Annotated in this window: 51 protein-coding genes and 1 pseudogene; 28 read left to right on the top strand and 24 right to left on the bottom strand. The window is 41.5% G+C overall.

Going from position 1 to position 57,671, the window contains the following annotated elements; genetic code table 11:
* Positions 1 to 66: 66 nt before the first annotated feature.
* From V7K98_RS17015 to psbP, 4 genes are all read right to left on the bottom strand, one after another.
* Positions 67 to 1,491 (bottom strand): HlyD family efflux transporter periplasmic adaptor subunit, encoded by a 1,425-nt coding sequence (locus tag V7K98_RS17015; RefSeq protein WP_335023806.1) that lies wholly within the window; start codon positions 1,489 to 1,491, stop codon positions 67 to 69.
* 953 nt (positions 1,492 to 2,444) lie between these two features.
* Positions 2,445 to 3,182: a phycocyanobilin:ferredoxin oxidoreductase gene (locus V7K98_RS17010; protein WP_335023804.1), complete on the bottom strand. Its 738-nt coding sequence runs from the start codon at positions 3,180 to 3,182 to the stop codon at positions 2,445 to 2,447.
* Between the two features lie 141 nt (positions 3,183 to 3,323).
* Positions 3,324 to 3,917: a Maf family protein gene (locus V7K98_RS17005; RefSeq protein WP_335023802.1), complete on the bottom strand. Its 594-nt coding sequence runs from the start codon at positions 3,915 to 3,917 to the stop codon at positions 3,324 to 3,326.
* A 122-nt stretch (positions 3,918 to 4,039) separates the two neighbouring features.
* Positions 4,040 to 4,585 carry a photosystem II reaction center PsbP gene (gene psbP / locus V7K98_RS17000; RefSeq protein ID WP_335023800.1) on the bottom strand — a complete coding sequence of 182 codons (546 nt, stop codon included), beginning with the start codon at positions 4,583 to 4,585 and terminating at the stop codon, positions 4,040 to 4,042.
* 69 nt (positions 4,586 to 4,654) lie between these two features.
* On the opposite strand from psbP, the pseudogene V7K98_RS28925 reads away from it, so the two are divergent.
* The 3 genes and pseudogenes from V7K98_RS28925 to V7K98_RS16980 form a co-directional block, all read left to right on the top strand.
* Positions 4,655 to 5,103, top strand: a pseudogene (locus V7K98_RS28925) (HAMP domain-containing protein); the annotation flags it as partial.
* A 162-nt stretch (positions 5,104 to 5,265) separates the two neighbouring features.
* Positions 5,266 to 6,102: a 4-hydroxy-tetrahydrodipicolinate reductase gene (gene dapB, locus V7K98_RS16985; protein ID WP_335023798.1), complete on the top strand. Its 837-nt coding sequence runs from the start codon at positions 5,266 to 5,268 to the stop codon at positions 6,100 to 6,102.
* Between the two features lie 98 nt (positions 6,103 to 6,200).
* On the top strand, positions 6,201 to 6,887 hold the full coding sequence (locus tag V7K98_RS16980; protein ID WP_335023796.1) for a phosphate ABC transporter permease: 687 nt from the start codon (positions 6,201 to 6,203) through the stop codon (positions 6,885 to 6,887).
* Between the two features lie 343 nt (positions 6,888 to 7,230).
* Here the strand turns inward: V7K98_RS16980 and V7K98_RS16975 are convergent, their stop codons facing one another.
* The 3 genes from V7K98_RS16975 to V7K98_RS16965 all read right to left on the bottom strand — a co-directional run bounded on the left by V7K98_RS16975 (position 7,231) and on the right by V7K98_RS16965 (position 10,303).
* Positions 7,231 to 8,646 (bottom strand): right-handed parallel beta-helix repeat-containing protein, encoded by a 1,416-nt coding sequence (locus V7K98_RS16975; protein WP_335023794.1) that lies wholly within the window; start codon positions 8,644 to 8,646, stop codon positions 7,231 to 7,233.
* Positions 8,647 to 8,746: 100 nt separating this feature from the next.
* Positions 8,747 to 9,376 carry a precorrin-8X methylmutase gene (locus V7K98_RS16970; protein ID WP_335023792.1) on the bottom strand — a complete coding sequence of 210 codons (630 nt, stop codon included), beginning with the start codon at positions 9,374 to 9,376 and terminating at the stop codon, positions 8,747 to 8,749.
* A gap of 117 nt (positions 9,377 to 9,493) precedes the next feature.
* Positions 9,494 to 10,303, bottom strand: a complete 810-nt coding sequence (locus tag V7K98_RS16965) for a TPM domain-containing protein (RefSeq protein WP_335023790.1) — start codon at positions 10,301 to 10,303, stop codon at positions 9,494 to 9,496.
* A gap of 262 nt (positions 10,304 to 10,565) precedes the next feature.
* Between V7K98_RS16965 and V7K98_RS16960 the strand changes: the two genes are divergently transcribed.
* Entirely contained in the window at positions 10,566 to 10,718 is a 153-nt protein-coding gene (locus tag V7K98_RS16960) for a hypothetical protein (protein ID WP_335023788.1), read from the top strand.
* A gap of 329 nt (positions 10,719 to 11,047) precedes the next feature.
* Here V7K98_RS16960 and V7K98_RS16955 read toward each other — a convergent pair whose 3' ends face one another.
* From V7K98_RS16955 to V7K98_RS16945, 3 genes are all read right to left on the bottom strand, one after another.
* Positions 11,048 to 11,587, bottom strand: coding sequence for a DUF948 domain-containing protein (locus V7K98_RS16955; protein ID WP_335023786.1), 540 nt, complete (start codon positions 11,585 to 11,587; stop codon positions 11,048 to 11,050).
* An 11-nt stretch (positions 11,588 to 11,598) separates the two neighbouring features.
* Positions 11,599 to 11,949, bottom strand: coding sequence for a YtxH domain-containing protein (locus tag V7K98_RS16950; RefSeq protein WP_335023784.1), 351 nt, complete (start codon positions 11,947 to 11,949; stop codon positions 11,599 to 11,601).
* 237 nt (positions 11,950 to 12,186) lie between these two features.
* Entirely contained in the window at positions 12,187 to 12,522 is a 336-nt protein-coding gene (locus V7K98_RS16945; protein WP_335023782.1) for a hypothetical protein, read from the bottom strand.
* Positions 12,523 to 13,156: 634 nt separating this feature from the next.
* Between V7K98_RS16945 and V7K98_RS16940 the strand changes: the two genes are divergently transcribed.
* Positions 13,157 to 14,149 (top strand): metal ABC transporter solute-binding protein, Zn/Mn family, encoded by a 993-nt coding sequence (locus V7K98_RS16940; protein ID WP_335023780.1) that lies wholly within the window; start codon positions 13,157 to 13,159, stop codon positions 14,147 to 14,149.
* Between the two features lie 95 nt (positions 14,150 to 14,244).
* Here V7K98_RS16940 and V7K98_RS16935 read toward each other — a convergent pair whose 3' ends face one another.
* Positions 14,245 to 14,778: a DUF4330 domain-containing protein gene (locus V7K98_RS16935; RefSeq protein WP_335023778.1), complete on the bottom strand. Its 534-nt coding sequence runs from the start codon at positions 14,776 to 14,778 to the stop codon at positions 14,245 to 14,247.
* 394 nt (positions 14,779 to 15,172) lie between these two features.
* Here V7K98_RS16935 and V7K98_RS16930 point away from each other — a divergent pair, with 394 nt between their 5' ends.
* Positions 15,173 to 16,036 carry a M48 family metallopeptidase gene (locus V7K98_RS16930; RefSeq protein ID WP_335023776.1) on the top strand — a complete coding sequence of 288 codons (864 nt, stop codon included), beginning with the start codon at positions 15,173 to 15,175 and terminating at the stop codon, positions 16,034 to 16,036.
* 88 nt (positions 16,037 to 16,124) lie between these two features.
* Here the strand turns inward: V7K98_RS16930 and V7K98_RS16925 are convergent, their stop codons facing one another.
* The 5 genes from V7K98_RS16925 to bchB all read right to left on the bottom strand — a co-directional run bounded on the left by V7K98_RS16925 (position 16,125) and on the right by bchB (position 23,138).
* A complete protein-coding gene (locus tag V7K98_RS16925) occupies positions 16,125 to 16,880 on the bottom strand; it encodes a metallophosphoesterase family protein (protein ID WP_335023774.1) in 756 nt (251 codons plus the stop codon).
* 498 nt (positions 16,881 to 17,378) lie between these two features.
* Positions 17,379 to 20,516, bottom strand: coding sequence for a plasmid replication protein, CyRepA1 family (locus tag V7K98_RS16920; RefSeq protein ID WP_335023772.1), 3,138 nt, complete (start codon positions 20,514 to 20,516; stop codon positions 17,379 to 17,381).
* Positions 20,517 to 20,857: 341 nt separating this feature from the next.
* Entirely contained in the window at positions 20,858 to 21,109 is a 252-nt protein-coding gene (locus V7K98_RS16915) for a hypothetical protein (protein ID WP_335023770.1), read from the bottom strand.
* Between the two features lie 3 nt (positions 21,110 to 21,112).
* Positions 21,113 to 21,448 (bottom strand): DUF6883 domain-containing protein, encoded by a 336-nt coding sequence (locus tag V7K98_RS16910; RefSeq protein ID WP_335023768.1) that lies wholly within the window; start codon positions 21,446 to 21,448, stop codon positions 21,113 to 21,115.
* A 163-nt stretch (positions 21,449 to 21,611) separates the two neighbouring features.
* Positions 21,612 to 23,138: a ferredoxin:protochlorophyllide reductase (ATP-dependent) subunit B gene (gene bchB / locus V7K98_RS16905; RefSeq protein ID WP_335023766.1), complete on the bottom strand. Its 1,527-nt coding sequence runs from the start codon at positions 23,136 to 23,138 to the stop codon at positions 21,612 to 21,614.
* A 415-nt stretch (positions 23,139 to 23,553) separates the two neighbouring features.
* Between bchB and V7K98_RS16900 the strand changes: the two genes are divergently transcribed.
* The 6 genes from V7K98_RS16900 (at position 23,554) to V7K98_RS16875 (ending at position 28,802) form a co-directional block, all read left to right on the top strand.
* The gene (locus V7K98_RS16900) at positions 23,554 to 23,733 is read left to right on the top strand and encodes a hypothetical protein (protein WP_335023764.1); all 180 of its coding nucleotides are present in this window, start codon (positions 23,554 to 23,556) and stop codon (positions 23,731 to 23,733) included.
* 226 nt (positions 23,734 to 23,959) lie between these two features.
* Complete coding sequence (locus tag V7K98_RS16895) at positions 23,960 to 24,982, top strand: tetratricopeptide repeat protein (protein WP_335023762.1); 1,023 nt, start codon at positions 23,960 to 23,962, stop codon at positions 24,980 to 24,982.
* A gap of 591 nt (positions 24,983 to 25,573) precedes the next feature.
* Positions 25,574 to 25,792: a hypothetical protein gene (locus V7K98_RS16890; protein ID WP_335023760.1), complete on the top strand. Its 219-nt coding sequence runs from the start codon at positions 25,574 to 25,576 to the stop codon at positions 25,790 to 25,792.
* Between the two features lie 158 nt (positions 25,793 to 25,950).
* Positions 25,951 to 27,117, top strand: coding sequence for a pyridoxal phosphate-dependent aminotransferase (locus V7K98_RS16885; protein WP_335023850.1), 1,167 nt, complete (start codon positions 25,951 to 25,953; stop codon positions 27,115 to 27,117).
* Positions 27,118 to 27,173: 56 nt separating this feature from the next.
* Complete coding sequence (locus tag V7K98_RS16880; RefSeq protein WP_335023758.1) at positions 27,174 to 27,611, top strand: secondary thiamine-phosphate synthase enzyme YjbQ; 438 nt, start codon at positions 27,174 to 27,176, stop codon at positions 27,609 to 27,611.
* A gap of 138 nt (positions 27,612 to 27,749) precedes the next feature.
* Positions 27,750 to 28,802: an aromatic ring-hydroxylating dioxygenase subunit alpha gene (locus V7K98_RS16875; protein WP_335023756.1), complete on the top strand. Its 1,053-nt coding sequence runs from the start codon at positions 27,750 to 27,752 to the stop codon at positions 28,800 to 28,802.
* A gap of 1 nt (position 28,803) precedes the next feature.
* Here V7K98_RS16875 and V7K98_RS16870 read toward each other — a convergent pair whose 3' ends face one another.
* Complete coding sequence (locus V7K98_RS16870) at positions 28,804 to 29,481, bottom strand: SDR family oxidoreductase (protein ID WP_335023754.1); 678 nt, start codon at positions 29,479 to 29,481, stop codon at positions 28,804 to 28,806.
* A 676-nt stretch (positions 29,482 to 30,157) separates the two neighbouring features.
* Here V7K98_RS16870 and V7K98_RS16865 point away from each other — a divergent pair.
* Both V7K98_RS16865 and V7K98_RS16860 read left to right on the top strand, forming a co-directional pair.
* The gene (locus tag V7K98_RS16865) at positions 30,158 to 30,553 is read left to right on the top strand and encodes a hypothetical protein (protein ID WP_335023753.1); all 396 of its coding nucleotides are present in this window, start codon (positions 30,158 to 30,160) and stop codon (positions 30,551 to 30,553) included.
* Positions 30,554 to 30,959: 406 nt separating this feature from the next.
* Positions 30,960 to 32,729 carry a WD40 repeat domain-containing protein gene (locus V7K98_RS16860; protein ID WP_335023751.1) on the top strand — a complete coding sequence of 590 codons (1,770 nt, stop codon included), beginning with the start codon at positions 30,960 to 30,962 and terminating at the stop codon, positions 32,727 to 32,729.
* A gap of 67 nt (positions 32,730 to 32,796) precedes the next feature.
* On the opposite strand, the gene V7K98_RS16855 is transcribed toward V7K98_RS16860, so the two are convergent.
* Positions 32,797 to 33,837 (bottom strand): serine/threonine protein kinase, encoded by a 1,041-nt coding sequence (locus tag V7K98_RS16855; protein ID WP_335023749.1) that lies wholly within the window; start codon positions 33,835 to 33,837, stop codon positions 32,797 to 32,799.
* 149 nt (positions 33,838 to 33,986) lie between these two features.
* The gene (locus tag V7K98_RS16850; RefSeq protein WP_335023747.1) at positions 33,987 to 34,880 is read right to left on the bottom strand and encodes an alpha/beta fold hydrolase; all 894 of its coding nucleotides are present in this window, start codon (positions 34,878 to 34,880) and stop codon (positions 33,987 to 33,989) included.
* Between the two features lie 445 nt (positions 34,881 to 35,325).
* Here V7K98_RS16850 and V7K98_RS16845 point away from each other — a divergent pair, with 445 nt between their 5' ends.
* From V7K98_RS16845 to V7K98_RS16830, 4 genes are all read left to right on the top strand, one after another.
* A complete protein-coding gene (locus V7K98_RS16845; RefSeq protein ID WP_335023745.1) occupies positions 35,326 to 37,305 on the top strand; it encodes a hypothetical protein in 1,980 nt (659 codons plus the stop codon).
* A 109-nt stretch (positions 37,306 to 37,414) separates the two neighbouring features.
* Positions 37,415 to 38,194, top strand: a complete 780-nt coding sequence (locus V7K98_RS16840) for an MBL fold metallo-hydrolase (RefSeq protein ID WP_335023744.1) — start codon at positions 37,415 to 37,417, stop codon at positions 38,192 to 38,194.
* Positions 38,195 to 38,482: 288 nt separating this feature from the next.
* Complete coding sequence (locus tag V7K98_RS16835; protein WP_335023742.1) at positions 38,483 to 39,538, top strand: metal ABC transporter substrate-binding protein; 1,056 nt, start codon at positions 38,483 to 38,485, stop codon at positions 39,536 to 39,538.
* A 164-nt stretch (positions 39,539 to 39,702) separates the two neighbouring features.
* Entirely contained in the window at positions 39,703 to 40,539 is an 837-nt protein-coding gene (locus V7K98_RS16830; RefSeq protein WP_335023740.1) for a metal ABC transporter ATP-binding protein, read from the top strand.
* A gap of 87 nt (positions 40,540 to 40,626) precedes the next feature.
* On the opposite strand, the gene V7K98_RS16825 is transcribed toward V7K98_RS16830, so the two are convergent.
* Positions 40,627 to 41,463: a DUF3598 family protein gene (locus V7K98_RS16825; RefSeq protein WP_335023738.1), complete on the bottom strand. Its 837-nt coding sequence runs from the start codon at positions 41,461 to 41,463 to the stop codon at positions 40,627 to 40,629.
* Positions 41,464 to 41,778: 315 nt separating this feature from the next.
* The gene (locus V7K98_RS16820; RefSeq protein ID WP_335023736.1) at positions 41,779 to 42,681 is read right to left on the bottom strand and encodes a cell division protein FtsX; all 903 of its coding nucleotides are present in this window, start codon (positions 42,679 to 42,681) and stop codon (positions 41,779 to 41,781) included.
* 109 nt (positions 42,682 to 42,790) lie between these two features.
* On the opposite strand from V7K98_RS16820, the gene def reads away from it, so the two are divergent.
* The 4 genes from def to V7K98_RS16800 all read left to right on the top strand — a co-directional run bounded on the left by def (position 42,791) and on the right by V7K98_RS16800 (position 47,773).
* Complete coding sequence (gene def, locus V7K98_RS16815) at positions 42,791 to 43,354, top strand: peptide deformylase (RefSeq protein ID WP_335023734.1); 564 nt, start codon at positions 42,791 to 42,793, stop codon at positions 43,352 to 43,354.
* Between the two features lie 10 nt (positions 43,355 to 43,364).
* Positions 43,365 to 43,568 carry a hypothetical protein gene (locus tag V7K98_RS16810; RefSeq protein WP_335023732.1) on the top strand — a complete coding sequence of 68 codons (204 nt, stop codon included), beginning with the start codon at positions 43,365 to 43,367 and terminating at the stop codon, positions 43,566 to 43,568.
* An 858-nt stretch (positions 43,569 to 44,426) separates the two neighbouring features.
* Complete coding sequence (locus V7K98_RS16805) at positions 44,427 to 45,239, top strand: PD-(D/E)XK nuclease family protein (protein WP_335023730.1); 813 nt, start codon at positions 44,427 to 44,429, stop codon at positions 45,237 to 45,239.
* A gap of 59 nt (positions 45,240 to 45,298) precedes the next feature.
* Positions 45,299 to 47,773: a single-stranded-DNA-specific exonuclease RecJ gene (locus V7K98_RS16800; RefSeq protein WP_335023728.1), complete on the top strand. Its 2,475-nt coding sequence runs from the start codon at positions 45,299 to 45,301 to the stop codon at positions 47,771 to 47,773.
* Between the two features lie 77 nt (positions 47,774 to 47,850).
* On the opposite strand, the gene V7K98_RS16795 is transcribed toward V7K98_RS16800, so the two are convergent.
* Complete coding sequence (locus tag V7K98_RS16795; protein ID WP_335023848.1) at positions 47,851 to 48,315, bottom strand: pentapeptide repeat-containing protein; 465 nt, start codon at positions 48,313 to 48,315, stop codon at positions 47,851 to 47,853.
* Here V7K98_RS16795 and V7K98_RS16790 point away from each other — a divergent pair.
* Entirely contained in the window at positions 48,227 to 48,529 is a 303-nt protein-coding gene (locus V7K98_RS16790; protein WP_335023858.1) for a hypothetical protein, read from the top strand. The genes V7K98_RS16795 and V7K98_RS16790 overlap by 89 nt on opposite strands.
* A gap of 355 nt (positions 48,530 to 48,884) precedes the next feature.
* Here V7K98_RS16790 and V7K98_RS16785 read toward each other — a convergent pair whose 3' ends face one another.
* Together V7K98_RS16785 and V7K98_RS16780 are read right to left on the bottom strand one after the other, a co-directional pair.
* Entirely contained in the window at positions 48,885 to 49,559 is a 675-nt protein-coding gene (locus V7K98_RS16785; protein WP_335023726.1) for a cadmium resistance transporter, read from the bottom strand.
* Positions 49,560 to 49,867: 308 nt separating this feature from the next.
* Positions 49,868 to 50,062, bottom strand: coding sequence for a hypothetical protein (locus tag V7K98_RS16780; protein WP_335023724.1), 195 nt, complete (start codon positions 50,060 to 50,062; stop codon positions 49,868 to 49,870).
* A gap of 216 nt (positions 50,063 to 50,278) precedes the next feature.
* Here V7K98_RS16780 and V7K98_RS16775 point away from each other — a divergent pair, with 216 nt between their 5' ends.
* The 5 genes from V7K98_RS16775 to V7K98_RS16755 are packed head-to-tail and all read left to right on the top strand — an operon-like array spanning position 50,279 to position 57,178.
* On the top strand, positions 50,279 to 51,037 hold the full coding sequence (locus V7K98_RS16775) for an urea amidolyase associated protein UAAP1 (protein ID WP_335023722.1): 759 nt from the start codon (positions 50,279 to 50,281) through the stop codon (positions 51,035 to 51,037).
* Between the two features lie 60 nt (positions 51,038 to 51,097).
* Positions 51,098 to 51,739 (top strand): urea amidolyase associated protein UAAP2, encoded by a 642-nt coding sequence (locus tag V7K98_RS16770; protein ID WP_335023720.1) that lies wholly within the window; start codon positions 51,098 to 51,100, stop codon positions 51,737 to 51,739.
* 47 nt (positions 51,740 to 51,786) lie between these two features.
* Positions 51,787 to 55,386, top strand: a complete 3,600-nt coding sequence (gene uca, locus V7K98_RS16765; RefSeq protein ID WP_335023718.1) for an urea carboxylase — start codon at positions 51,787 to 51,789, stop codon at positions 55,384 to 55,386.
* Positions 55,383 to 56,768, top strand: coding sequence for an allophanate hydrolase (gene atzF / locus V7K98_RS16760; protein WP_335023716.1), 1,386 nt, complete (start codon positions 55,383 to 55,385; stop codon positions 56,766 to 56,768). Before uca ends, atzF begins: the two co-directional genes overlap by 4 nt.
* Positions 56,765 to 57,178: an allophanate hydrolase-related protein gene (locus tag V7K98_RS16755; RefSeq protein WP_335023714.1), complete on the top strand. Its 414-nt coding sequence runs from the start codon at positions 56,765 to 56,767 to the stop codon at positions 57,176 to 57,178. Before atzF ends, V7K98_RS16755 begins: the two co-directional genes overlap by 4 nt.
* Positions 57,179 to 57,671 lie beyond the last annotated feature (493 nt).

Genomic DNA, 57,671 nt, shown 5'->3' with positions numbered 1-57,671 from the left:
ATTAAAAATATGTTCCATCCAAAATATCAAATTACAAATTGGTAATACTGTTCACCGATAACTTGGTTAGTTATTAATTTCGACCAAAACTTTAGCGTAAGTTAAACCAGATACTTTTTGGCTATCTTCTCGAGGTAGAGCAATTTTGACTTCTACAACTCTGGCATCTACATCTGCTGCTGGATCTGTATTTAGTACATCTTTTTTACCAATTTTTCTGCCAATTTCAGTGACAGTTCCCTTTAGTTCGCCGCTAAAGGCTCCATTGTCGCTGCTGATAGTAGCATTTTGACCAATCCGCACTTTACCAATGCTGTCTTCGGCGACTTCGGCAATTACATACATTTGGCTGGTTTGACCAATTTCAGCAATACCATTTGCACCTATGGCTTCGCCTGATTTGGTGTAAACCTTTAAAATCTCTCCAGCGATTGGTGCTTGAACGTAGCTTAACTTAAGTTGTGCTTCGGCTTTTCTGACATTTGCGATCGCATTACTAACTTGAGCTTGCGCTACTTGCACATTGGTAGGACTCACGTCCATAAGTCTGCTCAGTTTGGCCTTTTCTTCATCAATTTGTCTTTGCAAAGTTGCTAAAGTCTTGTCACGGTTAACTTTGGCTTCGATTAGCTGCTGTTGCAAAGTTGCTAAATTTTGTATTTGGTTAGCTCTAGCCTCAGCAATTTGCTGTCGTACAGTTGCTAATGTCTGCTTTAGGCTAGCTTGGCTTTCAGCCACCTGCTGATTAGCAGTTACTGCACTTAAGCGTCTAGTATCCCGCTCTTGCTGAGAAATCGCACCTTCTTTGTATAAAAAATCATAGCGTCCAGCATCAACTTGAGCATTACGCTGTTGGGCTTTAATCCGTGTAAGCGTTGCTCTCAGAGTTTCTCTTTGCCCACTGAGTTCAGCTTCCAGGCGATTTACTGTTGCTTGTTGGACGAGTTTATCTCCACTTAACTGGGCTGCAATCCGCGCGATCGTTGCTTGTTGGCCATCCCTTTCGCCAAGATACTGCGCTTGTAGACGAGCAACAACTGCTCTTTGGGCTTGAATATCTCTTGGAGATCCAGCCCTAACTTGCGCTAAATTGGCACGGGATTCTTGGACTTTGGCTTTTGCTTCTTCTAGTCCAGCTATTTGGGTATCGCGGTTATCCAAAATTGCCAGAATTTGCCCTTGTTTTACCTGTTCTCCCTCTTTCACCAAAAGTTGCTGAATGCGTGATGATGGCGATAATCCTGATGATGGGGCAGACAACTTAAGAACTTCGCCTCGTGGTTCCAAACGCCCTACAGCACTAATGCTATTGCTAGATGGCATTACGGGGGCAGATGTAGTTAGTTTTCTCAGTTGCTCGATTTTTGCCGTACCTAGTATCCCCGCAGCGATTACTACTGGCACGGCTATAGCGATACCCCACCAAATCTTAGGTTGTTCTTGATTAAGTGCCTGCTCTGTTGGCTTTGGCTTTTCAGTCACCCTTGACATAGTATGTTGCCCATTTACCTGAATTGTGCTGATGGAAGTAAAAATAAAAGGGTTTTTAATCAACAGCTAGCTGCTTAGGACAAACAACAGTAGTTTAAAGCTGGGTATGGCTTAAAATTCATTGCACGCTCAACACTATGGTTTTGCAAAATGGTGTTTTTTATAGCGCTCCTCGTTTGTATGCAATACATTGATCTCACTTCCATTCCCTTGTAGGGGAGCCAGTGCGTTGGGCGGCTCTGCCGACTTCAAGCACCTGGCGTAAGGGGACTGGGGGTTAGGTCTGTATTGAAACCGATAAGCGCTATAGTAAGCTGGCTATTCAATAACTCTGAGTATTATTGAGACATGAGTGCAACGAAAATTGGCAGAATTCACAAACAGTATGAATCTAGATATAGAGAGGCAATATATCTCGTCTCTACACAAAATCCCAAAATGGTATGATGCGATACTGTACTGCTACATCCACTAAGCCTACACTTAGTTACAAAATTCAAAAGAAACATCAAAAATAGACTGTTGCCTTTTTTGGATACAATCTTGCTACAAAAGTTAGTCTTCCTTATGTGAATAAATGATTAACTAACTAAAAAATCTCTGTCAATTTGAGCATTCCTAACATCAAAGTTTCCTTAGCTTTCTAGTTAATGAGTTAGCTGTATTTAGTTGGTTGCACCAAAATAATTCGTAATTCGTAGAGAACGAGTACGTGGACTCACTAACGTAATTCCTACTTAATTAATTCAGGATACAACCCCTAACTTTAGTTATGGGGTATTAATTACGAATTACGAATTAAAACGTTCGCGTAGCGTCTCGTAGAGAAGCGACTTAACTATTCTCCCTATTGTTATTTTGGGACTCCATTAAACTCTCGTTGAATGAATTCTACATTTATCCGTTACGCGAAAACGTAACAGAACCTACAGATGGCTGAGATGGGGAGATGATTAAGTTGGGAGATCGAATAAAACTGTGGTCATATAATTTTCTGCCCAAACTGGGCCAAAGGCTTTTTCTAGTACCCGACGGGTTTTATCGTTTTGCTGCTGTTTGGTACAGTAGTTGTGTTGTCCGGCGAGGTTTTGTGTAACTTGTTCAACTGAAACAGGATGTGAAGCGATCGCTTGGGTACAATGAATGTCTAAAAATTCTCGCACCCGCGACAGAAATATTGCTTCTTCTTCTGGGGAACTGGGGCGGACAAAAATGCAGAAATCCGAGAAAATATTTCCCCATTCTGGTAATTCACGGGGTTGGGAAAAGTTAAGCACTTTTAGCTGTGTCAGTGCTGTAGTATAAGATTCTGGTAAGGTGCGCTCTACTTGGATAGGAGAAAGGTCTGCGATCGCTGCACTAATCTGACCTCTACCCCCAACTAAATCGCAACCAAACATCGGCAGGTTGTATTCTGGACGGGGAAACATGACGCAGTGCAAAATATCCAGCATATTTCCAATTTTCGCCAGTTCCAAATGCATTTTCCGAAACTGGGGCGTTTGATAGCAACGGTTTTCAATTGTCAGTTTTTCGCCTTCTAGTCTACCTTCCACATACCCCAACTCATCAGGCAAATGGTAGGGCGATAGATCCAGGTGCTGATGCCAAGCTGCCTCAATACAATCAGCTAGCTGACGAATTAGGGGATGTTGTTGCTCACGCAGCGAGGGCATAGAAGTAAATGACATAAGCTAGTTGGGAATGCGATCTAATGCCCAGTCTACAACCTGTTGCGTCTTACCGTTGTAGGTTGCAATATTAAGCAAAGTGGGAATTGGGAATTGGGCATTGGGCATTGGGCATTGGGCAAATAAAAAAAGCTAATAAGACTATTGCCAGAAATCTGTGGCATCGTATCCCAGTTCCGCAAGCATCTGCCGTAACAGGGGTAAACTGAGTCCGATTACATTGGTGTGACAGCCTTCGATTTTTTCGACAAAGAAACTACCAAAACCTTCAATTGCAAAGGCTCCAGCACACTTTAGGGGTTCACCTGTGGCAATGTATGCTTCGATGGCGCGATCGCTCATTTGAGCAAAGTAAACTCTTGTAACTTGAGACTTGACTATTGTGCGGTTTTGGTCAATGTCAATTAAGGCGTGACCTGTGTACAAGTCACCAAAGCTACCTCGCATTATCTGCCAACGAGCGATCGCTTCCGAAATGTCTGCTGGTTTGCCATAAATTTCACCATTCATAGACAAAACTGAATCGCAACCCATAATCAAAGCCGATTCAAACTGCGGGGCTACAGTTTCCGCCTTGTATTGGGCAAGAGTTTTGACTAATTCTGCTGGTTCACTTAATTGGATTTGCGACTCATCAAAGTCACTAGCTCGAACTATCGGTTCAATACCAACAGTTTGTAGCAAGCGCCGACGGGCTGGGGAAGCTGAAGCAAGTACAAAAGATGGAATTTTCATGATATTTCAGAAAAACTTGTTAATTAGTCATAGGACATAGGGTATGAGATATAGGGTATTGGTGATTAAATTTCTTGTCTATCCCAATTCCCCATTCCCCACTCCCAATTCCCAATTCCCAATTAATAGACAGAAAAAGAATTTACAACCTCATCAATCATTCCTTTAACTCTTGACCAGCGTTTTTCAGGAATTGAGGCGTTGAGGGTAAAAAGTTTACCACGGCTTACAGCAACGCTGGCGATGTTGTGCCGTTTCTGTTTATTGGGGAGTTTAACCTCATACTCTAAAAGGTAGTATATTTTACCGTCTACTTCTCGCTCTGCGGCATTAACTAATTCAGCCGAACGACCAGAATCTGGAGGCGCAAGAGCAGCTTTTCCTAACTTATATCCTATTTCTGTTGGCGTTCCCAATTCTGACAAAGTTTTGCCTTCTGGAACTGGGCTAATCACAACAGAAACATTTTCAGACACCTCAATCAAATCGTGGAAAACCACATCTGGGCCGTTAGCAACTTTAACTTGCAGCCAGCCGTTAGGATATAAAAACTGATAGCCATCACTAGAGTCTATAAAGCTTTTGAGTCCAGATGCGATCGCTACATCAGAATTACTCAGGCTGAAACTCAACACTAGTAGCAAAATTAATACAATTCGTTTCCACATTTATACAGATTCCTTTGGGCTGGAGACAACACCAGGCTTAGATAGTTTGTAGTTATTATTCTCCCACCAACAGGGACGATAATTTACCTTACAAATATAGTTTTCGAGTTTACCACAGGTAACTTAGATATCCGTGCCGAAACTAGCTCAAAAGACGAAATAGGTCAACTAGCTAAATCGTTTAACAACATGGTACTTCAGTTAAAAACATCTTTGGAAACTTTGGAAAAACGGGTACAGAAGAGAACAGCAGAGTTAGTAATTGCTAAAGAAAAAGTAGAAGATGCAAATCTAGTTTCTATAAATCTATGAGTAGGTTGGGTTGAGGAACGAAACCCAACGCCAATAATCCCTGCTTTAGTTGGGTTGAACAACGTGAAACCCAACCTACAAATATTTTATTTTTTCAAAGTAATAAAAGAGCGCTAATTACGATCGCGCAAACAATGCAACAGATGGTTCATCGTCCTGCTGATTTAGTAGCGCGTTACGGAGGAGAAGAATTTTCACTACTCCTCGCTAAACCAAAGGGGCGCGATCGCTATTGTATTCATTAAGCCCATACGATGAATCCGTCCACTGCAATGGCTCACCTTTTTACTTTTGCCTTGTTGTACTAGCTACTAGATCGCTAAAGTCTTTACAATTCCTTTGTTGGCTCAAAAAGTATTTCTCGACCTATGACAAATCAAGCTCCTATCCCGGTTATTGTCAACGGTGCTGCTGGTAAAATGGGCCGTGAGGTGATTAAGGCGGTGGCACAAGCGCCTGACTTAAACCTAGTGGGTGCAATTGACCACAGTTTGGAACATCAAGATAAAGACGCTGGAGAATTAGCGGGTTTAAGCGAACCTCTGGAAGTGCCGATTACCAATCAATTGGAACCCATGTTAGGATATGTAGCTGGCGACAGACACTCTCCTCCAGGGGTGATTGTAGACTTTACTCATCCAGATTCAGTTTATGACAATATTCGTAGTGCGATCGCTTACGGTATTCGTCCAGTAGTTGGCACTACTGGGTTAAGTCCAGAACAAATTCAAAATTTGGCAGACTTTGCCGACAAAGCTAGCACAGGTTGTCTAATTATTCCTAATTTTTCCATTGGCATGGTGCTATTGCAACAAGCTGCGATCGCAGCCTCAAAATATTTTGACCACGTAGAGATTATCGAACTGCATCACAACCAAAAAGCTGATGCTCCCAGTGGTACTGCCATTCAAACGGCGCAGTTACTAGGAGAATTGGGTAAAACTTTTAACCCTGCTCTTGTAGAAGAAACAGAAAAATTAGCAGGAGCAAGGGGTAGTATAGCAGATGAAGGGATTAGAATCCATAGCGTCCGCTTGCCAGGATTGATTGCCCATCAGGAAGTTATTTTTGGCGCAGCCGGACAGATTTATACTTTACGACATGATACGAGCGATCGCGCTTGCTATATGCCAGGAGTCCTACTAGCCATTCGCAAAATCTTAGCGCTAAAGTCGTTAGTATATGGATTAGAAAAGATACTTTAAAGTCTAACTATTTCGCCGTAAATCCCCCACTGTATTTGCTACTCCAAATCAGTGTGGGTAGTTGACACACACTATTCAGCATTCATTACTCAGCACTCATGTTAGTACCACTGACTCGCCAGAAATTTGAACAAGTTATCCCTCTAATTGCTACTGGTTTGCAGTACAAGTACTATTGGGGGAAGTTTTCAAATTTTTTGCAACGCCTGTTAATTTCTGTAGTTGCCGTAGTTGCTATATTACTTGTCACAGTCGTTTTTAAGCTTGAGTTTGCTTCAATAGTATTTGTGGTGGGGGTAGTTAGCGCTTTTTTTTGGTTGTGGTATCCAGTGTTTCAAGCAAGTATGCGGAATTTGCAATGCCGCCGTTACAAGTATGGCGGCTTTTTCCGTGGTCGAGTACTAGATTGGTGGATTACAGACCAGTTAATGGGTAAAACCGAAACAGTTAACAGCAAAGGCGAATTGGTGATTATAGAAAACCGAGAAAAACAAATTAACTTAGAAGTGGGTGATGAAACAGGATTTACTATTGAGTTCGTAGCACCATTACGTCCTGCCCACAAAGTGATTTCTCGCGGTCAAATTGCCGAAATGGTAGTGCTATCAAATCGCTCAGATTTGAGCAGTATTGAACAATTCAGCGATATATACATTCCCGGTCGTGATCTGTGGATTAGCGATTACCCTTATCTGCGGCGCGATTTCTTTAACGAAGTCGGTCGTCGCTTGCGCGAAGATCAGCAACAAAAACCGCGTCAGAGGCGGCGCAGAGTAGACGATTAAAGAAAAAGTGTTTGGGTATTTAGATTCATGATGAAGAAGAATTCAGTAGTCAGAATAAATCAGTGAGGGATTCAGCGCAAAGTGCGGTCTTGGGGTCTCCCCAAGAGGAGCAACTTTGTAAGATGTAAGAGAGACCCACCACCGTCGCTTCGCTTCAATTAAAAATTGATAATTAAAAATTAATTTCCAGTTTTTAATTTTACATTTTTAATTCCCGAAGGGTGGGGGTTTTAAACCCGTTTATTCATCCGCCACTCGTACAGAATTCATACCTGTTTTCTCACTCCTGACTCCTGAATTCTGTTTAATAAATCTCTCCTGGTCTATGTCTCCCACCTTCTTCTTAACGAGAGCATCCCACTTTGATGAGCTTCCCGTTTAAACGATAAGTCACTTCACCACAAACAAAACCTGCGGACTTAGGCTCTACATAAGTCCGTGGAGGCGGATTTTGTTTATCTAGCTGCGATTTCCAATTGTCAGATATTTTCTTTAGAGTGGGATATTTTTTGAAAAATTGAGAGTCTGCAACAATATCGTGAGGGCCTTTAACACTTATCTTTGAACTGTTGATGTATATATTATAATCATAAAGAACGTTCTTGTTTTGAGTATTATTATTAACATCCTTGCCAGGAAAAGCATAGATAATATTATTTAAAATTCTGACATCAGATGACGTATGGGCAAATATTTGTCCTCCTTCAATTTCTGGACTCTGATTATTTAAAACAGCAGTATTATTCACAATATCAACATGCTCGCTTAAAAATGCATGAATGCCTGAACCACCATTATTAAATGTAAGATTATTTTGAACTAAAGTGCGTCCTGTATATACACCCAATTTAGAGTTTTGCCGCTCATCTCTTAAACTATCAATAATAATGCCATTACCATCTGTGATCTTGCCCTGGTCGATCCAAGGGACATACATACGATTGTTGTAACTCTTGTTGTTGGTCACGAACATCTTGTATCCCCGATTGTTGTCTGAATTCCAATTGTGCAACATTGAAATACCACTAGCACCATAAATACCATACCAGGCATTATCGAACACAGTGTTATTATCCACCGTTACATAATCGGCCTCCATAACTGAGATCCCTGCTCCTCCGCATTTGTGTACTTTGTTGTTGAGAATACGAATATGATGAACATGACCATTTATTCGTCCATCAACGGTTATGCAGTTTCCGTTTGTAAACTTATTTGTTCTGTTAGTCTTCTGACTTAATGCATAATCAAGGGTGATGTTGTCATTGTTTCCTATGACCTCCAACCCGTTGATTTCGATATATGAAGCTCTATGTGAAATCGCAATACCGCTCCATGTATTGTGTTTAATTTTTGGGAAATGACCAGGATATGCTTTATACCTAATCCATCCTTGTGGAGTTCCAGAACGTTTAATATCTACTGCACTTCCAGCTTGGGCTGAATTTGTGTATGCTCCATTCATAATCAAGACTGTATCGCCAGGGTTAGTTATATCTGCTGCCTTTTGAATGGTTCTAAAAGCGGATGAAGTAGAGACTCCGCTATTTTTATCGTCTCCATTACCGCTAACATAGTATGTTTTCGGAGCCGTCTTAGCGCTGATTAGCTCGCGGTTTGGTTGGATAATTTCCTTATTAGTCGATACTTGACGAACGTTTTCAACTGAAGATACTTTTATCTTGTTTCCCTCAAATAAAAGACCCAATACCACCGGAATTGCAAGATATGCGCTTAATCTGAAACCTTGAATTGCCACAAGAAAAGGCTCCTTTATTAGCAGTACTTAACAAAAATATCAGGATATTCAGTAATTTTAAATATTATTTTGCATAAAGGTTGTGATAGAATTTGTCTTCCTAATTGCCCCGATTTGTATCTTGTCCATAGGCTTGCCAAGCCAAATCTACCAATCCTTCAACGATCGCAGCTGCAACAACTGCATTACCTTTGCGACTCTCAATTGTAATATGGGGCACTAGGGAGTCTTGTAAACGCCCCTTCGCTTCATCAACATTGACAAATCCCACTGGAGTCGCAATTATCAAAGCAGGTCTAATTTCCTCAGCCTCAATTAACTCTACCAGTGCTGTTAGGGCTGTTAGCGCTTGACCCACTACAAAAATACCCTCTGGATAACGCTTTGCTAAGGTTTCGATTCCCCATGCTGCCCGAGTTTTTTCTTTTTGAGGGCGTGTCAAAGCTTCCATGCTGCAATACACCGGGTTAGCAAAGGTATTTTGAATCTCAGATGCAATACCTACTTGTACCATCGGCACATCTACCACAATAGTAGTACGTGCAGCTAGTGCTGCTGCTCCTGCTTGCAAGGCACGCTCAGAGAAACGAATCAAAGACTTATACTCAAAGTCAGCTGTAGAGTATATTACCCGACGCACAATCTCATATTCTGCGGGTGAAAAAACATGATTTTCAATTTCATGATCAATAATTGCTAAACTCTGAGCATCAGTTACGTGCCATTCCATTTTGTTGAGCTTCTTAAATATTAGCTTTCAGCTTATCAGCTTCAGGGAGTTAGGAGTAGAGACGCGATTAATCGCGTCTCTACAGGAGGAGTTAATTAAAAACTCATAATTTAGCACTCATAATTCACTACTAGAAGAAGGCCGACTGAAAATAGGAGATAGATAAGCAACCAAGACACCAATAATAAAGCCAGATATATTGCGAACTAGAGGTAGCCAGTCACTTGTGCGCGTCACCACTGGCCCAATACCAAAGGCGAGAAATAAGATTCCCCACAAAGGTGAGAAAATTAAAGCCCATTGCCAAGCAAAAACTTGTCCTTTCTCGCGGGGTTGGGCTGCAAATCCACAAATTATCCCACCAATCACCGAGCTAATCAAGGTGAGAATCCACTGCTCTCGTGGCAATCCGGGGACAACATTGCAACCACCTTTTAGCAAACAGCCTTTAACGGATTCTAAAGCTTGCAGAATGGCTTGGTCTTCGCCTTGTTCGCGGACAAAGTATAAATTACCGAAGCGGGTTTGCAGTTCTATCCAGAATGTCCTGGGTAAAAGTTCATAAACAGCATCGCCGACGCTAAAACTAAGGATGTTACCACCACGAGAATCGGCGACTAGTAAAATACTTTTGTCATCCAAACCCCAATATTTGATAACTGCCCGACCTGGGGTGCGGTCATACTGAGTTAATACTCGCAGTTTCCAGCCTGTATCGGCTTCAAACTGTTCTAAATCTTTGACAAGCTTTTCTTCTTGCAGCACAGGCAGAGATTTAGCTAAGTCTACAACTGGAGTAAAGGTGTTAGGGAGTAACTCAGGATTGTCATAAGCTAGGGCTGGGGGAGAATGCATGACCCAAATTGACCCAGCCAGGAAAAATACTGCAATAGATACGAGAATTCTTCGCCAAAAACAAGATTGCATGGACGTTTTTATACAAATATCAACGGTAGAAGTGAACAAGTTGTTTTAAAAGACTACGGGAAAAATGATAGTTCTTTACACTTGTTTACTTTACTCTAATCTAAGGGATCAAAGCAAAACGTTTTTAGGAATAGGGCATTGGGAGGAGAATTTTTGCTAATTCACATAAGATTATTTTTGTCAATCAGTAAAAATACTCAAATTCGACTAAACCATAGTGGAGTTCCGCATACAATAAGAGCAGAATAATTAGAGATGAGAGATGACTAACAAAGAATTATTAATCCAAGAAATAGAAACTTTACCGCCGGAGTTACTAACAGAAGCACTCGATTTGATACGTTCTATTAAGGTTAACTATACAAAAAAGGAGTTGAAACCAGGTAAGCTTGAATCGGGAGCATCTCAGTTTTAAAATATACCAGATGAGAAAAAAGATTCTTGCTCCCTCTCCTTAATAAGGAGAGGGTTGGGGTGAGGTTTTACAAGGCTTTTTACAAAAGTGAGATGCTCCCGCTTGAATCTATACTTTTAAACAATCCGATAGAAACTTCTAGCGATCAAGAGCAACTTACATATCGTCCTGCTTCGGGACGCTCCAGTTAAAATACATCCATCTCCAATTAAAATATATGGTGCAAAAGCTGTGTTCTCGTTCTGATAATTAACAAGAGAGTAGAAAGTAATTTCATAATTAGATTTGAGGAATAATCTTTTTATTAATGCCCCGTGCCATTTTTTTGATCAATCTTCGTCATCGAAATTGCTTTCCCAGCTAGGGGCATCGTTATAACCGTCATTAGCGCGGTATATTTCTGTTTTTATGCGGCGATTTTCTTGCCTGGGCATTTCTCGTTCTCGCAACGTTAGTGGTGGTTGTTCGTTACTTGGGAGGCGATCGCTATTTCGTCTCGAAGGTTTTGGGCGTGTGAAGTTTCTCCAAGCAACTTTCGCACCAACAAAGATACTACGTGTACTTACTTGCAGATTTTGAGCCTGTTTTCGCGCACTATCGAGACTTTGATCGACTTGTTTAGCTACTTGACTGGCACTTTTTACACCTTCACTGACATCATCAGTTAAATCAGTTATTTCCAAACCAGTGACGCGGATAGCTTCTAGAGTGGGCGGTAACTCCCGTGAGAGGGTATCAAATAGCTTTTCTGCACTACGAGCCGCGCGTGCTAACTCTTGCAAAGCAGGTATTGCCGCCACTAAAACCGCAGTCAAGCTTGTGGCGACTAAAAGTAAGGAGAGTCCCAACCAAAACAGGGGATCAATCACGATAATGTCATTTATAAGCGTTCTAATTGTTGGGGAAGATAATCAGAGTCTTCAGGTGATGTTTGCCGCTTTAGGATTTGGCTTTCCTTTTGAGTGGCATCTACACCTGCTGCGATCGCTTCCCGTAATCGATCTAAAGTCTCATCCCAGTTCCTTAGTGCGCTAGCAGAGAGACGATCTGCTTGGATTTGCACACTCGTTGATAAATCTTCAGCCAATTCTGGGATAGCATTGGCTGATTTCTTCAAAATTTTACGTGTTTCGCGCCCTGTACGTGGAGCCACGAGCAAACCCGTTAAAGCACCGATAGTAGCTCCCAGCATCAAACCGCCAAAAAATGCTCCAGAACGCTTATTAGACATATTGTTGTTTCTCTCCTTACACTTATTATTTTAGGTGGGTTTTCTCTCCTTGCAAGACTGAATTTTATTCAGTTAATCTATCCTGACAAAAGATCAGCCAAAAATGTTGCTTTTATTCATTCAACATTAGAACTATTAATTATTTATAACTCAAAATTTCCTGTATCCCTTCCCCGCCATATCTTTGTGCCCTCGTGTCAGCCCTAATTATAAATGTTCATGTGAACTTGACATGACTCATTTTGCAACAATTTTTTTCCCGGATATTAACTCTAGCCTCAGAAAATAACGCCTCCAGATTTTCTGTCCTTGCAAAAGTAGACTGATAATTTGCCGCACTTGTTGAATTTGTATTTGTAGCGCTTGATTTTTCTGCCGTAAGTTATAAATATTCTCCTGGCTGAGATAAATATTTTCAGGTGCTTTATTCAATGCTGCATGAGTACAAGTTTCATAGATGGTTAACCTATCTGCTATGTATGCTAGCTGCTGCTTAAGTTGCCACACTCGCCAAGCCACATAAAATAGCATCAGCGAAATGAGACTATTGACGAGGATAACTAAAATTACCATTGTTTATTTTCACCAATATCAGCTTTGAGGAATTGTTCTATATACTTGACTACGAATTTTAGATTTTAGATTTTAGATTTTAGATTTTTTGGGCATGAACTAAAAAATCGCCAATTGCCAATTTTGTCACAACTATATGCCCACACCTCGCAAAACCACAGCTACAATTGCCTTAGATTCACGACTCGGTTTGCGAAATCAACCCGTATGCTCAAAAAGCCCCAGCGTTACTACGTTTCACTCCTTAAGCTGATAATCTTAATCAGAATCTAAGCACAATGGCATAGCCCTTCAACATCGGGTGAGAGAACTACACTACACTTGCGATCGCAGGCTCCCCAACATTACCTTTATTATTGTGCTACTGCCTCTACCAGTTTTCCAGTTTGTCGCCTGAAGTTCACTAAAATTTTGCCTGCAAAATCTCACCAATGCTGAAATCAGCAAAACTTGCTGGGTGTGTGCTGGAAAAAAGGAAAGTGGAGAAAGAGAGAGTCCATCAATTCCTCTTCCCTTATACAATTTTCCTAGCTGATAACTTTGCCCATCTTCGTTATTGCAGGCTTCCCCCTGCTATTTTTTAATCTGTTACTAATAATGATTATTTTTTCTATATATCCAGTAGGAGGTGAGGATGTCAAAAAAATTACCATCAACTAATTTATTCCGAGTCATTTTTGTTGCTTTGACGATTGGATTTGTTGGGTGTGGAAATCAAGCTGCAAGAACTACATTTACTGAAACTACCACCCAGGTAAATGAGAATCTTCCTAAAGTTGTAGCAACGACAAGTGTATTATGTGACTTAACCAAACAAGTTGCGGGGAATACAATTAACCTCATTTGCTTAATTGATCCTAGTGCCAATCCTCGCGTTTATAAACCAAAGCCGGAAGATCGTAGAGCCATTGAGAAAGCTAATCTCATTCTCTATAGTGGCTATAATTTAGAACCAAATCTAATCAAATTAATTAAAGCAACTAAAAACGCTGCACCGAAAATAGCTGTCGGGCAACTTGCGGTATCTAAGCCACAAAAATTTGAGAAAGATGGCAGGAATATAATTAATCCTTATCTTTGGCACAATACCAAGAATGCTATCAGAATGGTGGAGGTAATTAATAGTAATCTGAGAAAATTAGAATCTAGTAATGCAGCAAATTATAACAGCAACGCCAAAAAAGTTACAAATGAACTAACTCAACTAGATGGCTGGATTAAGTCAAGAATTTCGAGTATTCCTACCACAGAACGCAAGTTAGTTACAACTTCTGATGCACTGAGTTATTACGCCAAAGCATACGGTATTCAATTAGCCGGCGGATTACAAGGTATTAATAGTACCCAAAACTTGACAGCTACACAAGTTAAAAATTTGGTTACAAATATTAAACAGGCTAAAGTCTCAACAATTTTCTCTGAAGCCACAATTAACGAGAATTCATTTCAATCTGTAGCAAGAGTTGCTGAAGTGAAAATTTCTCATAGGAAGTTATACATTGAGGGGCTTGGTGAACCAGGAAGCGAGGCAGACAATTATCAGAAAATGATGATTGCCAATACACGCACAATTGTAGAAGGCTTAGGAGGGACGTATTTAATGTTTCAACCGAAACCTGCTAATTAGTTATAACTTCCATTAATAAATCTGATAAACCGAAGGATTTTATTTGATAAATAATTCGGTTTATCAGCCTATTTTTGAAACCTGAAATGTGAATGCTATTTGTCTTTTAATCTAATATCAATAACAGTTGCATTGAAGTTGTAGTTAAAACCTTCCAACTCAAATGGCATTCCAATTTTAATTTTACTGTTACCTAGAACGGGGCCATTTTCAGTAACCTGGGCTTTACCATCTAGAGTTAAAAGCAAATCTGTACTAAAATTGTTGGTTTTAGGATCTGGCAATTCTTTAACAGTGCCATCAGGTTGGGAAACATTGATTGTTCTAGGTAGCTGTTGAATGGATTTAATCTCAATCTGTCCATAAGGTTGATTGCGGATAATCACATTAGTCTTTCCACCTTTTTTTAACCCTTGGTTAAATAATTGCTCAGGATCGCGGACATTCAAACCACGAACTACTAAGTCTACTTCTATAGGTATTGTTTTCGCACCGACTTGGGCAACAGAACCAGAAGTGCCAGGAAAGATAAAAATGCCAAATATCACTAGCAGAATTACCAGTGCAGCACCTAAATCTAAAAGATTGATTTTGCCGAATAAGCGACCTTTTGAATCTAAAATAGCCATAAAAAATTTTCCGAGGTAATAGCGAAGTAATTGATTGTAGCAAGAAGACTTTTGATGAAAACGGCAATTTTTCCTATTTGGTAATAACTCAAAGCTGCTAGGAGTTGCAGTTATGCGACAGTTTATCACGAGTTTTGTAAGTTCGCAGGGGTGGCAGCTAACCCTCAAACTCTTGCCCGTTAAGATTGACGCACCCAGAAAGTAATATCTAGTGTTTAAGCCTATCTCTAGATAGAATTTCTAGCCCCGTGTAATTCAGTAGATTTGCGTAAGCATTAGCTGTATCACAACTCATTTTCTTTTCAGTTAAGAATGCAACTTAGAATACTTTAAATCCGTCTCATAATTTGTCCCATCATTTTATGTCCTCCCAAAATAATATTCAGAGCTTATTATGTTCAATTGGAAAATTTTTGTTGCAAATTACCGAGTGTGGCGACGTAGCTGGTTTTATCCTTTAATTTCAGTGGTAGTTGCCCTAAGTCTGTGCCTGAGTACACCAGTGCCAGGAAGGGCTTTAGATTTCTTGCCCCTTCTACTCCAAGGAGTTCAGGCATTTCAGCTTTCTAATATGTCTTCTAACCAAGAAGTTGATCTTGGTAAGCAAATTAATCAGCAATTAGTTGGCAGTCAAGTCCGACTTTACCGCAATCCCGAAGTTAATCGCTATGTCGAACAAGTTGGTAGGCGTTTAGCAGTCAATAGCGATCGCCCCAATCTTCCTTATACCTTTCAGGTAGTTGAGGATGACAGCATTAATGCTTTTGCTACCTTGGGCGGCTATGTCTATGTCCACACGGGTTTATTGAAAACCGCAGACAATGAAGCGGAACTAGCAAGTGTACTCGCTCATGAAATTGGTCACATTGGTGGGAAACACGTAGCCAAACAGATGCAACAGAAAGCGCTTGAAAGTGGGCTATTAACAGCAGCAGGCTTAGATAGAAGTACAGCAGTGCAACTTGGTGTCCAGTTAGCGCGAGACTTGCCCCGCAGTCGTAACAATGAATTTGAAGCCGATCAAAGAGGACTACGAACTTTGACACGCACTGGTTACGCCCAGTCTGCAATGGTTTCTTTTATGCAAAAGCTACTGAAAAAGGGTGGTTCTACTCCGACATTTTTGAGTACTCACCCCGGAACTAGCGATCGCATTGAGGGACTCAGACGTGCAATCAACTCCCAACCTAGTAATGGAAATTATGGGTTGGAGAATGCTAGTTATAAAGCTAATATTCGACCATTAGTAAGGTCTTGAGGGAATTGGGCATTGGGCATTGGGCATTGGGCATTGGGAATTGGTTATTTCCTCCGTACTTTCTCATCTCTCTCATTACGAATATTGTTTAATTTTTATTGCGGCGATCGACTTTGATTTTGGCTGGATTAACGGTAATTACAGCCTCTTCTAAGGGGAGGGTACGGATATAATTTTTAAAAATGTTAACTTGATAAACTAGGTTATTTGTGACATCTAGTGCGCTCAACCAGCCACTCCGGGGATGATAAGCGCCAGTATCTATGTCTAGCCATCCCTGTCCTTGTGCCAGTTTACCAGGAGAAACACCAGGCAGAGTAAAAGTAATGGTGTGACCGACGATAATAAGCTTATCTGGAAAGTAGGGTTTTTCGATGCTGTGAAATTCCTCTCGTATCCAGCACAGTTGATCGGCAGTTTGTTCTGTCACCGATCTGCAAGGATCAACACCAGCATGAGTTAACCAAATATCCCCCAAGTCGAGATATGTAGGCAAACTCTTGAACCAATCTAGATGATCGTCAGGGATTGAAGCCTCATGGTAACTGGCTACGGTAGCTTGCCCCCCACTGTACAACCACGCTTGCATCGCCGGGGAGGAAGTTCTTTCATTAGTCAGAATGTTTAATAACATCTGCTCATGATTTCCCAGCAAACATGGGTAGTTATGTCGTTTGACAAAATTAACTACTTGTGAGCTATGAGGCCCGCGATCGATTAAATCTCCCAAAAAATAGATTTGATCGTCTGACGTAGGAGCGATCGCCTCCAACAAAGTCATCAAACCTTCATAGTGTCCATGCACATCCCCAATTACAATTCGTCTGGGGCTAGTTTCGCTCATTGTCTCTTAGCTTCAATAGTTTGGCTAATACTTCTGCTACAGTTTAAGCTGTCTGGTTTCCGTAATAGAAGGTAAAAATACTGAATAAGTTGTATTTTAATTATTCTCCCAGAAATTAATTTAATTATTCTCAAAAAAATAAAATATATTTATGATGAAAATAGAGTATAGTTCATCTGTATCAATGCTAAAAAATAAAATCGGCAAATTTCACCCGCGTTAGCTTAAAATAAAAGCTGTTTTAGAGGATGCAGAAGATGCTCATCAAGCTGTCATTGCAATGGTGAAGCAGGCTAGGCTGAAGGCAAACTAGAAATTGGGATAAGTAAAAGTTTGAGCCTTCGCAAAGGTTCGGAGATTGATCCAGTTGGTTCGTAATGACAACTAATTAGCCAAACATGATATTAAGCTCAAGCGAATGAATGGGAATTTAGACCCGAAGCATAAAGGGGCAACCTTATACATATCTCTTACTCTTACCCATCTTTGAATTACGAATTACTTGTTGGCTACTGCGGCATAAGGCTTGGTTGGAATAATTTCAAACTTCCAGTCTGACGAATAATCTGGCAACTCATAGCCAACACTCTTAACATGAGCCAACATCAACTCATCTCGTTGATGCCAAACTGTAAATATTCTTTCCCTATCATCATAAAGCGTTTCTAGGTCAATTTGATAAACCTCATTTACCCGCTTTAGTTTCAAGCCCAACAAATTTAATAGTCGGCTGAGTATTTTTATTGCCGAAACCTGCTCTTTCTCTCCAACTAAATTAATACCAAGCGCCCTTTTAATATGCTTGCTATGCTGAAAAACAACATTTTTAAGCATTATCAAATCTGGATTACTCTCGGTAAATTCTCTTTCTAGTTCGAGAAACTGAAGCATTCCCAAGGCTCTCATGGCCTCAACTTTGAGCGTGTAAGTTTTTAAATCTGGGAGAAAAACTTTCCCTTCACCCCAAGATAATTGCTGATGCCATTCTTGCTCATCTCTGATGTGAAAATACTCGCTTTCGTGAGTCAGATAATAATGAATTAACAGTTGACGATAATATCCTTGGTCATCTTGCAATTTTAGCCAAGGAGTAACTTCTCCACCATACCTTTGTCTGAGAACATATTTATTGATTTGGTTCCGTTCTCCATCAGTTAGAGAATGCTTCACTAACAACTGCTCATATTCTACATAATCGATATCTTTAGCATTAGCGACTGCTGTAGCTACCGATAGTTGATTTTGCTGTTTAATATCCTTAATTTTACGCTTAATCTCTTTAGCCTTTTGGCGACTATGCGCCCAATCTTTTTGAACTTTGACAATCTCTAAAATTAATCTTTTGCGGGTAGCTAAATCATCGGCATCAGTTGCCAAAAATGCCAGACGTAAATCTCGAATAATATTATTGTGAACAGCATTACTCCGCATCTGAATTTGATGCCCATCAGCAATTAAACCATCTTGCATTGATTGACGGTAGAGGCGGATAGAAGCATTTACCCGTGCAGATAACTTAGCCCAAGTTCGCAAATGAATCGGATCGTGAACTAAAGGTAAATCTACATCTATTTTATGTAGTGGACTAAGTAGAGCTAAGTTTTCTTTTTGATTTTCTTGATACCAATCAGATAGCAAGCGATAATTTGTACTACCACTACCAATTAAGCCAATACCTCGTTTAGCGCACCAGACAATACGCGGCACATCATCCCGAACTCTCGCTAATGCTTGTCTTGCTTCCGAGTCAGGAATTACCCCTTGAAAAATGCCATAAACTCGGTCGAAATGTTGGACATCAATACTAATTCCCGTACCCAGGCTAGGGGTAACAAAAACGCCGTCATATTCAGAAATTTTTTGATTAATTGCTGCTATAAAATCAACGGCTGCGTGGCCAGGTGTATTTGTAGTATGACTACTAACTACCAAAGTTTTGGGAAATTGCCGCCGTAATTTTTGTAAGCGTTCTTTGAGATAACGTTCGATTGTTTCACAACTGTAACGCCCAGCGCGACTATCGGTAGTAACGTAACATTTACGTCCAGCAAGTAAGTCTAATTCCAGTTGGTGAATTAGCGGTGTTGGGTTCGGCGAATCATAAAAAGTTACGTCCCAACCATGCTGAGGCTTCCATTGGTTGAGAACTACCCAAGGCGTTAATTTAATTCCTGCTAATCCTTGTAAATATTCAAGGGAAACATCTGATAAATCAGCATCTTGGGCGATTATTAACCCCCCAGTCGTTAAAACTGTGGAAATTAGTTGCTGGAATAATTTTAATATTTTTACACGCTTATATTTACAAGTATTACTGTTTAATAGATGCCACAAAGATTGCTCTACTTCATCTAAAATTACTATTGCCCCATGCCAATTTTCAGGGTTAAGTTTCCAAATCGAATCAACGCACAATCCAAGGGATTGCTGTGGAGAGAGTGAGCGGAGGATGGGAGGAGCGGGGGTAAGTGTTTTATCAATCCTTTTATACCCATCTTCTTTATGTGTTCCCCATTGGATACCAATTTTCTCACACAAAAATTTTCCTAGTAGAATTCTGTGAGTAATTAATAAAACGGGTTGGTTTCTAATTTTTGCTTGCTGAACAACGGCTTGCAATGCTGTAGTTTTACCTGTTCCTTTGGCAGACTTTACTCCTACTAATCCAGAAGTTGGCAAAGGAATTTCACCTATATAAGGGCGATTCAAAGTGAGAGCAGCAGGAATAGTTAACTCGGTATGAGGTTTAGTTTTAGCAAGATAAATTTCTAAATCAACACTTTGGCGATAAACTTTCTCGAAGCTAGTTGCACCTTTGGCAACGATAAACTCATCAACACCTTTTTCTATTCCTGGAAGTTCAATAACTTTTACAGAGCAATTTTCTTGCTGGAATAAACAACCAAGTTGAGAAATAGCATTATTTACAGCAGCAATTGTTTTAGGTTGAGTTTCAAAATCAAAACAAATATAAAAGCTACGCTTTGTAATTGCAAAAGCTGCTAAGTCAGGAATTAGCTGACGACGGGTAACTTTGCCAAATTTATCTTTAACAACCCGATAACCACTGGTAATTCCGGGAATAGCAATAGCTGCATATCCTTGTGTCAAAAGTGTTGCTGCTTTCTTCACACCCTCGCAAAGAATGAGCGGAATGTTCTGTTGCATCACCCATTGCCAAAAGCCTCTAGCTTCACCATCAGCAGTAATGGTGATATTTTCAGGCATGACCAAATTGTAACGTCCAGCAACTTGCTGCCATAGTTGCAGCGTTACCCGCAAACAAAACACCCGCGTTGGTGTGCTGGGAGGATGCTCGTATTTGATGGATTTAGCATTGTGATTCTGTCGGGGCTGGTTTGGCTTAAAGCATCCCCATTCCATCATCTGCCAATTATTCAAAGGGTCTAGCCCCGAACACCACCAACCACCTTCAGTAATATGAGCATAACGCTGCAACCATGCAGCTTTCACCATTCCGGTATTGGTGCGGGGGAGTAGCTCAGAAATCAATAGGTACTCATAAGCGTTTACGCCTTGGAGTGACCTAAAATTGAGTTGCACAAGGTGTAAGTCTATACCACTACTCTTGACTAATTCCTCAAGGTGTTGGGGGTGTAAATAGTGCAGATGCATAGGGAAAGACCCGAAGGAAAGACGATGAGATTAAAACATTAACATGCATCTGCTTTTTTTCTATAAGAGATATTGCGAGGCTTTTGTGATGCTTTTTTTACTTCGTTACGGGAGACACATCGGTTCTGACTCTAGTGGGTTATTCTGCCTATTAGATCCCCGAAGTAATAATTTTGTATTGTGATATTTATTCGATTTTAATTTTAATTTATCAGTAAATCTCTGCGTTACGGAGTGCGATCGCTCTAGGGGTTGCCGCAGCGATCGCTATATTCCTATGTCAGTTCTAATGATTAGAGCGTACAACACCTCAGCGTTGATTTCTTTGAAACCGCGATTTTTTAAACTGTCTGTCTTGTATCATGTTCAATACTTCCCCAGGTTTCAGGTAGAGGATTAACCCAGGAAATAGGCACACTAACTACATCTAGAGTTTCACCGTCTTTAAAGATTTCTAAAATATATCCTGGCTCTTGCTGAGTTTTAGTAGGACGCAGATGATCCAACACAACCCCCCTATCGCCAGCTTTTACAGGACTATTAGGAACATTCTGCTTCAGTTCTGCCCACTGAAATAAACTAGCTATTGTCATCTTTTAAGTCTCCTGTGATTTATCAGGATATAGTGTTATAAATCTAACAAATTCTGTTTCTTCATCTTGTTGCCAGATAGTAATTACCTTAATTAATCGACTATTAGGCCCAGACCACTCGCTTTTAACCTCAAACTGAGTCCCCCAATCATTAGGGGTAACTTTTGCAATTTCAGAACCTTCTACAGCATTTATTATATCGTTCTTAAGAAGTTTCCAGTTGTCAAGATTATATCCTGCTAAAGCTAGATATATTGATTTATCACTTTTAGGTTGATAAACAAGTAGGTATTTAGTGATTTTTTCATCTTGAATTACTAAACCTGATGGTATTTTCATTATATTTAATTTATTTATTTTAAATAGTTATTGAGAGAAATATATAAAAATTAATATTTAATCTATGATATCTCATAATTTAATTGTTATCACTAAAGCAAAAAAATGGGGGTAAAGAGTATACATAACTCCTCACCCCTTAATCTTCTCAATAACCGCTAAACTAAGCCCCGACAGATTCCTTGGCGGCGTATAATACCTCAGCGTTGATTTCTTTGAAACCGCGATCGCGGGCAAATTTTTCAGTATTACGCTTCACTTTGCCACGCACAAATCCAGGAATCTTATTCAATTCTACTTGACCATCTTTTGTCCAATTCAAATCAGAATCAGCAGAAATTCCCCTAGTAATTACTTCTTTGGTATCATGACCACCGAAGATTTCTAATAGGTGATCTTCCATTCCCAAAGTGAAGGAATTGTAGATCAAATCTGTAATCTGGTTCGTGCCTTCGTAACCCATAAATGGTTTGTAACCAATGGGGAAGTTTTGGACGTGGATTGGTGCAGCAATTACGCCACAGGGAATATCCAAACGCTTACCAACGTGGCGTTCCATTTGGGTGCCGAAAATGGCAGAGGGTTCGACACGAGCGATCGCATCCCCAATTTCACCATGATCTTCAGAAATTAGCACTTCATCGCAATACTCGCTAACCTGTTCGCGGAACCAGTCTGCATCATATTTGCAGTAGGTTCCAGCCCAAACAACATGAATCCCCATTTCTCGCGTCAGAATCTTGGTAATGGCGGCGGCGTGGGTGTTATCACCAAAAACCACAGCTTTTTTGCCAGTCAAGTTTTGACAGTCAATGGAACGGGAGAACCAAGCAGCCTGAGATACGTGCAAGGTTTGCTCATTAATGAAGTTTTCATAGTCAACTTCTGCACCTTGAGCGTTAATTACCTGTTGAATCTTGCGAATACAACGGGCAGTTTCCACTACACCCATCGGAGTAATGTCTATATAAGGTGTGCCAAATTGTTCTTCTAGGTAACGAGCGGTGGTTAAACCGAGTTCGCGGTAAGGTACCAGGTTAAACCAAGCTTTTGGCATCTTTTTCAAGTCATTCACCGAAGCACCTTCAGGAATTAAGGTATTTACCTCAATTCCCAAATCAGCCATCAGCCGTTTCAGTTCGGTGCAGTCGTGATTGTTATGAAAACCAAGGGTGGTAGTACCGATAATGTTAACTGAGGGTTTCTCAGTTTTGCCCTCTGCCAATTCGCCCCGCTTCCGCGCTTTTTCAATGTAGTATTGGACAATTTGATCCAAAGTGCGATCGGCGGCTTGGAGTTCGTTGTAGCGGTAGTGGTTCACATCCGCTAGCATTACGTCTCCTTTGGCTTCTAGTTGCGCCCGTTCGACAAAGTTGTGCAAATCCTCTTGCAAAATGCTGGAGGTGCAGGTGGGAGTTAACACAATCAGATCGGGGTGTTCCTCAGCATCTTTGCGAATGATGTTATCTACCACCTTCTCTTGGGAACCACGCGCCAAAACGTTGCGATCGACAACACTGGTTGTCACTGGAGTGAAATCCCTCTCCCGCGATAACATGGAGCGCATGACGTTAAAGTAGTCATCGCCAATGGGGGCGTGCATGATCGCATGGACATTTTTAAAAGAACTAGCGATTCGCAGAGTGCCGATGTGGGCTGGGCCTGCATACATCCAGTAAGCCAATTTCATGTTTGTGTTCTCCCTTTTCAACAGAAATAACACGGAGTCCGATAAGAATGGACTATAAGTGCTTGATTATTATTAAATCGTTTCTGATTGTCTCAAAAGTTGTATCCCTAATGAAGTGAAGAGTTGTAAGGATTTTATCTGGAATGGGTAGGAGTAAGCATCCCTCAAACCTGCTTACTGATTGGAATCTAGCTTCTGATTTTAACAACATACCTGTTGTTTTATTTAAATAAATCTTAATTTTTCAGCAAATTTGTTTTCAATTTGGGGTGTACACACATCTGAGGAGATGTAAATATATCCGCATCGTAGGAGCAATTCATGAATTGCCCCTACGACGGATCTGGTTTTTCCAATCATCTATACTTGGTTTTTTCTGTCAAGGCGTAAGTCTTAATTTACTAGCCCTTTCAAGGTGACTCATAAAATCTCTGCTTTCTTCTCTGTGTTGCGCCAGTTGCTTCAAGTCGGGGAACCCGCCCAACGCACTGGCTTCTCTGTGCCTCTGCGGTTTGAAAGTAATTTATTGAACCACAGAGGCGCAGAGAACACAGAGAAAAGAGTAATTATTGTCCAAAAATTTTACCCACCTTGAAAGGGCTAGTCTTAATTTACTAGGGATGCACAGATGTACGCCTCGATTGGAGTATTTGTATTAATTGCTTCATAAATATTCCTATGAATATGGAACAATATCATACTTATCTATTTACGTCTTATATCTAAAGATTGAAGATTAAGGTTAAAATTTGGGAAACCTAAGAGAGGTTCATTCTTAAGAGATATCCTGCCTACTTATCGCAGAAAGCAACTGAGGTCAGATGATGCAACCTTTAAATCAAGTCAAAGAGTGGGAGCAACGTCGTGATGAGGCAAATCGCTACTATCGGCACGGTAAATTTCAAGAATCACTCGATCTTGCAACCAAGAATTTACAACTGGCTAGAGCAATTCGAGATCGGGTTAGAGAAGGCCATACATTAAATGATATAGGTTTAGCTCACCTCAGTTGCTGGCAACCTCAAAGAGCATTAGAGCGCTTTCATCAGGCGCTTTCGGTTGCTATTGAAATTGGCAACACGCCAGCACAGGCAACTGCATTTAGCAATCTGGGTTCTACCTACAGCCGTCTTGGACGCTTTTCACAAGCGTTGGAATGTTTTGACAAAGCACTGCCAATCTTTAGGCGATCGCAAGATACTCAAAGTGAAGTTTCTACTCTTAATGATGTAGCTCTAATTTATACCCGTTTAGGAGAACCCAAACGCGCACTGTTGCTACAACACCAAATTTTGCGGATGCGGCGATTGTTAGGTGACTTTGCTGGTGAGGCAATAACGCTCAATGGCATTGGGTTTGCTTACAATATCTTAGGCAAGTTTGAGCAGGCGCTAGAATTTTTTCAAGCAGCACTTCCAATTCAACGAGCCGTCAAGAATGTGTTTGCTGAAGCAACCACTTTGAATAATATTGCCTCAATCTATAGCGATTTAGGAAAACCTAAACAAGCGTTATTGCTCTATAATCAAGTTCTTTTGACACGTCAGGCAATTGGCGATCGCTCAGGCGTTGCTACAACTCTTCACAACATTGGTTTTACCTACAGCACCCTGGCACAGCATCGCCAAGCCATGAAATTCTACAAGCAAGCCCTTCTGATTTATCAACAATTGGGCGATAGTCTGGGAGAAATTTCAACTTTGCTGAATATGGGAACCCTTTACGCCACAACAAGACGCAGAAAAATGGCGCGATCGTGCTACCAAAATGCTCAAGAGTTAGCGGAGCAAATCGAACACCAGCCACTCCTGAAAAAAGTACAGCAGTTTATAGATTCTCTCTAGTTAGATGGAGTAAGCTACAGATTCTCGACTTCTTGAAGAAGTTGGGAATTTTTTTTGTTCCAGTTGAACAAAAAGCAGGGGTCAGTTTATAATTCCCCTACTCCCCTGCCTCTTCTTGAAGCTCAAAAAGTTCGCAACTTCACTACCGCAGACCATATACTAATCAACAGGTTACGATCAATTAAGAAGTATTGACACTCTCAGCACTAAAGTGAGTGAGATTCTACATACAAAGTTAGGTGAACCTAACTCCCGCTACGTTGGTCAAACAACGAAAGAGTGAGTCAGCAAAATTTAACTTAAGCTTTCCCGTTACTTTTGAAACCTTCTCACTTTTCTAGAAATCTTCTCAAACTTACTTTTTCTTCGCGCTATCTACGTTTAAGTAGGGTGTAACCGTTTAGAAAACCTGTTTTTGAAGTCTTGTATTTCTTTTTTAGTGATTTTAGTTTAGTGTTTTAGTATATCGCAAAAGAGTAAACTTAGGTGACTAAAGTCACATGAGTCGCTTAATCTGGGCCCTAAAGGGACTGAGTTTTACGCTTACCGAGTGTTTCTATAATTTTTTATGGCATCGCCAGGAGTCTTTTTATGTTCATTAGTGAATTGTCACCTATATTCCGAGAATTTACCCAGCATCCAGCCTCATTTGTAGGTGGGTTATTCTCTGGTGTGCTTCGGCTCAACCTTGCAGACGATCCTGTTAAAACCTGGCTGGATAAACAGACTCGCTCAAATAGTTATACCAGCAGCATAACAGAAGCACATAATGGCAAAGCAAGCGGTCCTCAACAGATTTCGATCGACTAAATTTTTGAGTAATCGCAAATCCGGTTAATTATTTTGGTGACAGACTCCCACACTGATGTAAGTATTCAGTGTGGGAGTTGATCGCAGATTCAGAGGAAATTCCCAATTCCCAATTCCCAATTCCCAATTCCCAATTCCCAGTACATAACCAAGGAAATATGGAATCCCTAACCTCTCGTATGCAGGGTGTACAGTCGCCGATTATTCCTGTGGTTGGGGAATTGATTAAAAACTCTCCTGGAACAATCTCTCTAGGACAGGGTGTTGTTCATTACAACCCACCACCAGAAGCTTTAGAATTTTTACCCAAATTTTTAGCTGAATCCACTAATAATTTATACAAATCAGTTGAGGGAATTCCCCCATTAGTGACAGCACTTGCAGAAAAATTGCAAGCCTTCAACGGCATTGAAATCAACGAGCAAAACTGTATCGTCGTGACAGCAGGGAGCAATATGGGATTTATGAATGCCATTCTTGCTATTACTAACCCAGGCGATGAAATTATTCTGAATACGCCGTACTATTTCAACCATGAAATGGCGATCGCAATGGCTGGTTGTCGTGTAGTATTAGTTGCGACAGATGAAAATTACCAACTACGCAAAGATGCGATCGCTCAAGCAATTACTCCCAAAACACGGGCTGTAGTCACAATTTCGCCAAATAATCCCACTGGAGTCGTCTATTCAGAAATAGCATTGCGCCAAGTAAATCAAATTTGTGAGACTCGTGGCATTTACCACATCAGCGATGAAGCTTATGAATACTTTACCTATAACGGCGTAAAACACGTTTCTCCTGGTGCATTTGGGAGTAGCAAGTACACTATTTCTCTATTTAGCCTTTCCAAAGCATACGGTTTTGCTAGTTGGCGCATTGGCTATATGGTGATTCCCAAACACTTATTTGTCGCTATCAAAAAAGTCCAGGATACAATTTTGATTTGTCCGCCAGTTATTTCCCAATATGCAGCTTTAGGGGCATTGCAGGCAAAAGAGGAGTATTTGCAAAATAATATAGGTGCAATTTCTCAAGTGCGGCAATTAGTACTCGACTCCCTTAATCGCCTAGAAGATTTATGTAACATTACATCTGCTAATGGTGCGTTCTATTTTTTCCTCAAAGTTAATACTCAGATGGATGCTTTTGAGTTAGTTAAAAGACTAATTCAGGAATATAAAGTAGCAGTCATTCCAGGTACAACCTTTGGTATGCATGACGGATGCTACCTGCGCATTGCTTATGGGGCGCTGCAAAAAGAGACAGCTAAAGAAGGTATAGAAAGATTAGTACAAGGTTTGGAAACTATAGTTAGAAATTAGAGGTCATTCATTCTGCCTTCTGCCTCCTCTGTAATCCTAAATATAAAATTGAACAGATGCCAATTATTAATAAGTTAATTGAAATTGAAACTGAACCAAAAATTAATATTCATAATATAACACCACAAATTCAAAATTTTCTTGCTTCAACATCAATTAAGAATGGACAAATTTTAGTATTTTCTCGACATACAACAACAGCTTTAGCTATCAACGAGAATGAAGTCAGATTGTTAGAAGATATAAAAGCATTCTTGCAAAAACTAGCGCCAGAGTCGGACAGTTATTTGCATAATGACTTGCATTTAAGAGATGTCCCGGAAGATGAGCCGATTAATGCTCACTCTCACTTAATGGCAATGATGCTGACTACTAGTGAGATAATTCCCGTTTTGGATGGTAAATTAGCTTTGGGAACCTGGCAATCTGTATTGTTTTTTGAGTTGGATGGGCCGCGTAAAAGAACGGTATTTGTTCAAATTTCTGGCGAATAATGCAACTTCACGTCTGTAATCCTTCCATGACAACCCAAATCTGAACAGCAATTAAAAACCTGAAAGAATGTTTCTAAGTATAACCTTCCTTTCCACAAACCAGAACTTTTATTGTGTCAAAGGCAGAAGCAATTAGTGATGAAAAATAACGATAACTTTGTATTACGTAATACCTGGTACTATGCTCTGCCTAGTAATCAGATTAAACCAGGTATGATGATCAACCGCATTTTTTTGGGTGAACCTGTGCTGCTAGTCCGAGGACAAGATGGCAAAGTCTCTGCTATGAGAGATATTTGTCCTCATCGTGCCGTACCTTTGAGTTGTGGTAGATTCGATGGGCAAGAAGTGGAATGCTGCTATCACGGTTGGCGCTTTAACCAGGCTGGACGCTGCACTGCTATTCCATCACTTCTTGAGGATCAGCAGATGGATTTGAGTCGCTTTGACGTACAATCCTACGAAGTTCGGGAAGCTCAAGGGAATATCTGGATATATATGACTGATCCCGATAAACCTCAGCCTGCTTCTGATATCGAGATTCCGGTGATTCCAGGGTTCGGAGAGCGATCGCACCAGTTCGTAGAGGTCGTGAAATTCCCCTGTTTTATAGATCATGCAGTAGTCGGTCTGATGGATCCTGCCCATTCACCTTATGTTCATCGCGCTTGGTGGTGGCGAAATGAACAACTGCACGAAGAAGTAAAGCAATTTGATGCTTCACCTTATGGCTTCACCATGCGACGACATCAATTACCAGATAATGGGGGTCGATTATACTGGTTAATTGGCGGTGGTAGACCGGAAACGGAGATTTCTTTCCGTTTACCTGGAGTCAGAATAGAAGAAACCACCATTGGCAAGCATCGAGTTGTTAATTTAACAGCAGTTACACCCATTTCAGACACAGAAACCGAGGTAACTTTTGTTCTTTACTGGACACTCCCTTGGGCAGGCTTTTTCAAGCCCCTGCTGCATCTGTTGGCGCGGACTTTCATTGGTCAAGACCGAACGGTTGTAGAAAAACAGCAAATTGGCCTCCAATATAATCCTGTGCTGCGACTGATTAAAGACTCAGATATGCAGGCGCAGTGGTACTACCAGTTAAAGCGGGAGTATGCCCGGTCTGTTGCTGAAGGACGAGAATTTGTAAACCCTGTTAAGGATCAAGTACTCCGATGGCGTGCTTAAATTACTCCAAACTAAATTCTGCAAATTCTGTTTGTGTAAATAGCATGTTTCGGTCTACTGCTGACAAAATTTTGTTATTGGTGCGTTGGCTATTTAAACAACGACCAACTAACTGCGCCACATCTGCGCGATTGATGCTACCAATAATCCTTGGATCTTCAGTCAAAACGCCATTACCCGTTGCTGGTTCTGACTTTAGTCCACCGGGGCGGATGATTGTATAGCTAAGTCCACTGGCAATTAAGTGTTGTTCAGCTTTCTCTTTTTCAATTAAAACTGTTCCCAGTGCCGCTAAAACTTGGGGTGATAAAGCAACAACACTATTGCCAGCACCAATGGAAGATACAAGAATAAACTTTTGTACTCTAGCTTTAACTGCCGCATCGATCAGATTTTTATTACCAGGGTAATCTGCTCTTTCTCCCTCTGTCGGTAAACCGCCAATGGTACTAATAACAGTATGGATAGGTTCATCTGTCAGCATTGCGCGTTCTACATCTTCAATGTTCAAAGCATCTCCCAAAACTACCTCAATACCGATTTTTTCTAGTTCAGCAGCAACTACTGGTGTTCTCAGGAGTGCTTTAACCTTTAGTTGTTGCGCTGTGAGATACTGAGCAATTTCTCGACCAACACCGCGACTTGCTCCAGCCAGAAAAATGTAAGATGCACTTGTCATAATAAACCTAACTACTTGCGCTCAAAGGATTTTATCCTACGGTGTACACAGAAGTCTTTTGTGAGTCCATTTCCGGTTAAGTCTCATAGTCTCTGAGATACCTCACCCTGGTTTTACTACGTAATAACCTGTCCCTCTCCAAAGCATCGGCTACGGTGTACACACAAGTCGAAGAACACAATATATATAGCTTCAATCTAGTAGGGTGCGTTATGGACGTTAGGACTAACGCACCGAAAATCTAGGATGGTGCGTTAGCCTCCGGCATAACACACCCTACAAAATGGGATTTGGGGTAATTAAATTATTTGTGATACCGTAGCCGATGCTTTGGAGAGTGATGTGCGATAGGACAGGGTGCAATACTGCGTAGGTTGAGTTGAGGAACGAAACCCAACATTTTTCGGGGTTTGTTGGGTAACGCATTGCCTCAACCTAACCTACGAATATTCAAAACCTACGCAGTATTGGGACAGGGTGAGGTTTTTCTTTTGTTTTGGGTAATTGGATGACTTGTGTGTACACCATCGTCTGGTAAGGGCAAAATAGTACCGATTGGAATAACAAAGCATAAACTGTCATTTTGAGTAGAGTAATTATACTTAACCCAATTGTAGGAAGTATTTTCGTAAGCAATTGTGCCAATCTAGCAAATAACTTTGCAAGGGATTTATTTATGGCTAAAAAATCTCAACCAAATCAAGAACAATTCCAAGATGTCAGATTATCCGCCACAACTAGAATCTGGGTGATTACAGTCGCTATTCTCGGAGTTTGCGTCCCCCTCTCAGCCGTTACTAGAAGCGGTGCTATTCTTCCTTTGGTTGCTATTGGTGGTGCAGCAGTTGGTACAGTCGCTATTTGGCGTTCTGATGAGCAAAAATCAAAAACTAACTATTTGCAACAGCAGCAAATAGAACTGTTAGAACGGAGATTAGCGAATTTAGAAACGATTGTTAGTAGTGATGACTTGAACTTGCAAATGAAAATTAAACAGATTGAGGCAAGAGATACTTTTGGTGACTCCTCTGATGTAAGTACTATACCCAGACAACCAAAACGCAAAGGTTAAAATTAGCTAATCTTCTCAATTTATGCCAATTTCAGATGATATACCTGAAAATCATCTTTACTAGGTCAGTCTAGTAGAGGTATTGGTTGACTTAACGTTGCCACAACCTTTAAAATCTCTCTTACGTTAAACTTTCCTTTGCAGCTAGAAGTGTTTTCTTGGAAACAGTATCTTTTTCTCCATCTCCGTTAGAATTGACTGACATCATTTAATTCTATATACTTCATCTGCATCAGTTCATGAAATGTCTAAGTGCTATCCATCTCTATCTTTCCCGGAAATGTATCCCAATAGCTGTGTTTTATTAGACTACTAACATTACTGAATTTTTAATTAACTAAGGTTATAAACTTGAGTAATTGCATTGGTATAGCTTACCGTAGGTATGCAATAGTTTGCCGTAGGAATGCAGATGGATTGGATTAGCTTACTTAAAGCTCAACAAACTGACTTCCTTCAACGTGTGAAGAAACCTAAAACTTATGACTTATCTTTACTAGAAAGTCAAGTTAAGGGTTGTCACACTGAAATGATGGCTTTTTGGGGCGAACCATTGGCTAGACTCCAAGAACTTTCTCGCCAACAAGCAGAAGTTCTTGCCAAAAACCCGCCGCCTACGCCACCTGAATATCCTGAACCTCCCGACTGGACGATACCTTTTCCGAAATACTTTCAACAACAAGCTCAAGATTATCTTTTGCGAGAGCATATTGTTGATCGGGTAATTGCTGAACGTTTGGGCAAATTGGTCAAAAAGGTGTCACAAGATACCTTACAAAATATGGTTTTAGATGATGAGGGAAATTTGTGTGGCGAAAGCAAATTCTCTTATGTACTCAAAGATAATCCTCAGCTAAGTGTTCAAGTTTATGTTGCTGATGGAGAAAGTTTTAATGGTATTAAAAAAGACAAAATTAGATGGTCGGTTACTCAAGAAGATTTGAGAAATCACCAAGTATTAGTTTTTCTGTGTTTGTTTTATCCATCTACAGGTAATTTAGGTTACGAGAAACAAAGCATAATAACAGGCTTTTTACCGACAAATTTACTTGAAATTACTGAACCAAAATTGTATGTTACTCCGAGTAGCTTGTTGTATGGTGGAGGGTTAAGTTGGTATTTAGAATCACTGATTGGTAAAAAAGATACGTCGCTAGTCATTAATGAGATAGCGATCGCAGATACAATACAAACTCTATCATCAGACCATTGCCTTAAGGATGTAGTGGGTGACTGGGAATGCTGGCAAACTTTGCAAGGACACAACAGAGGCATTAATTGCCTAGCTTTCAGTTCATTATGTAAGAATGGCAGAGCCTTACCCATACTGGCAAGCGGTAGTCGGGGCGAAACGAAACTCTGGGATTTAAGCAAGGGCGAATTAATAGATACATTATCCGAGTATCCTTGGGTGATGTCTGGGCTAATAGATGAAGTAAATTCCCTGGCTTTTAGCGCAGATGGACAGACTTTAGTAAGTTGCGGTGCAGATTCTACAATTAAGCTTTGGCACGTAGGTGCTTTAGACTTGATAGATATTTTGCACAAACATAATGGGGTAGTGCGATGTGCTGCCTTTACTCCAGATGGCAGAATGTTAGCGACAGGTGGAGATGACAGAAAAATTCTGTTTTGGGATTTGATGCATCGTCAAGTTGCGATCGCACTCTCTTTAGATGATACAGCTGCTCATTCCCTGGTTTTGAGTCGAGACGGGGAAACTCTGGTTACAGGTAGCTACCGTAAAATCAAAGTTTGGCGCACTTCACCCCTGACGGGGATCAAAAGTTTAAAGGACGCACAACCTCTGCATACCCTTATGGGTCATTCTCACATTGTTCGTTCCTTAGCAATGAGTGCAGATGGTAAAATGCTCGTCAGTGGTAGCTGGGATCATACAATTAAAATTTGGCAATTGGAGACTGGAGAATTACTTCATACTCTCAAAGAACATAGAGATAGAGTATATGCGATCGCATTAAGTCCCGATGGACAAATTATCGCTAGTGGTAGTGCTGATAAAACCATCAAATTATGGCATCTACAAACAGGGGAATTATTGGGTACATTTACAGGTCATGGAAACATAGTTACAGCATTAGCTTTCACAGCTTCCGGCGAGATGTTAGTTAGCGGTAGTTTAGATAAGACCATTAAAATTTGGCAACGGAGTTAAAATATTTAACTCATAATTTCAAGATTGAAAGTGTGGAGTGCTGTTTTTATCCTTGACGATTCTCTTTTTAAGGTTGTTGCCACAGGCGGGGGGATCTTATCCGAACCGTAGTGCTAATTTTATTGATTGCAACATCAGGCTGACAACTTATCAAAGTTACCCCTATTACAGCTATTGAAATGACAGCGACTAGCCCCAGTACAGCAGTTTGTTTTATAGGTTTGATTTTCCTGATTAAATTATGTATTCCAGTGGCGCTACCAACAACTTCAATTGGCTTCAGCGCTTTTAAAGCAACGGCTGCATTGGCATAGCGGCGTTTTCGATTAGGTTCCACCATTTTCATTAACCACGAGCGAAAATGCGGACTTACTTGAGGAACTAATTGCTGGAAATTAAAGCGATAGTTATCATCAATTAATTTCCCAATTTCAACAGAACGAGTATTAGTAAGTAAGCAAATCAATGTTGCTCCTAAACTATATAAATCTGATGCCTCAGTTAGGGAATGACCAAACTGTTCCTCTGGTGACATAAAACCTGGAGTTCCTGCTACAAAGCTGCTCAGAGCTATTTTCGCATCCTGTATTCTAGCTAACCCGAAATCAACCAAATAAGCATTTAGTTGTTCATCAACCAAAATATTCTCCGGCTTAATATCCCGATGAATAATTGGTGAAATTTGCTTTTGTAGATAAATTAAAATCTCTAAAAGTGACAGAGCAATTTGCTTAATTTCTTCCGGATGAAAGCTGCTTATTAAGCCTAAAGATGGGGCATTTATATATTCCTGTACCAGATAAAAAGCCCCTGGTATTTCAAAGGAATCTAAATAACGAGGGATGCGAGAATGATTTAGTTGCTGCAAAATTATGATTTCGCGCTCATAAGCTTTCACACCTGACAAATCAGCATCTGCATGAGCAAAACAAAACTCTTTAATCACCACCTGTTGCTTAGAGTTGAGGACATTCGCTAGATAAGTAATGCGTCCTCCTTCTCGGTTGCGTCCTAGTTCTTTGATAACTTGATAGCCAAGTTTTGAAAATTTTGGATGGTGATTTAAGAGAATTAGGCTTTTATTTGCATTATGCACATCAAGCTCCATTACACACACCAGATGAGTTTGATTCTGTCAAGGTGCAATTAGAAAGATTAAGATTCAATCACCCAGATTGCCAGCCTTATTTCTACCCTACATGAGCCAAGGCGCATCAGCAGGAATTGTATTTGCATTTGCGTCTTGGCATAAAATTGTTAACTTTGTGTTAGCCAATCAATAATCTTGGCATTAACAACATCTGGAACCTCATCGTGGGGACAATGACCGGCATTAGGAATAGGAATAATTTCGATTTCTTTGCCATTTTCACGTGCCTTTTCGTAAATCTTTGCCCCGGTAATTGGTGTCCAGGGATCATCAGCACCCCAAATTACTAATAGGGGACGTTCTACTTTGGGCAAAAGTTCCTCTGGACTTGGGCCAGGAGGCGCTGTGAGAATGGAAGCGAAGACTTGTTGCGCTCCTGGGTCGCAAGAGGGAGTATAAAGTAAATCGACTAATTCATCGGTGACGGCTTGGCGATCGCGGTAAACTTGGTAAAGAGTGCGGCGAATTTGGGCTTTTTGGCGGATGCGGTTATAAACAAATTTACCTGTAATTGGCGATCGCACAAACCGATTAAAAGCTGCCATCACCATCCGTAGCGGCGGGTTCAATTCGTGGGGACGATGACTCAACCCACCCGCAGAGTTAATCAAAATACCACCAGCAGCAATTTCTGGATGTTCTACCAGTACTACTAAGCTAACAAGTGCGCCGATGGAGTTGCCAATAAAGACAGCAGGTTCGTGTATATGTGCTTTGCAGAAATCTTTCAGCAGTTCCACCCAAACTTCGATACTGTAATCAATGGGCGCTTTATCGGAACCACCAAAACCTAAAAGGTCTATGGCAAATACTTGGTAGCCAGCATTAGCTAAAACTGGGATATTTTTGCGCCAGTGTCCAATGGAAGCACCGAAGCCGTGAACCAGTACTAGAGGTCGTCCAGTACCCATGACAGTGTACTGAATTTTGTAACCCTGCCAAGTCCAAAAAAATTTTTCAAAAGCGTCTTGGGTTGCAAGCGGCTGTGTAGTTACAGTCATTATTAAGATTAATAAAGTGTTTCTCTAATATATTAATGTTCCCTGACCTGAAATGAAGTCTGAACAAAATCCTATTTTTGAAATTGTCCGGATAAACAAGACGCAGGGACATGGGCGTATGTAAACCTACTCAAAGCTATAAAGTTATTGAATTTACCTTAATAAGTAGACAGTCTTAAAGCAATCATCAAGCTATTGAGAGCATTCTTGCTACCTAGTATGTTTATCATTTGTGGATTTTTTGTTACTCCATAAATATAAATATTGTTCAGTTTGCACATATCTAATAAAGAGTATGTTATATCTGGCTAGATCCTTTTAGTAAATTGGAATAATGGAGCAAAAAAAAAACCACCGTAATACTGTTTTAGCTAGGGTTTCGTATGCGTTAAAAACTAAGATTTCTTTATTTATCTGCGTTTTTATCATTAGTACTTTTAGTATTGTGTTATCAAATTGGTTAACAACAAACCAAGCAGCTTTCGCAAAAGTTGATATCTTACAATCGGCTCCTACTCAACCATTAGGCTATTACGACTATTTTGGGAAACTGCTAAGTCCTCAAGAAGCATCACAACTAGTTGTAAATAAGGGGCTTGACCCTAACAGCCCTATTTCTTATCAACGCATAGGGGCAGTTGAAATTACTCAGGAATTAATCGACCAAGGCGAAAATATATTTTTCAACCGGAAAATTGGCGATACATTTGGGTTGCAAGGTGTATTCGGTCTTGGGCAAGGTTCTGCTATTCTTCAGGAAGAATATGCTACATCAATTTATAAGTTGCAAGGTCAGTCAACGAACAACTTACAAATTACCCTTTTGAAGGATATCCCTTTAGGTAGTAAGACTTTTCTCAAAGGAACTGTTATTAATACAGGCTTAAAAGTAGACAAGGGAGGGAATATTGTCGGAAGTGCGCCTAATGGTGACTTTACTTGTGCAATTTGTCATGTAACTCTTTCTAAAGAAGGTAAACGTCTTCCGGGAGTTCCGAATAATGAAATTGCCTTTCCCCTTTTTCTTGCCTTAGCACCAAATTCAGCGGCTGCTTTTGCACGGGCAAAATTCAATCCCCTAGACCCACAATACCAAGGTGATGGCAAAACTATTATTGACAGTAAAGGTAATCCAGTAAAATTACCAGATCCTGAAAAATTTGAAAAAGCTTTTGATGATGCCTTATTAGGTTTACCCTTTGGTAACTTCGAGAGTTCACCAGATGGCATTAACAACACCACCCAAATTCCCAGTTTATTCACATTTAAGAGTCAGCCTTATGGTGCAGATGGATCTGCGGCCGTTGGCCCCTTTGGAGGACTAACTGCTCTCACCAGCGCTGTCCATTCTTCAGAAATTAATTTGTTGGCAGCTGCTCAATTAAGTTCAAAAACTCTTGGTATTGACCCAGAAGTTTATATTGGTACATTTCTTCAAAATGCTGCTGACCCACGTCTACGTTTACCAGAAGGAGTGACAGTAAAACCATCGGAGTGGCTGCGGGGAGCGATCGCACCAGATCCGACAACAACAGAATTAGAAGACCAAGTTGCTGCCCCTGGTACAGGAACTTATCCAAATCTGCAAATTAGTCTATTTACAAACAACGGTTTAGTTTTTAGCCCAAATAGTGGAAAGTCAGGCGATATTGCCAGTGGCCCTTTCTTGTTTGCTGACAACGCTATGTCTGCTTTCCAAAATAGTTTAGTACCACCTGCCAACCAGACTACGGAAAACTGGCAAGCACTTAACAGTAACTCTGTGAAACGTGGGGCAAAAATATTTGAAAAAGCTAATTGTGCAACTTGCCATATTCCACCATTCTTCACCGACAACAAAATTCATCCACTCGATGAAATCGGTACTAACCCAGCCCGCGCCCAATCTCACCTGGCGCAGAAGAACTTATTCGTAGCACCCAAGTTATACACTTTCAACACTCCTGTTCCCATCCCTGCTAACGCCCAAGTGCTGGATGTACCAACAGAGGGCATCTCTGATACTCCTACTACTCTACCCAAAGGTATATTGCCCAAAGGCGGTTATAAAACTACTTCCTTGCGTGGTATCTATTTAAGCGCACCATATTTACATGATGGTGGCGTAGCAGTGCGGGCAGGCAGTCTAAAGGTTGACTCAAATGGCTGTTTCACTGTTGCTGACAAGAGTGGCTTAGGGCTAACTGGCACTCTCAACCAAGGTATACCAGCCGATGCTGCTAGCAGCTTACGTGCTTTGGTTGATCGTGAACTTCGTGCAAAAGTTGTCAAAGCTAACAAAGCTAACCCTGGATTAGTGTTTAGTAACATTGATGGCACGGGTCATAACTTCTACGTAGATCAGCAGACTGGATTTAATCCAAACCAGCAAACAGACCTGATTAATTTCTTACTAGCACTTGATGACAATCCTGGTAGCTTTTAACTGAACTGGGTTTGATACTCCAATAGCTTGGCAACAATGTTGCCAAGCTGTGGCAACTCTAGCTGTATAGGTTTGATAATGAAGGTAAATCTTATCTTCATATAAGTTTATGTTCTTAACTTGGTTCGATAGCAACTCTTGGTTACTGGAAATCGGCGATAAACGAATATTAATTGACCCTTGGCTGGTTGGTTCGTTAATTTTCAGTAATATGGATTGGTTATTTAAAGGTTCGCGATCGCAAAATCGCCCCATACCAGATAATATTGATTTGATTCTGCTGTCTCAAGGTTTAGAAGACCATAGTCACCCACCAACGCTAAAGCTACTCGACCACAACATCAAGGTTGTAGCTTCTCCCAATGCGGCTAAGGTTGTACAGCAGTTAGGTTACACCCAGATAACAGTATTACCTCATGGTGAAACTTTCACTTTAAATAATCAAGTTGAAATCAAAGCTTTTCCCGGTTCGCCCATTGGCCCCACTCTGGTAGAAAATAGTTATCTGCTCAAAGAATTGGAGAGTGGTCTAACTGTATACTACGAGCCTCACGGTTATCATTCTCCACAACTTCAGCAAGCTGCACCTATCGATGTAGTGATTACACCGTTTATTGATATGACACTACCTTTGCTTGGGCCGATTATTAAAGGCAAAAATAGTTCTTTAGAAGTAGTAAAATCGTTACAACCTCAAGTAATATTACCTACGGCAGCCGGTGGAGATGTGGACTTTGAGGGATTGTTGATGAAATTCATTCAGACTAAAGGAACTGCTGAAGAATTTCGTTCGTTGCTAGAGAAAAACAATCTGGCGACGCGGGTAATTGAGCCGAAACCAGGCGATCGCTTTGAACTACCATTAGAAAAACGAGCATTAGCCATCTAACTCTAACCCTGCAAGCCGGGAACTCAATGCTTTCTTTGGGGATTAGGTACACGGGTAGGGGCACAACATGTTGTGCCCCTACGATGATCTGTACCTCACCAAGTTGCAATACGCTGTAAGTAATTAAGCGCAGATGAGATTATAAATTACAAATTATTTTAATAACAAAGAGTACAAGTAAAAAAAATCTAAAAATCACCCGAAAATACCCTGATGGGGCATTGCATTTTGATATCGAGAAAAGGTTTAATGCAAAATTGACCCTTGAATATAGAAGGCTTGAGTGTAATGAAGACCCTTGCTGGATTGCTATTTTTACTTAGCTTCATGGTAGTAGCTTGCAGTCCGTCTCCAGATAAAACGGTGTCTTCCAACCCTGAAGTAACAACCGCTCCAGTTCAAGTAGGAGAGAAAAAGACACAAAATAAGCCTTTAGTTGTGACAACAGTCGCACCTTTAACCAATATTGTGAGTAATATTGCAGGCGATCGCTTAGAAGTTAAGGGTATTATTCCAGAAGGAACCGATTCTCATACCTTTGAACCTCGTCCCAGTGATTCTGATTTGCTATCCAAAGCTAATCTGATCATCGCCAACGGGTTGCATTTAGAATCCCCAACAGAAAAACTAGCTAAAGCCTCAAAGCCTAAAGAAACTAAAATCTTTGAACTAGGCAGTAAAACTATTACCCAAGATCAATGGCTTTTTGACTTCAGCTTTCCTAAAGAAAAGGGCGATCCCAATCCTCATCTGTGGGTAAACCCCAAGTATGCTGAGGCTTACGCCAAACTAGCCGCCGAACAGTTAACCACCTTAGATCCGGCTGGCAAAGACTACTACGCTACTAATCTCAAAAATTATTTACAACGCCTAGATGCCCTAGACAAAGCAACACGGGAAATCGTCGCCAGTATTCCCGCCAAAAACCGCAAACTTTTGACCTACCATGATTCTTGGGCGTATTGGGCCAGAGAGTATGGTTTTCAAGTAATTGGTGCGATTCAACCATCAGATTTCAAGGAACCATCCGCTCAAGATGTCGCCAAGCTAATTGACCAAATTCGGAAAACAGGCGTTCCAGCAATTTTTGGTTCTGAGGTCTACCCCAGCAAAGTAGAAGAACAAATTGCCCGCGAAGCGAAGATAAAAACAGCTAATACTGCTGATGATGAGTTACCTGGAACAGGTTCAGCTAATGCAATGGAAAATACTAATCCTGAGCATACTTATATTGGCATGATGGCTAACAATATGCGAATTATCGCCTCTAACTTGGGCGGAAATCCCAATTTAGTGAAGGACTTGAAGACTGGCAATGTTGTTGGCCCAACAGCAACTAAGTAGAATTAAGAAAAGAAATACAGCAGAATTCAGAGATAACTCTGAGCTAGGGTTTTCGCAGTTCAGAAAATCAAAGAGTCAAAATAATTCGTAATTCGTAATTATTTACTCCGATACCTGACTTTGAGACTTCGCTTATGTACTTCACAACTTAAAATCTGCTGTATATGCAACCAATACTTGAAGTTAGAAATTTAACCTGTGGTTATCAAACCCAGCCAGTGTTTAGCGATGTTAATTTGACCCTTTACCCTGGTCAACTCACTGGCTTAGTAGGGCCTTCTGGTAGTGGAAAAAGCACTTTAATCAGAGCGATTTTAGGGCTAGTTCCTCCTTGGGGTGGAGAAATTTGGTGTCGAGGGAAGCGCTTAAAACCAGGAGTAGCGCCGCCTTTGGTGGGCTATGTGCCGCAGGTGGAAACAGTAGATTGGACTTTTCCAGTTACGGCTCTAGAAGTAGTGATGATGGGGCGTTACCAAAAGCAAAAGATGCTACCTTGGTCTTCGCGGCGCGATCGCCAAATTGCCAGCGAACTCCTAGAGCGCGTTGGGATTGCTCATGTTGCCCATCAACCCATCGGTAATCTATCTGGTGGGCAACAGCAAAGGGTTTTCATTGCCCGTGCTTTAGTAGGAGAACCAGAAATAGTTCTTCTAGATGAACCCACCAGCAGTTCAGACTTGCACGTTCAACACGAACTATTGCACCTATTGGCTGATTTGAATCAGCAAGGCTTAACAATTATCCTCTCCACCCATGACCTCAACTCGGTAGCGACTCATTTACCTTGGGTGTTGTGTTTCAACCACGGTTTAATTTGTCAAGGTCAACCTATCGATGTCTTTACTCCCGCAAATCTTGAGCAGACTTTTGGTGGAGAAATGGTAGTTTTCCACCAAGAAGACCGAATCTTAATCGCTAGCGGCGGTACTTCTCTACGTCATCAAATGCAAGATAACTTACCGGAAGTATTGCGCCCCTCCAACTCACCGAAGTCTGCTTAGGGACTTCCAACAAATAAATTATCCCACTCCACAAGATGGGACAATTTATTTTTTGGAAACCCCTAAGTCATCGCGGGGCTAAAATTTTTACACTTTTTCTTCAGTAACTAATGTTAAGCTAACCCATTCGCCTTTATCGTTATAGCTGCGAATCATCCTTTGGCGGAGGTTTGGCTGAATTAACCAACCCGCTTCTAAGAATAAGGATTGACGTAATAGCACCTGGAGGGGAGAAGTTACAGAAGCGCCATCAGGTAACAATAATACTTGTACTTGCTTTTCGGGATCTTGGTCAAAGAGAATAATGGAACCTTTGATGGTAGCAGTTGAGGTAATTGTGCGTAGACGCAAAGCGGCTTGTCGTGAGACATCGCCAAAAGAGGTACTTTGAATTAATCTCCCAGTATCATCAAGTTGTATTTTCAAAGTTGTAGAGTAAATATCAGACGAACGCAAATCTCGATAGATTGTCACTGCTTGTCCTCGCCATTCTCCCAACAAATCATTTATCTGCAAAGGCGGACGTTCTGTTGCTGGGGTTCCAGCTAAATGTTCTCGAATCAGAGTTAGTCCATTGAGATGACCGTTTTTATCAAACAGTTGTACCAGACGTAAGCGGCGATTTTCATGAACAAAAGCGAGTTCTGCACCAAATTCGGAAAATGGCCCTAGCTGAATTAAACCTTCAGAAAATGAACCATTTTCAAAAAACAGCAGACCCCCTCCCACAGACATAAATTCTCTGATTACATCATCCTTTCCCGAACGGCTCAGAGTTAGTCGCACTGTCTGATTATTATTCAAACCTTCTAGGGAAAGACGGCTAGAAGTATCGTTGAGAAGCGTTCCTTGGGGAGAAAAATTGGTAAATGAACCTTCCCATACACCGAGATTTTGCAGAAAACATTCCCATTGCGATTTCATAAGATTTTGTCTTTTGTCTTTTGTCTTTTGTCATTTGAACTTTGGAATTTTCAAAATTTTAAATGAACAACTGAAGTTTTGGATTGAATGAATATGAAATTAAACTTACATAACGCCGTGTGCAACTTTGCTCTCAGACCTAACCCCCAACCCCTTCCCTACGAGGGAAGGGGAGCAGGAATCAAAGCCTCTCGACCTTTCGGGGAGAGGAATGGAGAGGGGTTTGAACAATAAGTGGCACATCGCATTACATCTCAACTTAGCAGTGCTAATCAAATGGGCAATGACAAATGACCAATGACAAATGACAAATGACTAACTTTTAGCAAAACGTCTGACTGCAAATAAGCTTCCCATTAATCCTACAGTTGCACCGAAACTCAATAGAATTAAGGGTAATAGTAAAACTTGGGCTGGAGAGAGTTGCACGCCGTTAGTGATAAATTGAATAAATTCAGGTTGATTGGCTAGCAATTTAGCGATAAACTGTTGAATCACAGAAATAAAACTCCAAGCGATCGCACCACCAACTAAACCAAAAGCAATTCCTTGTAAAATAAACGGCAGGTAAATCCATGCAGAAGTTGCTCCTACCAGTTGCATAATTTCAATTTCTTGTCGTCGCGCCATGACAATCAGCCGAATTGTGGTTGTAGTCACTGCGATCGCTGTTAAGGTCAAAATAATCGTAATTGTTAAAGTAATCCATTTCAGCCCCCGATGCAGTTGGGCAATGCGTCTAACTGCTTCATCGATATATTCCACCGTCTCAACTCCCGGCAACTTAGCCAGTTGCGTTGCTAAACCTGGTACAACCTGAGAATTACGCGCTTTCACCTTCATCTCATCAACTAAAGGATTCTCACCTAGCTGCTGGGTAGCGCCCTCAATATCAGAGATTTTCATTTCCTTAACTAACTTAGTCCAAGCTTGCTCTTTGGTAATGCTCTCCATTGCCGCTACCTCTGGCATTTTGGCAATCAGTGGCTGAATATTTTCGGCGCGTACATCCGGTTCGAGATAAACTGATACTTCTAGCTGGCTACCGAACTGATAAAGGAGTTTTTCAACTTGCCAAGAGGTTTGCAAGCTTAAACCAAATAAAAACAGTAACACCGTAACAGTACTTACAGCCGCCCAATTCATCCAACCTCCCCGCAATAAACCCAGGAAAGTTTCTTTAAGTAGATAGTCTAGTTTCGTGAAAGACTTAAACATAATTCGTAATTAATAATTCGTAATTAATAATTCCCAATGCCCAATGCCCAATTCCCAACTTGATAGAATAAAAATAGTACGAATTTTCACCATCTAGCCATTGAGACTCATGCCCTCTGATATTGCTGTAGAGAAAAAAAAGTTAAAAAATCCACCTTTGGAGCTTCATTATTTAGGCGATCGCGTGCTGCGTCAATCTGCAAAACGGGTTTCTAAAGTAGATAACGAACTTCGCAAAATGGTGCGCGAAATGCTGCAAACTATGTATAGCAAAGATGGCATTGGTTTGGCTGCCCCGCAAGTGGGAATTCACAAACAACTAATTGTCATCGACCTGGAACCAGAGAATGCAGCTAATCCGCCTTTGGTGTTGATTAACCCCATCATTAAACAAGTCAGCCACGACATCTCTGTTGCCGAAGAAGGATGCTTGAGCATTCCCAACGTATATCTTGACGTAAAGCGTCCCGAAGTCGTGGAAATCGCCTATAAAGACGAATACGGTCGTCTTCGGACATTAAAGGCTAACGACCTTTTAGGACGCTGCATTCAGCACGAGATGGATCACCTCAACGGTGTAGTATTTGTAGACCGTGTAGAAAACTCCTTGACTTTAGCTCAGGAGCTATCTAAGAATGGCTTCTCGTATCAAGCGGTGAAACCAATAGTATAGGGGGCTAGTAGTGTATTTAACTCCAAAAAGCGGTTTATTTCTGGGTGGTTCTTGTGTAAGTGCGATCGCAGCTGTCGGTTCAATTTTTGAACTCAGTTACGGACGGCCGGATTTGGGTTTCCAAGCCACGGCAATTATCCTCGCATTGAGCATTCCACTCACCGGATTCTTTTTCTTTGCCGCAGTGAAGGATGCAAGGGCTAACATGAAGTAAGCATCAGGTACATAAAAAAGGTAAAAGGATGAAACAAAGGCAAAATTTATCCTTTTACCTTTTATTTTTATTCTGGATTTTCCACTGCCCCTAAAGCTTTCAGCGTTACTAACTGGGCTGTGGTTAACCCCGTTACCCTCGTGATATTCATTTCTTCGTAGGGTCTTCGTGATCGCAGTGTTTTTATGCACAAGGTTCCAAAAGTTCTCACGAGAAATAGCTTTACCATTCAGAAATTTACGAACCGTATCTTCCCCAACTTTTGCATTATTTGGTAAATCTTTTACTAAGTCTTGCCAGCGTGCATAACGCTGTTTATAGGAAGATTTAACTTGTTGTACGCACTCTTGGCGCAGTCGATAAGACCGTTGAGACATAGGTGGCGCTCAAAAAGTTACTTAAACTATAAGTCATTTCTTTAAGTCTAAGTCAGTGATACATCAGTGACAACTTCAAGATTTTTTCGTGCCAAAATCGGGACTAGTCAGGGTTATTTTAGGAAGGCATTTAGTTTCATAAATTTATAGAGGCAATATATCCAACTCGCTTTCTACCTCAAGAGGGAATATGAGACGCTTACGTAGTATATTACCACCATTTGTAATTATAAGCACAATTACTAACTTTGCTCATTTGACTATTCGTGTAAATGAGTATTTAAACCCACATATACAACAAATAAGACCACCATTAGTATGTCAGGTTTTAACATAAACCAAGTAGGACAAAAGTGTTGTCTTCATAGCCAGTCAAGTGCTTAATTGCTGCTATAACCAAAACAAAGACTGGCTTTTTTCATTTGGACATAACTTCATTCGTAAGGGCTGAATATCAAGCGATCGCTTCTAAAATAGAAGAATGCTGTTAACTCCCACTCAACTACTGCGACTATCTCAAGGACAACTCAACTTACTAGAAGCTTGTCCGCGTAAATTTCAACATACTTATTTAGAAAAACTCAATTCGCCCTCAAATCCAGAACAAGAAGAACGGCAAACTTTGGGTAGCCGTTTTCACTTGCTTATGCAGCAGCAAGAAATGGGTTTGCCAATTGATAGTTTTCTGCAAGCAGATGCTAAACTGCAAAGCTGGATGCTAGCTTTTGCCGATGCAGCCCCAGAAATTTTAACGGCTGCATCTGATAATCAAGCTTTCCGTGAGAGTGAACACTACCGAACTCTACAAGTTCAGGATTATTTGCTGACGGTTGTCTATGATTTATTGATTGCAGATAACCAACAAGCGCAAATTCTCGACTGGAAAACTTATCCGAAACCACCCAATAAACGCAAGTTAGAGTCAAACTGGCAAACACGGCTTTATCTGTATGTTTTGGCGGAAACTAGCGACTATTTGCCAGAAAATATTTCTATGACTTACTGGTTTGTCCAATCTGAGGGTAAACCGCAAAATATTAAATTTAATTACAATACTGCTCAACACGCACAAATAGCAAAGAAACTTAATCAACTGTTAAGTAAGTTAACTAATTGGCTGGAAGATTACCAAAATAACCAGCAGTTTCCTCAAGTTGTGGAGGGTAGTAAAACTTGCGATTATTGTCAGTTTGCTAAAAGGTGCGATCGCATACAAGTTCCTGAAGAAGCAGTAAAAGACTCATTGCCAAATTTTGACAGCATTCAAGAAGTCTCACTCAACCGTATATCTTAAAGGATGTTTGTCAAGTCCAATGAATCTCAAACAACTGAGGATCAATCCCCGATTTAATCATGCCAGAACAACAGCAGTGGACTATAGCAGCAACCGAACAACCCCCGGAGTGGTTTATCCAAGCGGTGAGACAATATACACCCGCATCAAGTGGAATATATGCGGCACAATTATTGTGGAAAAGAGGAATTAAAGATAATCAACAATTAACAGCTTTTATTAACTACAAAGCTTATCAACCAGCGAGTCCCTTTGAGTTTGGGCAAGAAATGCACTTAGCGATCGCACGATTGCAACAAGCATATAACGCCAAAGAAAAAATTGCCATCTGGGGAGACTTTGATGCTGATGGGATTACCGCTACATCTGTACTTTGGGATGGATTAGGGCAATTTTTTACACAAATCACTCAGTTAATTTACTATATTCCCAATCGCCTGAAAGAATCTCACGGCCTCAATAATCAAGGGATTGATAATTTAGCAACCCAAGGTTGCAAATTAATTGTTACTTGCGATACTGGCAGCACCAATATTGAGGAAATTATCTACGCCAAACAGCTAGGCATAGATGTAATAGTTACAGACCATCATACTTTACCAACTGAACGCCCACCTGTCACAGCAATTATCAATCCCCGTTATTTTTCAAGGGAACATCAGCTATTTAATCTTTCTGGGGTGGCGGTAGCTTATAAGTTAGTCGAGGCATTACATCAAACTCTGCCTAATATTGCAAAATATCCCTTAGAAGATTTATTAGATTTAGTAGCAGTAGGATTAATTGCCGACTTGGTGCAGTTAACTGGAGATTGTCGTTATTTAGCACAGTTGGGAATTCAACGACTGCAAGCAGATTTTCAACAGCCGCCAGCAGCGCGTCGCCGTCCGGGGGTGGGGCGATTATTAGAATTGTGCCAGAAGAATGGCGATCGCCCCACAGATATTTCCTTTGGTTTGGGGCCAAGAATTAACGCCGTCAGTCGCATCCAAGGTGATGCCAGTTTTTGTGTTGAATTATTAACCAGTCGAGATGCCAAACGTTGTAACGAACTAGCCGAAGTCACAGAACTCGCAAACACCAGGCGCAAGTCTTTGCAAAAAGATGTGCAAGCACAAGTAGCACAAAAACTTACTCAATTAGACTTATCAACCACCAGCGTCATAGTCCTAGAAGATCCCCAGTGGCCTGCGGGTGTATTGGGCTTAGTTGCTGGACAGATAGCGCAAGAAACAGGCCGCCCGACTATTTTATTAAGTACAGAAGGGAGTGGGGAATCGGAACTTGTACTGAGCGAAGCCGAAGTAGTGGGGAGTGGAGAAGATTCTCCCCCTACTCCCTACTCCCTACTGCCTACTCCCCTTGCCCGTGGTTCCGCCCGTTCGGTGAATTCTGTCGATTTATACCAATTGGTAAAAGACCAAGCACATTTGTTACATCGCTTTGGTGGACATCCCTTTGCAGCAGGTTTGAGTTTATTGGTGGAAAATATTCCTTTATTTACAGCAGCGATTAATCAGCAGTTGCGGCAATCTTTAGGTAGCACAACCCTAACGCCAACCGTGCAAGCAGACTTGACGGTAACAGTTGCAGATTTGGGGAAAGAGTTGTTTTTGGAATTGAAAGTACTAGAACCTTGTGGAATGGGTAATCCTGTTCCGAAATTATTAATTCAAAACTGCCAGTTTGAGAATGCTTGGCATCGAAATCAGCAGGATTGGCAAGGGAAAAAAGTACAGTACATTAAAACTGAGTTTGACATTCGGGATGATTCCGGCAAAATTGCTTTTCCGGGCTTATGGTGGGGACACTACAAAGATGAATTACCCATAGGAAGGTGTGATTGTATAGCAGAATTAGACTACAACACCTTCAAAAAACGTTATGAAATTAGATTAATTGCCGTGCGTCCTTCTGTTAACTCAGGACTCAGCACTCGCAACGGGCTAAACGCCCTGCTACCGCTAACACCACTCATCTTAGACTTACGGAATCAAGAACACTCAAAAAAAGCTACAGCTAACGCAACTCAAGATTCACCACTAATTCTTGAAGATTGTCCCACGAGTTGGGAGAGTTTACGCTTATGGTTGCGGCGATGTCTAATGACAAGCCGCTTTGCCTCTACGCTTGACAATCAACAACAATTAGCGATCGCTTGGTCTAAACCCAATCACCAACCACCCAATCAAATTTGGCTGACTCTTGTCGGAATTGCCAAATATCTCAGTCGCACAAATCAACCAGTTACCCGCGTACAACTTTTAGAGAAAATTGGCATCAGCGACCAAACCTTAATTGTCGGAATCAAAGCTTTAAAAGCTTTAGGGTTCACAGTCAAACGAGAAGACAATTATTTGCAATTTGCTTGGCATCCAAGCGATCGCGCAGAAAACCTTGCTGATGCAGCAGTGGCAAGATTTTTAGCTGCTGTCCGAGAAGAACAATTTCAGCAACAGTATTTTGCCGAAGTGCCTTTGTCTACTATTGTGGCGATCGCAAACTCCGACAATTATATGGGTGCAACCCGTTAAAAATAAAAGCCTGTATTCATTACTGAATAAGGCTTTTGAGGTTTATTATTAAATTTGTACAGAGAACTTTAGTTCACTTACTGAATAACGAATCCTTCCGGTCTGATAGCATCTTCCAAATCAACCCCCATCAGGTTAGTCCCCTGGATGTTTGCATTTGTGAGATTTGTATTTTCCAAGTCTGCGCCCTGGAGGTTAGCCATTTGCAGGTTTGCTCCCAACAGGTTGGCTTTTTCTAGGTCAGCATCAAATAGGTTTGCTCCTAACAGGTTTGCTCCCAAAAGGTTTACCTTACCTAAATCTGCTCCTTGAAAGTTTGCGTTTTGTAAGTTTGTTTGCTGTAAGTTAGCCCTTTCTAAGTCTGCATTTTGTAAGTTAGCACCCTCTAAGTTTGCCGCTTGCAGGTTTGCGTCCTTGAGCATTGCTCTAGTTAGGTTACATCCAACACATTCATTGGTTTGTAATAAATGTCTAACATTTTCTGCTACAGACACTACTGGGGATACAACCGGAGGTATTACCGGGGAACTTACAGTTTCCATTGGTGATGTCACCGGAGATATTACCGGAGAACTTACAGTCTCCATTGGTGATGTCACTGGAGATATTGTTGGAGCTAGTTCAGACTCAGTAGGTATGGATGGTGTTAGTGTTAAAGCTTTAACGCTGGGCTGGTCAAAGAGCGAAAATCCTGCTACAAGTACCAGAAATACTGCTGTTACAATCCACCGAGTTAATTTTTTGAAATTTGATTGATTCATTAGTTCCTTCTTATCGTTAGTAGTAGTAGGCTTGCTTTTATAGGAGCCATTAATAATCTGCTTTATTCTCACTTTAGATAAATTGATTGATAAGATCAAATATTATTTTGATTCTAATTGATAAATTCAAGTGATTAAAAAATCTTTCTTTGTGGATGGGAAGCGATCGCGTGATTTTTTGGTTAGATCGGGGAATAGCACCCATCTGTGATGCCGATAGGGTTCGCACAGCGTCTCGTAGAGTAGCGTTAGTACAGCTTTGCGTAAATTTATGGCGAATTGAGGGTTGAATTTTAAACGCAAAGGAGCGCAAAGGTTAGCGCAAAGGTTTAATCAAGGCAGTTTTTTCTCTAATTAAAAAGCATTGCCAGACTAGGTAAAAGTCGATATGATTCACTTTTAATTAAGATAGAGAGTCCCAGGTAAATTAAGACAAATGGGAATATTTTTCGACCATAGCGAGTTAAAACGGGAGCCATGAGAGGATTACGAGTCAGGTTGTAAGAGAGTAAGCACCACACCCCAACCGTGAAGTAGCAAACACACAGAATTACACCCAAACTTGGAAGATTACTACTAGCAAACAACGGTACATAGATTCCAATGTTGTTTCCTCCATTGGCAACGGTGACAGCAGAAACGCGGTAGGTTTGAGGATCGCGGATGGTTGCTAATAGTGATTTTTTCTGGCGTTCAGATTTGACAGGAGAGGTTAAGTCAACTGACACCGCTTGTACTGTCTCTGCATCCTGTTCTCGGCTGATGAGATTACTAATACCAATGGCGACGGGAAGCAAACCTAGTAATCCAATCCAGGTGGTAGGAATCAGAAGACCGCCGAAGAAACCAGGAAGGCTAGCAAAAACTAACGCAGTGAATCCAAGAAATTCACCGATAACAATATGCTTAGGACGAAAACTGCGATTGACTTTTCCGAAGAAAGCTGTCAAGTATAAATTGTCATCAAAGGTAGTTGCAAAAGCAGCAGATATCCCAATAATTAATGTGCTAATTAACCAAGTCATAATTGTTACTCACGATAATTCAATGCTGTCTGTCCTTCTCTGCTTCTCGCTGTGAGCGCAGTTCAGGAGATTTTGTGACTGTTTTAACTAACGACAACCAATCAAGGTTCGCTAGTCATCAGCCAGTTCTCCAGTTTTTAGAGGCGATCGCCTCCAATCAAATTGGTAATTTTTTTCTCAGCAAGGTACCTTGGGAGCTCATGAGGTCAATATTATGGCTTGCAACCAAATAAGAGCAAATACTCTTGTTTTTCAAAATGATAAATAAAAGTGATTAATAACTTTACCCTCTGTTTTGGGCTTTCTATCTAATGTAAATATTCTCCCCAAAAAGTTGCTTGAGGTAAGGAAAGCGCAGAGTCTAGCAAGCCTTCATTAACTATATTTAACGACTCGCCAGTTTCGCTGAGGAGTTGATCATGCATACCAATTACGTCTTCTTTCCCCAGGAATTTAGGCAGATTCCGCAGGTTAGTCAGTAAAGGAGATAATATTTGTGACAAGGATTACTAAAAAACTGTACTACTAATCTTCTGGGCTTGTTATTTGAGTCAGTTGTTTCCAGGACTTACGCAAAAAAGTTCTGAAGTAGCGGTAATTCATGAATTACCGCTACGACAAATCAGGTTTTTGAGACAATTTTGCGTAAGTCCTAGTTTCTTCAATTCCAGAGATTGAGCCTATTCCTTAACCGAGAGTCACTTTAACAGGGGTATTTTATGGTGCAAACATCTATTCTGCCAAATCTGGGATCAATTGATCCGAGCTTAATTTTAATTGATGAAAAGCTTCCTGGTGGAGCGTATTGGCATTACGTTATCAAACGGGGAAACACTTTGCGCGTGACTGATTTGGAAGGATCTCAGGGTGTTTCCATGATTTGCTACAACGCAGATAACTCAATTGAGCGGCTGAACGTAGCAGATACCGCCAAAATTCAGTTTAACGCTTTCCTAAAAAAGGGTATGGTAATTTACTCTGATATGGGGCGTATTCTGTTTTCCATCACGGAGGATACCTGCGGTTATCACGATCTGATTTGTGGTTGTAGCAATGCTGCTAGCAACATTGCAAAATATGGCGAAGGACCTTACAACAAATATGGCGAAAGCGATTACAACAACTCCCGCAACAATTTTCTCAAAGCCTTGGGTAAGTGTGGTTTAACCAGAAAAGACCTAATGCCCAACCTCAATTTGTTTAGCCGGGTGGCAGTGCATCCCAATGGAGACTTGGAATATGTTGCAGGCAATGAGAAACCAGGCAGTTTTATTGATTTGCGGGCGGAAATGAATGTTTTGGTGATTATTTCAAACTGTCCCCATGTATTACACCCCGATACAGTGTATAAACCTAAGTCAATTCAGCTTACCGTTTGGAAATCTTCTGCACCTACACCAGACGATCTCTGCCGCACTGCAAACGAAGAAGTGATTCGTGGTTTCATTAACACTGATGCGTTGTTTGCTCAGGAGTAGTTGGGCTGTAATCTGTAACTTACAGCAGTTTGCATCTGAAAATAGAACAGGAATTTCATTATGGTCGCAACATTACCCATTGAACTCGATCCAGCAAAAGCAATTTACGATCGCCAATTGCCTGCCCGTCAACCCTGGTCTAGAGTAATCAAAAAAGGGCAAATTTTACGCATTATCGATCTATTAGGTAATCAAGCCGTTGATACCTTATTTTACAACGCTTACGATCCTTCAGAACGCTATAGCGTTCCTGATACCATTGTTCGTCAAGGCAATATTTTCATTACTACTGGCACTCAGCTGATTTCCAATGAAGGAAACGTGATGATGACCGTCACCCGTGATGATTGTGGCAAACATGATACACTTGGTGGAGCATGTAGTATGGAAAGCAACTCAGTGCGCTATGGGCTACATAAAAAGCATCTGCACGCTTGTGTAGAGAATTACTTGCTGGAACTGAGCAAGTACGAGATGAACAAACGCGATCTCGTCAGCAATGTGAATTTCTATATGAATGTTCCCGTTAGCGAAGACGGCACATTGGAAATCGTCGATGGTATTTCAGAAGCCGGGAAAATCATCGATTTACAGGCAGAGATGGATGTGATGGTATTAATTTCTAACTGTCCACAAATCAACAATCCTTGTAATGCTTATAATCCCACACCAATCCGGTTAATTGTTTGGGACGCAGTGTAAGGGGCAAAAGACGTGGTAGGGTGCAGTTGTTGATTGATTTAACGCTGATGTTCAACAAAGTTTTGATTGCCAATCGGGGTGAAATTGCTTGCCGGATTATTCGCACCCTCGATCGCCTCGGTATTGCCTCAGTTGCAGTCTACTCCGAAGCTGATGCCCACGCAGCCCATGTTGCTGCGGCTGGGGAAGCCGTCTGTGTTGGAGATGCTGCTGCCGCGCAAAGTTATCTTCGGATGGAGGCGATTTTAGCGGCGGCACAGACGACTGGTGCTGAGGCGATTCATCCCGGTTATGGTTTTTTGAGCGAGAATGTAGCGTTTGCTGAAGCTTGTGCGGAAGCAGGGATTGTATTTATTGGCCCCACACCCGATCAACTGCGGCGATTTGGGCTGAAACATGAAGCAAGAGCGATCGCACAAGCTGCTAAAGTCCCACTTCTCCCAGGTAGTTTGTTACTAGATAATTTCCAACAGGTGAAACAGGCAGCAGCAGAAATTGGCTATCCTGTAATGATCAAAAGTACAGCCGGCGGTGGCGGTATTGGAATGCAGTTGTGCCGGAGTGAAGACACTTTGCCCGACTTATTGGAAAATGTCCAACGGTTAAGTCGCAATAACTTTAGTCAGAGTGGAGTATTTTTAGAAAAATACATCGAACGGGCGCGACACATTGAAGTGCAAATCTTTGGTGATGGTGAGGGAAATGTCATTGCCCTCGGTGAACGCGATTGTTCAACGCAACGGCGCAATCAAAAAGTGATTGAAGAAGCCCCTGCACCAAATATTAGTGATGCTTTGCGGCAGCATTTGTATGAGTCTGCCATTAAACTCGGTCAAGGAATTCGCTATCAATCGGCTGGTACAGTTGAGTTTATCTATGATGTGGATCCCCAACAGTTCTATTTCCTTGAGGTGAATACCCGCCTACAGGTGGAACATGGGGTAACAGAAGCGATTACAGGCGTGGATTTAGTGGAGTGGATGGTACGTCAAGCGGCGGGAGAGTCGCTGGGGTTGGAATCCTACCAATATCAACAGCGAGGACATTCGATTCAGGTGCGGATTTATGCCGAAGATCCGAATAAAAATTTTCAGCCGAGTTCTGGTGAGTTAACTCAAGTGCAGTTTGCGGATGGGATTCGCTGTGATACCTGGATTGCCACTGGCACAAAAGTGTCGCCGTTTTACGATCCATTGTTGGCGAAGGTAATTGTGCATGGGGAATCAAGAGAAGATGCGATCGCTATTCTCCAAACTTCCCTTGCTCAATGTCGCATCGATGGCATTGAAACCAACCTGGAATACCTGCGCCAAATTGTTGCTGATTCGACGTTTAGCCAGGGCAATATTACCACAAAATTTACCAATAGCTTTACCTATCGCCCTAATACAATTGATGTGCTAGTTTCAGGTACGATGACCACCATTCAAGATTATCCTGGACGGGTGGGCTATTGGAATGTTGGTGTACCGCCTTCTGGCCCAATGGATTCTTTAGCGTTTCGGTTAGGGAACCGGATTTTAGGAAATTCAGAATCCGCAGCAGGATTAGAATGCACACTATCTGGCCCCGCTTTGCGCTTCAATTACGATACGGTAATTTGCCTTACGGGAGCGCAGATGAAAGCTACCCTAGATAAACAGCCCATTCCCTACTGGACGGCAGTTCCCGTAAAAGCAGGGAGTACCCTACAGTTGGGCAGTATTCAAGGCAATGGTTTCCGCACATATATTAATATACAAGGTGGATTTGATGTCCCCGATTATTTGGGCAGTAAAGCAACCTTTACCCTCGGTGGGTTTGGTGGACATGGCGGCAGAGCCTTACAAGTGGGCGATGTCCTTAAATTGCATCCCTCCACGTCCCAAAAATCACAGCCCATTTCCCCCGAATTGATTCCCACCTACTCAACTCATTGGGAAATTGGCGTTTTATATGGCCCTCATGGTGCGCCGGATTTCTTCACAGATGAAGATATCGAAACTTTTTTCAGTACTCATTGGGAAGTGCATTACAACTCCGCGCGAACTGGAATTCGGTTAATTGGGCCAAAACCAACTTGGGCACGACAAGATGGTGGTGAAGCCGGGTTACATCCTTCCAATATTCACGATAATGCTTATGCCGTTGGGACAGTTGATTTTACCGGAGATATGCCAATTATCCTGGGTTTGGATGGGCCAAGTTTAGGGGGTTTTGTCTGCCCTGCCACGATCGCAGAAGCAGAACTCTGGAAAATTGGGCAACTCAAACCGGGGAACACGATTCAGTTCCGTCGCCTCACCTTTGAACAAGCATTACAGCAAGAATTGCAGTCGGATCGGCAAATCCAAACGCTGGAAGTGGGGGAATCGATTCTTGTGATGGCTGACGGTTCTGAAAATCACGCGATTGTGGCAGAAATTCCCGCAACCGATGATCAAGTTGCCGTTATCTACCGTCAATCTAGTGATAAATACTTGCTGATTGAATACGGAGATTTGGTACTGGATTTGAAGTTGCGTTTCCGGGTGCATGAGTTAATGGCTCATTTGCAAAGTCGCCCCATTGATGGGATTTTGGAATTAACGCCGGGAATGCGATCGCTACAAATTCACTACGATAGCCGTGTCATTTCGCAATCAAATTTAGTTAATGCATTACAAAATATCGAATCTCATCTCCCAGATATTTCAAACCTAGAAGTGCCAACCCGTATTTTACATCTACCTTTGTCTTGGGATGATGAATCTACTCAACTAGCCATTCAAAAATATATGCAGTCGGTGCGAAAAGATGCACCGTGGTGTCCTAGCAATATTGAATTTATTCGGCGGATTAATGGACTGGGAAGCATTGCAGAAGTTAAAGAAATTGTCTTTAATGCCAGTTACTTGGTAATGGGCTTAGGTGATGTTTATCTCGGTGCGCCAGTGGCAGTTCCCCTAGATCCGCGTCATCGCCTCGTCACTACAAAATACAATCCCGCCCGTACCTGGACTCCTGAGAATGCAGTCGGCATTGGTGGCGCATATCTCTGCGTTTATGGGATGGAGGGACCAGGCGGTTATCAGTTTGTCGGACGTACTATACAAATGTGGAATCGCTATAAACAAACCGCAGATTTTCAAGATGGTAAACCCTGGCTGTTGCGATTCTTCGATCAGATTCGATTTTATCCAGTTTCTCATGAGGAACTAATGCGTCACCGAAAGGATTTTATTGAAGGCAAATTTAAACTGAAAGTTGAAGAAACCACATTTAAATTCCGCGACTATCAACAGTTTTTGCAAGAAATTACCCAAGAAACGACGATATGCCAAACCCGTCAGCGAATTGCTTTTCGAGAAGAACGCGATCGCTGGACAGCCACAACCGAAGATGAAAGTACCCTCGTCGCAGCCGATCTTCCACCAGCAAATGCAACCATTATTCCCGATGATTGCTACGCCCTAAGCGCCCCAACGACGGCAAACGTCTGGCAGGTGTTAATCAAAGCAGGCGATCGCATTACAGAAAACACAGGTGCGATCGTGTTGGAAGCCATGAAGCAGGAAATGACTCTGTTACCGGACGATCCAGGAACCGTGGTAGAAGTCCTCTGCGAACCAGGCCAACTTGTTACCGCCGGACAGATATTAGCGATCGTCCGAGGATCAGCATCATGACAGACTTGATCAGCCTAGATATTGCATCGCTGCTTACAGCTTATGGAACGGCTCAATTGCAACCAACGGATGTCATTGAGGAAATTTATCGCCGGATTGCTGCACGGGGAAACGATGCCGTCTGGATTCATTTATTACCACAAGCAGAGGCGATCGCTCAAGCTGAAGCGATCGCTGACAGGAATCTCAATGACTTACCTCTCTACGGCATCCCTTTTGCGGTGAAAGATAACATTGATGTGGCAAAAATGCCTACCACTGCTGCCTGTCCAGCCTACAGCTATATCCCTGAAAAAACGGCAACAGTAGTTGATCGCTTACTCCAAGCTGGGGCGATTTTAATCGGTAAAACCAATCTCGATCAGTTTGCCACAGGATTAGTGGGAGTGCGATCGCCTTATGGAGCCTGTAGCAGTGTTTTCCATGACGATTATATTTCCGGTGGCTCTAGTTCTGGTTCTGCCGTGGCAGTCGCGGCGGGGCTGGTAAGTTTTTCACTAGGCACTGATACAGCCGGTTCTGGGCGAGTTCCAGCCGCATTTAACAACATTGTCGGACTCAAGCCTACCAGGGGTGTATTAAGTACGTCTGGCGTAGTGGCTGCCTGTCGTTCGCTCGATTGCGTTTCCATTTTCACATTGAATTGCCAAGATGCTGCGATCGTCTGGCAAGTTTCCGGTGGCTTTGATCCTACTGATAGTTATTCACGCCAAATTCCACCACAAACCGCAGCAATTCCATCATCATTTTCCTTTGGAGTCCCCAACGCAGATCAATTGCAGTTCTTCGGTGATGCAGCCGCAGCAGATTTGTATGAGCAAGGATTACAGAGATTAAAGGCGATCGGCGGGAATCTTGTAGAAATCGATTTTCAGCCCTTCCACCAAGCTGCTAATTTGCTCTATTCCGGTGCTTGGGTGGCAGAACGGCTAGCAGCTATTCAATCTTTCTTTGAAACTCAAGCTGATGCCATTCATCCCGTTGTCCGCCAAATCATTAGTAATGGTTTGCGCTACACAGCAGTAGATACTTTCAAGAGCTTTTACGCTTTAGAAGCACTCAAACAACAAGCTGCACAACAGTGGGAAAAAGTCAATATTTTGGCATTACCTACCACGGGGACTATCTATACCAAAGCGGAAGTAGAAGCTGATGCGATCGCTCTCAACACCAACCTGGGCTACTACACCAACTTTGTCAACCTAATGGACTTGTGTGCGATCGCTCTTCCCTCTGGCTTCCGTGCTAATGGTTTGCCATCTGGCATTACTTTAATCGGGCAAAGCTTTCAAGACGCAGACCTGTGTAAATTAGGTATCCGCTATCACCATCAGATGGGCGTTACTTATGGCAAAACAACTTCTATAAGGATTTTCCCATGACAATTGTATCTATTAATATGATTACTATTGCCGTTGTTGGCGCTCATCTCACCGGGCAGCCCTTAAACTATCAACTGCAAGAACGCCATGCCACCTTACTAAAAACCTGCAAAACTGCCCCCGCCTATCGCTTTTATGCCCTTGCCCATACCCAACCAGCCAAACCTGGATTAATAAAAGTTCTTGATGATTCTGGCGTAGGTATTGAAGTAGAAGTTTGGCAACTGAGTGCAGAAGGCTTTGGTACTTTTGTCGCCGCAGTCCCGCCACCCCTGGTTATTGGAACCTTAGACCTGGAAGACGGTTCTTCGGTTAAAGGATTTTTGTGTGAATCCTATGCGATTACCGACGCACAAAACATTTCTCAGTATGGTGGCTGGCGTAGTTATCTTGCTAGCTTATCAAGTTGAGATGCTCACCTACTTGTGTCAATACTGCGATCGCAAGTTATTACTATACTTTGCGACTTCTAAAACAACCTTTAAGATTGATGACTCCATTACTAACAAACCTTTTTAGCTGCTAGGTGTACTTAGTACTTTTGAATTAGTTCCAAAATAGAGGTCGCTCAATCGTTTCAAAGAAACATCGATCTGCGATTCTGAATTCCGCAAGTAGGGATGGATTGTAAGGAGTTCAATAAAAAGGCGGGTTTCTAGTGAAGACAAAATCTGCTCAAGCAAAGTCAGGTAATTTTCGGCAGTATAGTCCCAAGTCTAATATTGTTGCCTAGAACCCTGGATTGTGGGGAGTTAGAGGGGGACAAAAAAGTATTCCAAAATAATTTTGGAAAAATAGTTGACATGAAGAGATGTGTTCGGTATATTGAATAAGTGCCTGAAGCGAAGCGTTGAAAAGCGACGCTTTAAGGGATACCGAACCTTGAAAACATTATAGTTTGAA

The sequence above is a fragment of the Nostoc sp. genome, assembly GCF_036917435.1.
Classification (GTDB): domain Bacteria; phylum Cyanobacteriota; class Cyanobacteriia; order Cyanobacteriales; family Nostocaceae; genus Nostoc.
This window is presented reverse-complemented; position numbering and strand designations above follow the sequence as displayed.

Bases quoted from the DNA above. Each gene is read 5' to 3' on its own strand.
- V7K98_RS16840 (WP_335023744.1), top strand. From the start codon at position 37,415: ATGTTCTTAACTTGGTTCGATAGCAACTCTTGGTTACTGGAAATCGGC.
- V7K98_RS16855 (WP_335023749.1), bottom strand. From the start codon at position 33,837: ATGGAGCTTGATGTGCATAATGCAAATAAAAGCCTAATTCTCTTAAAT.
- V7K98_RS16865 (WP_335023753.1), top strand. From the start codon at position 30,158: ATGGCTAAAAAATCTCAACCAAATCAAGAACAATTCCAAGATGTCAGA.
- V7K98_RS16885 (WP_335023850.1), top strand. From the start codon at position 25,951: ATGGAATCCCTAACCTCTCGTATGCAGGGTGTACAGTCGCCGATTATT.
- V7K98_RS17010 (WP_335023804.1), bottom strand. From the start codon at position 3,182: ATGTCATTTACTTCTATGCCCTCGCTGCGTGAGCAACAACATCCCCTA.
- V7K98_RS16935 (WP_335023778.1), bottom strand. From the start codon at position 14,778: ATGGCTATTTTAGATTCAAAAGGTCGCTTATTCGGCAAAATCAATCTT.
- V7K98_RS16870 (WP_335023754.1), bottom strand. From the start codon at position 29,481: ATGACAAGTGCATCTTACATTTTTCTGGCTGGAGCAAGTCGCGGTGTT.
- V7K98_RS17005 (WP_335023802.1), bottom strand. From the start codon at position 3,917: ATGAAAATTCCATCTTTTGTACTTGCTTCAGCTTCCCCAGCCCGTCGG.
- V7K98_RS16805 (WP_335023730.1), top strand. From the start codon at position 44,427: ATGCTGTTAACTCCCACTCAACTACTGCGACTATCTCAAGGACAACTC.
- V7K98_RS16930 (WP_335023776.1), top strand. From the start codon at position 15,173: ATGTTCAATTGGAAAATTTTTGTTGCAAATTACCGAGTGTGGCGACGT.
- V7K98_RS16860 (WP_335023751.1), top strand. From the start codon at position 30,960: ATGCAGATGGATTGGATTAGCTTACTTAAAGCTCAACAAACTGACTTC.
- V7K98_RS16850 (WP_335023747.1), bottom strand. From the start codon at position 34,880: ATGACTGTAACTACACAGCCGCTTGCAACCCAAGACGCTTTTGAAAAA.
- V7K98_RS16890 (WP_335023760.1), top strand. From the start codon at position 25,574: ATGTTCATTAGTGAATTGTCACCTATATTCCGAGAATTTACCCAGCAT.
- V7K98_RS16965 (WP_335023790.1), bottom strand. From the start codon at position 10,303: ATGCAATCTTGTTTTTGGCGAAGAATTCTCGTATCTATTGCAGTATTT.
- uca (WP_335023718.1), top strand. From the start codon at position 51,787: ATGTTCAACAAAGTTTTGATTGCCAATCGGGGTGAAATTGCTTGCCGG.
- V7K98_RS16835 (WP_335023742.1), top strand. From the start codon at position 38,483: ATGAAGACCCTTGCTGGATTGCTATTTTTACTTAGCTTCATGGTAGTA.
- V7K98_RS16925 (WP_335023774.1), bottom strand. From the start codon at position 16,880: ATGAGCGAAACTAGCCCCAGACGAATTGTAATTGGGGATGTGCATGGA.
- V7K98_RS16950 (WP_335023784.1), bottom strand. From the start codon at position 11,949: ATGTCTAATAAGCGTTCTGGAGCATTTTTTGGCGGTTTGATGCTGGGA.
- V7K98_RS16820 (WP_335023736.1), bottom strand. From the start codon at position 42,681: ATGTTTAAGTCTTTCACGAAACTAGACTATCTACTTAAAGAAACTTTC.
- V7K98_RS16940 (WP_335023780.1), top strand. From the start codon at position 13,157: ATGTCAAAAAAATTACCATCAACTAATTTATTCCGAGTCATTTTTGTT.
- bchB (WP_335023766.1), bottom strand. From the start codon at position 23,138: ATGAAATTGGCTTACTGGATGTATGCAGGCCCAGCCCACATCGGCACT.
- V7K98_RS16960 (WP_335023788.1), top strand. From the start codon at position 10,566: ATGACTAACAAAGAATTATTAATCCAAGAAATAGAAACTTTACCGCCG.
- atzF (WP_335023716.1), top strand. From the start codon at position 55,383: ATGACAGACTTGATCAGCCTAGATATTGCATCGCTGCTTACAGCTTAT.
- V7K98_RS16775 (WP_335023722.1), top strand. From the start codon at position 50,279: ATGGTGCAAACATCTATTCTGCCAAATCTGGGATCAATTGATCCGAGC.
- V7K98_RS16915 (WP_335023770.1), bottom strand. From the start codon at position 21,109: ATGACAATAGCTAGTTTATTTCAGTGGGCAGAACTGAAGCAGAATGTT.
- V7K98_RS16800 (WP_335023728.1), top strand. From the start codon at position 45,299: ATGCCAGAACAACAGCAGTGGACTATAGCAGCAACCGAACAACCCCCG.
- V7K98_RS16875 (WP_335023756.1), top strand. From the start codon at position 27,750: ATGAAAAATAACGATAACTTTGTATTACGTAATACCTGGTACTATGCT.
- V7K98_RS16920 (WP_335023772.1), bottom strand. From the start codon at position 20,516: ATGCATCTGCACTATTTACACCCCCAACACCTTGAGGAATTAGTCAAG.
- V7K98_RS16980 (WP_335023796.1), top strand. From the start codon at position 6,201: ATGTTAGTACCACTGACTCGCCAGAAATTTGAACAAGTTATCCCTCTA.
- V7K98_RS16945 (WP_335023782.1), bottom strand. From the start codon at position 12,522: ATGGTAATTTTAGTTATCCTCGTCAATAGTCTCATTTCGCTGATGCTA.
- def (WP_335023734.1), top strand. From the start codon at position 42,791: ATGCCCTCTGATATTGCTGTAGAGAAAAAAAAGTTAAAAAATCCACCT.
- V7K98_RS16755 (WP_335023714.1), top strand. From the start codon at position 56,765: ATGACAATTGTATCTATTAATATGATTACTATTGCCGTTGTTGGCGCT.
- V7K98_RS16880 (WP_335023758.1), top strand. From the start codon at position 27,174: ATGCCAATTATTAATAAGTTAATTGAAATTGAAACTGAACCAAAAATT.
- V7K98_RS17015 (WP_335023806.1), bottom strand. From the start codon at position 1,491: ATGTCAAGGGTGACTGAAAAGCCAAAGCCAACAGAGCAGGCACTTAAT.
- V7K98_RS16970 (WP_335023792.1), bottom strand. From the start codon at position 9,376: ATGGAATGGCACGTAACTGATGCTCAGAGTTTAGCAATTATTGATCAT.
- V7K98_RS16795 (WP_335023848.1), bottom strand. From the start codon at position 48,315: ATGGAAACTGTAAGTTCCCCGGTAATACCTCCGGTTGTATCCCCAGTA.
- V7K98_RS16770 (WP_335023720.1), top strand. From the start codon at position 51,098: ATGGTCGCAACATTACCCATTGAACTCGATCCAGCAAAAGCAATTTAC.
- V7K98_RS16785 (WP_335023726.1), bottom strand. From the start codon at position 49,559: ATGACTTGGTTAATTAGCACATTAATTATTGGGATATCTGCTGCTTTT.
- V7K98_RS16825 (WP_335023738.1), bottom strand. From the start codon at position 41,463: ATGAAATCGCAATGGGAATGTTTTCTGCAAAATCTCGGTGTATGGGAA.
- V7K98_RS16830 (WP_335023740.1), top strand. From the start codon at position 39,703: ATGCAACCAATACTTGAAGTTAGAAATTTAACCTGTGGTTATCAAACC.
- psbP (WP_335023800.1), bottom strand. From the start codon at position 4,585: ATGTGGAAACGAATTGTATTAATTTTGCTACTAGTGTTGAGTTTCAGC.
- V7K98_RS16910 (WP_335023768.1), bottom strand. From the start codon at position 21,448: ATGAAAATACCATCAGGTTTAGTAATTCAAGATGAAAAAATCACTAAA.
- dapB (WP_335023798.1), top strand. From the start codon at position 5,266: ATGACAAATCAAGCTCCTATCCCGGTTATTGTCAACGGTGCTGCTGGT.
- V7K98_RS16895 (WP_335023762.1), top strand. From the start codon at position 23,960: ATGATGCAACCTTTAAATCAAGTCAAAGAGTGGGAGCAACGTCGTGAT.